We start from the raw sequence: 46,784 nt of genomic DNA on the forward strand, positions 1-46,784 counted from the left end.
ATCGCCCACCGGGCGCCGGCCACCCGAACCAGCTCGGAGACGGCGGCGTCCGCCGGCGCGAAGGCCAGGTAGTACGCGATCTCCTCGGGACGCGCCAGGCTGCGGCGCGCCAGCACCCAGCGGCAGTGGGCGGGATCCGAACTCTCCACGGCGGGCAGCTTCGCCGCAGCCCAGTCGTAGACCCGCGGCCCCTTCACACCGTCACCGCAGGAGATCCGCTCCCACGCGTCGGCCGGGGCACCGGTCAGGACATGGTCGATGCGCCAGCTTCCAGCCGGCGACTTGACCTGCTGCGACTTGGGCACCGCCAGGACGTAGCCCACTCCGGCCTCCTCCAGCATCCGCCGGAAGTGCCACTCCTGCCCGTAGGCCGCATCGGCGGTCACCCAGGCGATCGGCAATGCGGAGTCCAGTGCCCGCCGGACCATGGCACGGGCGAGTTCCGGCTTGGTCGCGAAGGACTTGCTCTCCGGAATCCGGGCGTTACGGCACCGGTCGGGATCCTCCGTCCAGGACTTGGGCAGGTAGAGCTCGCGGTCCACCAGGGCCCGGCCCTTGGCGGAGGCATAGGCGGCGAACACTCCGATCTGGCAGTTCTCCGTACGGCCCGCGGTGCCCGAATACTGCCTTTGCACCCCAGCGGAGACGGTGCCCTTCTTGAGGAAGCCGGTGTCGTCCACGATCAGGACACCGTCCGGCTGCCCGAGCTGGTCGGCCACGTAGTCCCGCAGATCGTCGCGGATCTCGTCCGGGTCCCACTGGCACCACGACAGCAGTCGTTGCAGCCCATACGGGGTGTCATGGCCTGCGTGCTCGGCTATCTGCCAGCTGTTCTTCCTGCCCACTGGGCCCAGCAGGCCACGCACGTAGTCCCGCATCCGCCGCCGCGGCTCGACGCGGCCGAACCGCTCGCCCACCCGCAGCAGCAACGACTCCAACTCGGCATCCCATGAACCGACTTCGGTATCGCTCTCGATATCCACAACCGGTTCAACGCGCCCCGATCGAGTGAGTCACGAACCACCACCAACCTGATGCAGCGTCAGCCAACTAGACTCCGAAAGGGCCCCGCGACCAGGGCATATGGAGAAGTGCAACTGGAGTATTAGGAGTCGGCCGGCGTGAAGTACCGGCGCGGGTTGTCGGCCGGCATGGTCGTGAGCTGGGCCTCGGTGACGCCTGCGGCGCGCAGGGCCGGGAGCACCTGGTCGTGGAGATGGGTGTGGTGCCAGTTCGGCGCGATCTGCTCCCGTACGCCCGGCGGGAACCAGTCGACGTGGCAGGACGCGTCGTGCGACAGCACCGTCCGCTCGGCGAGGCCCTCCCGCGCGAGCGCGGCGACGGTCGCCACCCGCTGGTCCTCGGGCAGCAGGATGTCGAGGCCGAACCGGTCCATTCCCACGTACGAGCCGTTGTCGACGAGTTCGCGCAGATAGTCCAGGTCGGCGGTGTCGCCGCTGTGCCCGACGACGACCGCACCGAGGTCCACGCCCTCCTCGCGCAGCACCCGCTGCGCGACAAGTCCCGTACGGGCGACGGCACTTGTGTGCACAGTGATCGGGGCGCCGGTCCGCAGATGGGCCTGCGCCACCGCGCGCATCACCCGCTCCACGCCCGGCGTGAGCTCGTTCTCGATGGCGCACTTGAGGAACGCGGCCCTGATGCCGGTGTCCGCGATACCCTCGGTGAGTTCCCGGACGAACAGCTCGGTCATGCCCTCGGGGCCGCCGAGCACCGTGCCCGGGCCGTGGTAGCGGAAGAAGTCGGGGATGTCGGCCGGCGTGTAAATGCCGGTCGCCGCAACGATGTTGAGGTCGACCTGCGCGTTGACCCGGGCCACGCGCGTCACATCGCGGCCGAGTCCGATCACCGTGCAGTCGACGAGAGTGGAGACGCCGGCCGCGGCGAGGGCCTTCAGCCGGGTCACTGCGTCGTCGACGCGCTCCTGCTCGTCCCAGGTCTCCGGGAGACTCTGCCGGAGTTCCTCACTGACGACGAAGACGTGCTCGTGCATCAGGACGGTGCCGAGGCCGCCCACCGCCATGGGCCCGCGGACTGTCTGCACCTGGGGGTTCGAGGTCGTGCTCATCCTTTGTCGCCTGTCGCCGGTCGGGACACCGGTGCCGGTGACCGCTCGCCACCACGTTCCGCACCGGTTCCGCATGCTTGGACCCGACTCTGCCAAGCGCACGGCGGCATGGTCTTTCGCCCCGGCGCGCAGTCCTTTCGCGTGGGCGTGGAGTCGTCTCGCGCCGGCCCGCTCCGGGGGCACTCCGGTCATGTCGTGAATGGCGTGCTACATCATCCTCTGCCCCGCGCTGGTACCTTGCTCGGGCGTCGGAGCCGTCCGCCGCCCCCGCCCCCGGGAAGAAGGAGAGGCGTCCAGTGGCCCCGCACGGGACGCGCCGCAGCCTGCCGGCCCTGTTCACCGCCGCCCTCGCACTCGTCCTGCTGGCCGGACCGGCCTGCGTACCCGGTGGCGAGCCCCCGCCCCGGACCGCGCCGACGGCCCCCGCACACGCGTCCGGCCCGCTGACGGCCTACGGCGCCTACGTCGGCTACGGCCCAGACGCCGTCCGCCGGGTCGCGGAGTTCGGCGCCTGGCTCGGCCGGCCCGAACCCCGGGTCGGCCACGCGTATCTGCCCGGCGACACCTGGACCGGCATCGAGGGTGCCACCGGCGACCTGGACCAGTGGGCCGAGTGGCGCCGGGCCCGCCAGGACCGCCTGCTGGTCCTCAACGTCCCGATGCTGGACCGCAACGAGGCCCACCTCCCCGACGACGTGGTCCGCGCCGAGCTGGGTGACGGGGCGGACGGCCGCTACGACGACCACTTCCGCACGCTCGCCCGGCGACTGGTCCAACTCGGCGCCCCCGACACCGAGATCGTCCTCGGCTGGGAGATGAACGGCACCACCTACACCCACCGCTGCGCGCCCGACCCCGCGTCCTGGAAGCGGTACTGGACGCGCATCGTCACCGCGATGCGATCCGTCCCAGGCCAGCGCCTCCGCTTCGACTTCACCCCGAACCGCGGCCGCGACGCGATCCCCTGGACCGACTGCTACCCCGGCGACGCCTACGTCGACGTGATCGGCATGGACGCCTACGACGCCCCCCGAGGCCTGCCCTTCACCGGCCAACTGACCGAACCGTACGGACTGTTGGCACAGGCCGACTTCGCCCGCACCCACCACAAGCCCGTCGCCTACCCCGAGTGGGGCCTGTTCGACAACGGCGACAACCCCGCCTACGTGCGCGGCATGCTCACCTGGATGGCGGCGCAGCACCCGCTCTACCAGACCATCAGCGACTACTGCCCGCACGGAGTGTGGCGCTGCCGCGCCAACCCCAGGTCGGCGGCCGTATACCGTGCCCTGACGGATCATCGGCCCTGAGGACGGAGAACGGCACCGCCCGGGGAAGCGGGCGATGCCGTCCGTGGGCCGTCCGACTACCCCGCTACGGCGTCCACTTCACGTTCGGATTGACCTGCCCGGTCCAGTTGAAGATCGCCATGTTGTCCCAACCGTCGCCGCTGGTCGCGATGTTGGCCGGGTCCCAGCCGTTGCCCGCGACCGCGTACCAGGTCGGCTCCCAGTAGAAGACGCCGATCGCACCCGCGCTGCGCGCCGTGTTCTGCACGGCGGTGAACTCCGCGCCCTGCCCCGCCCAGGTGAGCGGATAGCCCGAGCAGCCCGAGGTGACCGAGTTCGCCGTGCTGTCCGCGTCCGACGAGGTGAACGGATAGGCCGTCTCCGCGATGATGACGTCCTTGCCGTAGCGGGACTTCATGTCCGAGACGACGCTGCCCATGTTGGCCAGCGTGCCGTGCCACATGCAGTAGTACGACAGCCCGGTGATGTCCCAGTTGACGCCCTGCGCCTTGATGCCGTCGTAGAACCAGCGGGCGTTGGAGTCGCTGTCCGCGTCGGCGGTGTGGATGATCACCTGAGTGGAACTGTTGCACGCCTTGGTCGCGTTGTAGCCCGACTTCAGCAGCAGGCCCAGGTTGGTGAAGTTGTTGTTGACGACCTTGCCGTCGTCCCACAGCATGCCGACGTTGATCTCGTTGCCGATCTGCACGCTGTCCGGGGTGGTGCCCTGGGACTTGAGGCTGTTGCAGACGTCGTAGGTGTAGTTGTAGACGTCGGTCTGCAGCGCGCCGATGCCATGGCTCGACCAGGCCGCGGGCTTGTACTGCTTGCCCGGGTCGGCCCAGGTGTCGGAGTAGTGGAAGTCGATCAGCAGCTTGAGGCCCTTGGCCTTGACCTGCTTCGCGTAGGCCAGCACCTTCGCCTTGTTGTTGTAGCCGCTGGCGGGGTTGTTCCAGATCCGCAGACGTACGTAGTTGACGCCGGCGCCCTTGAGGATGTCGAGCGGGTCCTTGGCGGTTCCGCTGGAGTCGTAGTACTTGGCGCCGAGGTCGATCGCGCGCTGTGCGGACGAGACGTCGGCGCCGAGCATCGTGAGCGAGTTCGCGGCGGCGGCGTCCGTGGGGGTGAGCATCGCCGCCGGCAGGGCGACTGCGGCCAGCAGCAAGGCGGCCTTCACTATGCGGCCCGGGATTTTCACGGGGTACCCGACCTCCTTGGGTCGACTGACATGCGCATGCGGGTTGGGGTCTGAGAACGTTCACAGTAGGAGAGGTAACAGGCGCTGTAAATATGTGTGTCGGTGGTATTTCCCGCAGTTGGCAGAGGTGTACTCGATGTGAGCCGCATGGGAACGTACACAACGCGCGCCACACAGTCGTACCGCGGTACTACGCCCGCCCCCGCAACGGCCCCTCGGTACGACGGGTTCTGGGCCTCCGCCCTCCTAGCGTTGCCGGTGTCCAGACGGGGCAGTGGCACGTGAGCGTGAGGGATGGCGATGATCGAGGCGCAGCAGCTGACGAAGCGGTACGGGGAGAAGACGGCGGTCGACCGGCTGGACTTCGTCGTCAAGCCGGGCACGGTCACCGGCTTCCTGGGACCGAACGGTGCCGGGAAGTCCACCACGATGCGCATGATCGTCGGCCTGGACGCGCCCACCGCCGGCACTGTCACGGTCAACGGCAGGCCCTACGCCGAGCACACCGCGCCCCTCCAGGAGGTCGGCGCGCTCCTGGAGGCCAAGTCGATCCACCCGGGCCGCTCCGCGTTCGACCACCTGATGGCGCAGGCCTACACGCACGGCATCCCGCGCCGCCGCGTCGACGAGGTCATCGAACTGACCGGGCTGCAGTCGGTGGCCAAGAAGCGGGCCGGGGCCTTCTCCCTCGGCATGGGGCAGCGGCTCGGCATCGCCGCCGCGCTGCTCGGCGACCCGGCGACCGTGATGCTCGACGAACCGGTCAACGGCCTCGACCCCGAGGGCGTGCTGTGGATCCGCAACCTGCTGACCGGGCTCGCCGCGGACGGCCGTACCGTCTTCGTCTCCTCGCACCTGATGAGCGAGATGGCGCTGGTCGCCGACCATCTGATCATCGTCGGACGGGGGCGGCTGCTGGCCGACACCACCGTGCGGGACCTGGTCCGCACGGCCGGCGGCGACACCGTGACCGTGGCCTCCGAGCAGCCCGCCCGGCTGCGCGAGGTCCTCGCCGGTCCCGGCGTGGAGATCACCGGCGAGGTCGGCTCAGAGGAACTGCACGTCACCGGGCTGACCGCGCGCGCCATCGGCATCAGGGCCGCCGAGCACCGCATCCCGCTGTTCGAGCTCAGCGCGCGGACGGTCTCCCTGGAACAGGCGTTCATGGACCTGACCCGGGACGCCGTCGAGTACCACGGCACCACCACCGTCGAGACCGCAGGGAGGGCCGCGTGAGCACCATCACCGCGACCGACAGCACCGCACCCGCACCGGTGAAGCCGGCCCGTCCGCCGTACAGGGTCACCGGGCGCCGCGTGCTGCGCTCCGAGTGGGCCAAGCTGTGGTCCCTGCGCTCCACCTGGATCACCCTGGGTCTGGGCCTGCTGTTCCTGATCGCGTTCGGCCTGATCGCCGCCGCGCACTACAAGTCCTCCTACGACGGCGGGCATCTGCGGCCCGACGACGCCAACTCCACCGCGCTCGACATCTCCCTCTTCGGCACGAACTTCGCGCAGCTCGCCCTCGGCGTGCTGGGCGTCCTGGTCACCGCGGGCGAGTACTCGACCGGCATGATCCGCTCCACGCTGGCCGCCGTACCGCGCCGCCTGCCGGTGCTGTGGTCCAAGGCCCTCGTGTTCGGCGTGGTCGCGCTCGGCGCCTCGCTCGTCGGGGTGTTCGTCGCGTTCCCGATCGTCAGCGGCATCGTCTCCGGCACCCCCGCCGCTCTCTCCTTCTCGCACTCCGGAGTCGTCCGCAGCCTGCTCGGCGCCGGTCTCTACCTCGGCCTGGTCGGCGTGATCGGCACCGCGCTGGGCGCACTGCTGCGCTCGGTCGCCGGCGGCATCTCGGTGCTGGTCGCCTCGCTGATGCTGGTGCCCGGACTGATCTCGCTGCTCCCCAGCTCCTGGCAGGACAACATCAGCCCCTATCTGCCGAGCAACGCGGGCGAGGCGATGTTCTCGCTGACCCACGACGCGACGACCCTCTCGCCCGGCGCCGGACTCCTGGTCTTCGCCGGCTGGACGGCGCTCGCGCTGGGCGGGGCCGCCTACCGGCTGGTGAAGGCCGACGCCTGAGCCGGTTCCCCCGCGGCCGCGACGCGGCATCCGGCCTGCTCAAGGGTCGGATGCCGCATCGGTGCGCGGCCCCACAATGGACAGGTGACCTCCATGAACCCGGACCAGTGACACCGATGAGCCCCGACGACCCCGCCCACGTGCTGTTCGCGGAGACGGACCTCCCGTGGAGCCACCCCGTGGCCGGCGGAATGTCCCGGTTCGGCCGCCGGATCAAACAGGGCGACCGGCGCCACCCCTGGGTGCTGGACACGGCTCTGATCGTCCTGGTCGTGCTGATGTTCTGTCTGCCGGACATGCTGGACGGCGACGACGGCCGGCGGCGCGGCTTCGACAACAGCTTCATCCACCTGCCCTGGCCGGCGACCATCGCCCTTCAGCTGGGTCTGGTGCTGCCGCTGCTGTGGCGGCGCCGTAGGCCGACCCTGGCCTTCGCGCTGATCGCCGCCGTCTTCTTCGTCCAGGCCGGGCTGGGGGTCTGGCTGCGCGCGGATGTCGCCCTGCTGATCTCCCTCTACAGCCTGGTCCTGCACGGGCAGTTGCGCAGACTGCCCGCCGCCTGCGCCGTCACCCTCGCCGCCCTGGGTCTCTTCGCCCTCCGGCTGCCGTCCCAAGTGCCGGTCCTCGACGCGCTGTTCGTCCTGTTCAGCACCATCACCGCAGCCGTCGCGCTCGGGTTCGTGGTCCGTATCCGGCGCGCCCAGCTCGCCGTGCTGCGCGACCGCGCGGCCCGCCTTGAGGTAGAGCGAGACCAGCGGTCCAAGCTCGCCGCCGCCGCCGAACGCACCCGTGTGGCACGGGAGATGCACGACATCATCGGCCACAACCTCTCCGTCATCATCACGCTCGCCGACGGCGGCGCCTACGCCACCGACCTCGCCCCCGAACGCGGAAAGCAGGCGCTGCTCCTCATCGGCGACACCGGACGCCAGGCGCTCGGTGAACTCCGGCGCATGCTGGGCGTGTTGCGCGTGCAGAGCCCCACCCCGGACGCCCCCGAACTCAGCCCCCAGCCGGGTGTCGCCGATCTCGACGCCCTGTGCGCCCGGATCCGCGCGGCCGGTCCCCAGGTCGTGTACCGCACCGGCGGCGAACCGGCGGCCCTGGACCGAGGGGTCCAGCTCACCGTCTACCGCATCGTGCAGGAGGCCCTCACCAACGCCCTCAAGCACGCGGGCCACGACACGCGTGTCGAGCTGACGGTGAACGTCGAGGACACCCGTGTGCACATCGACTGCCACGACACCGGCCCGGGCACGGCCACCGCAGGGCCCGCACCGAGCCACGACCAAGGACACGGACTCGCCGGCATGAGAGAACGCGCCGCCCTCTACCACGGCACCGTCACCGCGGGCCCCGCCCCCGGCGGCGGCTGGACGGTACGGGCCACCCTCGACCTCACCCCGCTCGACGTGATCGAGGGAGCGGCATGACGACCGTGCTCATTGTGGACGACCAGCCCCTCCAACGCCTCGGATTCCGCATGCTGTTGGAGGCCAACCCCGACACCGAGGTGGTCGGCGAGGCCGGGCACGGCGGCGAGGCGGTGCGGATGGCCGCCGAACTGCGCCCCGACGTGATCCTGATGGACGTACGGATGCCCGGCATGGACGGCATCGAGGCCACCCGCCGGGTCGTCGCGGCGGGCGACCGCTCCCGCGTCCTGATCCTCACCACCTTCGACCTCGACGAGTACGCCCACGAGGCGCTGCGCGCAGGAGCCAGCGGCTTCCTCCTCAAGGACGCCCACCCCGAGGAACTCCTCGCCGGCATCCGCGCGGTGGCCTCCGGAGACGCCGTCATCGCCCCCGCCCTCACCCGCCGCCTGCTCGACGCCTACGCCCAGCACCTGCCGAAACGCTCACCGGAGGGCCCTGTGGCGGCCCCGGCGACGGACGACCCCCGCATCCGCTCCCTCACCGAACGCGAGCGCGAGATCCTGCTCGCCATCGGCCAGGGCTGGACCAACGGCGAGATCGCCGAGCGCCTCTTCGTCTCCGAGTCCACGGTGAAGACCCACGTAGGCCGCGTCCTGGCGAAGGTCGGCGCCCGCGACCGCATCCAGGCCGTGATCCTCGCCTACGACCTCGGCCTCGCCCGCCCCAACGCCCCCGACCAGTAGGCGAGCCGATCGTGCGGTCGCGAGAGCTCAGCTCGCGCGGCCCGCACGCAAGGCTTCGTACGCGCGGTGAACAGGTGCCGTCACCGGGCATGTCTTCCAGACCTGGGGCACCGGCGTCTGGACCAAGACGGCCCCCTCCGTCGGTGCCGGCCGCGTCTACGCCTTCCCGGACTCGACCACCGTCCGCGTCGAGTGCCAGAAGCACGCCGAGGTCGTCACCTCCGACGGCTACACCAACGACGCCTGGGCCTATCTGCCCGACTACAGGGCCTGAATGACCAACATCTACATCAAGGGCCCGGCCTGGCTCGACGGAGTACCCACCTGCGCCTGACCGCCCGCCCCTGATAAATCAGGTGCCCCACCGATCCGGGCTTCTCTACACTCGCCACGACCGTTGACGAGTGAGGGGAGCCCGCCGTGCGTGACCGCACCGCAGTGATCCTCCTGTCCTCGTCCCTCCGGTACCCGCCGCGCGGCCGGTACCGGACACCCGTGACGAGCGTCTGACTATCTGACTACACGTCAACTCTCTTTCCTCGTACGGGAATCGCGCCGCCCTGCACGGAATCACTCTCGAAAGGCCACGGGCCGTGCGCACCGAACGCCCTGTCACCAACCCGCTCACCGCCGTCCGCAACCTGGGCATCCTCGCCCACGTCGACGCCGGCAAGACCACCGTCACCGAGCGGTTCCTCTACCTCACCGGCACCACGCACAAGCGCGGCGAGGTCCACGACGGCACCACCGTCACCGACTTCGACCCCCAGGAACGCGACCGCGGCATCACCATCTTCGCCGCGGCCGTCGGCTGCGCCTGGGACGGACACCGCGTCAACCTGATCGACACGCCGGGACACGTCGACTTCGCCGACGAGGTGGAGCGCTCGCTGCGCGTCCTCGACGGCGCGATCGCCGTGTTCGACGCCGTCGCGGGCGTGGAGCCGCAGAGCGAGTCGGTGTGGCGCCAGGCCGACCGGTACGGCGTGCCGCGCATCGCCTTCGTCAACAAGCTGGACCGCGCGGGCGCCGACCTCGACACGGCCGTCGCCTCCATCCGCGAACGGCTCCATCCGGCGCCGTTGGTGGTGCAGTTGCCGATCGGCACGGAGGACGGCTTCACCGGAGTCGTCGACCTGCTGCGTCTACGGGCGCTGGTGTGGCCGGACACGGACGGACCGGCGGCCGAAGTCCCGGTGCCGGAGGGCCTGTCGGCGGAGGCGCGGCGGCGCCGACGGCTGCTGGAGGAGGCGGTGGCGGAACTGCATCCGGGCGCGCTGGAGGAGTTCTGCGCCGAATCCACCCTGTCCGCAGGGACGTTGAGCACGGCACTGCGCGACCTGACCCGCACCGGCGACGGTGTGGTCGTGCTGTGCGGCTCGGCCTACCGCAACCGGGGCATCGAACCGCTGCTGGACGCCGTGGTGGCGTATCTGCCCTCGCCGCTGGACGTGCCCCCGGTACGGGGAACGTACGACGGCGGTGAACAGGAGCGGCCCGCCGACCCTCAAGCACCCCTCTCCGCACTGGCGTTCAAGGTGAGTGCGGCGGGGACCGGACGGCTGACGTATCTGCGGATCTATTCGGGCGCGATCGAGAGAGGGGACACGGTGTGGGATCCGGGCGCACGGCGCACCGAGCGGATCGGGCGCATCCTGCGGGTGCAGGCCGACCGGCACGAACGGCTGGAGCGGGCGGTCGCCGGGGACATCGTCGCCGTGGCCGGACTCAAGTCCGTGCGCGCCGGCTCGACCCTGTGCGCGCCCGACGCCCCGCTCGTCCTCGAACCGCCCGCGGTCGCCGACCCGGTGGTGTCCGCGGCGGTCGAGGCACGCCGCGGCACCGACACCGAACGGCTGGCGGCGGCCCTCGCCCGGCTCGCCGAGGAGGACCCCTCGCTGGTCGTGCGCACCGACGCCGAGACCGGCCAGACGGTCCTGTCCGGCATGGGCGAACTGCACCTGGAGGTCGCGGTGGAGAAGATCCGCCTGGCCACCGGGGTCGAGGTCGACGTGGGCCGTCCCCGGGTGGCCTGTCGGGAGACCGTGGTGCGCGGGGTGTCCGGATTCGTGTTCCGGCACGTCAAACAGGACGGCGGCTCGGGACAGTTCGCGCACGTCGTACTGGACGTGGAACCGCTCGACGACACCGGCTCGGGCTTCGACTTCCGCTCGGCGGTCGTCGGCGGGCGGGTACCGCAGGATTACGTCCGCTCGGTGGAGGCCGGCTGCCGTGACGCCCTCGCCGAGGGACCGGTCGGCGGATTCCCGGTGACCGGGCTGCGCGTCACGCTGACCGACGGGGCGACCCATGTGAAGGACTCCTCGGAGCAGGCGTTCCGCACGGCCGGCCGGCTCGGCCTGCGCGAGGCCCTGCGCGCCTGCGAGTCGGTCCTCCTCGAACCGGTCGCCGAGGTCACGGTCACCGTGCCCGAGGACTCGGTCGGCGGCGTCCTCGGCGACCTGGCCGCCCGCCGCGGCCGGGTCACCGGCTCGACGACCCGCACGGGCTCCGCGCTCGTCACGGCGACCGTGCCGCTGGCCGAACTCTTCGGCTACGCGACGAGGTTGCGCAGCCGCACCCAGGGCCGGGGCACGTTCACGGCCCGGCCGACGGGGTACGCGCGGGTGCCGGGTGGGGCGGCGGTGGCCCGGTAGGGGCGTACGGGCGGGAGGCGTCTCCGTGCGGGGCGCCTCCCGCTTCCCGTTCCCAGGGCTCGGAAAGGCGTGCCCGGGGTGAACTCGCCGTCCGCGCGGGGCGGTTGCGCGGCAGCGGCAGCGGCAGCGGCAGCGGCAGTCGGAGACGGGGTCGGGGTCGGGGTCCGAGGGACGTTCCTCGCCCAGGCCGGCGCCGGGCGCGGCAGTGAACCACTCGGTGCCCGTCCCCGTAGGGGAGGTGTCCACGGTGGGGCACCTCCCGCCGCCTGTCTGTGGGAGGCACGCTCGGGACGGCACGTTTCCGCGTGCCGTCCCGACATTCTTGGAGCATCGCATGATCCTCATCGCCGTACGGTTCCCCGTCCGCCCCGAGTACCGCGACGAATGGCTCGACCGGGTCGCCGAGTTCACCGCGGCGACCCGGGCCGAGCCAGGCAATCTGTTCTTCGAGTGGTCGGTCGACGCGGTCGACCCCAACCGCTTCGTGCTGCTGGAGGCGTTCGCCTCCCCGGAGGCCGGCGCCGCCCATGTCGGCTCCGAGCACTTCAAGGCGGCCATCGCGTGGATGCCGGACGTCGTCGCCGCGACGCCCGACATCATCCACGTCGAGACGGAGGGCGGGGGTTGGTCGCCGATGGCGGAGATCACGCCAAGGGTGTGACGGTGGCGGGTGCGGACCGGAGGGGGAGCTCCGGCCCGCACCCACCACGACCTCAGGGGTAGGACACCACGGTGGACGGGACCGTCGACGTGCCCGAGGTCGCCGCCCCCGTCTCGTTGATGACGTGTTCGTACTGGCCCTGTCCGCCGAGCGAGACCACCAGCAGGTCGTGGAACTTCACGCCCGACCGGTTCGGCGCGGCGAAGCCGTTGTGCTGCACGATCGTCGGGTCGACGTTGTAGTAGCAGTAACTGCCCAGGCCCCAGCCCTCGTGCACGGTCACGCCGTCGGCGACCTTGTAGGCCGCGTATCCCTTGATCGAGCCGTTCTGGACGGCCGCCTGGTTCGGGGCGTCGTACGCCTTCTCGTTCTGGAAGAAGATCGTGCGGCCCCGCTCGCCGTTCCACTGCACGTCGTACTTGTTGAAGTGTTCGACGAACAGGCCGGTGGTCAGCACGTCGGCGCCGTTGACGACGAGGCCGTAGTCGGCCCGGTTGGTGTCCCAGCCGGTGCCGGTGCCGTGGTCGGCGCGCCAGAGCCAGGTGTGGTCGACGATGGTGTGCCGGTTGTTGATGACCATGCTGGTGGTGGCCCTGCCCGCGCCCGCGCCGCCGATGCGGACGAACACGTCCTGGACGGTGGTCGGGTTGGCGGAGTGGTCCGTCGTCGTGCCCGAAGGGCCCACCTCCAGCAGGGTGTTGGAGTTGACCGTGCCCGCGTCGATCAGGAACCCGGCCAGCCGTACGCCGTCGACGTCGGCCGTCTTGAGAGCTGTAACTCCGTTGTCGGGGACGAGAGTTGCGTAGCCCAGGCCCAGGACGACGGTGTTGGCCCGGTTCACCTGGATCGGCTGGTCGAGGTGGTAGATGCCCGGCGTCAGCAGGAGGTGAAGTCCCTGCGTGAGCGCCTGGTTGAGGGTGGCGGCCGTGACGCCCGGCTTCGCGACGTAGAACTGGGACAGCGACAGCGAGGTGCCGCGCGGGGTGCCGTTGCCCCAGGTCACGCCACTCGCGTTGGTGCGCTTCTCGGGGAGGAAGACGCGGTACTCGGTGCCGTTGAGGTAGAGGAAGGGCTTCTCGCGGGAGACGGGTGTCGTGGCGAGGGTGGTGTACACCGGGTTCGGGAAGCTCTGCGCGGGGGCGCCCTGCACACCGGAGAAGACCATGTTCCAGACGCCGTTGAGCCAGCTGCCGATCACACTGTCGCGGGTGTACCACTGCTGCTGCGAGTAGGGCTGGACCTGGCCGTCGATCCGGCTGTCGGCGATGTAGCCGCCGCTGGCCCAACCGTAGCCGTTGGGCGCGAGGTTGAGGTTGCCGCGCACGTGCATACGACGGAAGGGGGCCGCCTGAGCCACGGCCCACCTGTTGGTTCCGCTGACGGGGACGAGCGCGAGGTTCTCCGCCGAACGCCAGAAGTTCTGGGTGGCGTTGCCGTTGAACCAGCCCGCGTCGACCGTGACGTCACCGTTGATGGTGGTGTCGTCGGGGGAGAGGCCGAGGCCCGCGATCGAGGTGTAGAAGCCGAGCTGGGCGTTGAGCCCGGAGTAGGCGCCGGGCTTGAAGAAGAAGGCGTAGCGGCCGGTGCCGAACTGGGCCGTCTCCTGCTGGGCGAAGACCTGGTCCAGTCTGGCCTGGATGCCGGCCGTCGACGGGTCGAAGACGATGACGTTCGGACCGAGGTCGCCACCGCCGGGCAGGGCGCGCGGTGTCACCGCGGTGGGGGTGGAGGTGGCGGCGGAGGCGGCGGTGGGCAGGCCGGCCAGCGCCGAGGCGGCCGCTGCCGCGCCGAGAACGGTTCTGCGTCGCACTGAGGACATAAGGCGGCTCTCCTTGTTCATGAAATGAACGCCGGTGGGGTTGGGAGCGCTCTCTCGCGGGGGAATGCTTCAGCTCCGTGAACGCGGCCGTCAAGAGGTACGACCGAGTTCGACGAGTGGCGTCCAAACTCTTGACGCCTCTGTCTTCCGAGGTTTAACTCACGTCCTAAATTAAGTCGTGAGTGCATTCCCTGAAGGGACACCCGGAGTATGCGCAGCATCCGAGCCGCGGCCGTAGGCGCCGTCACCATGTCAATCGCCCTGGCGGCCACGGCCTGCGGAGGCGGTTCGTCCACGAGTGGGGGATCCAACGACTCGCCCAAGACGCTCACCTACTGGGCCTCCAACCAGGGCGCCAGCATCGCGATCGACAAGAAGGTCCTGCAGCCCGAGCTCGACAAGTTCAAGAAGCAGACCGGCATCACGGTGAAGCTGGAGGTCGTGCCCTGGTCCGACCTGCTCAACCGCATCCTGACCGCGACGACTTCGGGCCAGGGCCCCGACGTCCTGAACATAGGCAATACCTGGAGCGCCTCGCTCCAGGCCACCGGCGCCTTCCTGCCGTGGAACGCCGCCAACTTCGCGAAGATCGGCGGCAAGGACCGCTTCGTGGACTCCGCGCTCGGCTCGACCGGTGCCACCGGCAAGGATCCGGCCGCCGTCCCGCTGTACTCGATGGCGTACGCGCTCTACTACAACAAGCAGATCTTCGCCGACGCGGGCATCTCCCAACCCCCGGCCACCTGGGCCGAGTTGGTGGCCGACGGGAAGAAGATCCAGGCGAAGGGCAAGCAGGTCCTCGGCGCCGAGGGCGCCAACGTCTCCGAGAACATCCACCACACCTTCGTCTTCGCCAAGCAGCACGGCGCCGACTTCTTCACCGCCGACGGCAGGGCCGACTTCACCAACGACGGAGTCGTGGCCGCCGTCAAGCAGTACGTCGACCTGATGGCCAAGGACAAGGTCATCCCGGTCGGCAACGCCGAGTACGCGCAGAACCAGTCCGTCAGCGACTTCGCCAAGGGCAGGACGGCGATGCTGATGTGGCAGTCCGCGTCCGCCAACCTCAAGTCGCAGGGCATGAGCGACAGCGCCTACGGCATCGCCCCGATACCCGTGCAGTCCGGCACCCCCGGCACCGGCACGCAGGTCGACTCGATGGTGGCCGGCATCAACCTCGCCGTCTTCAAGAACACCGACAACCTCGACGGCTCCACCAAGTTCGTGAAGTTCATGACGAGCGACGCCGAGCAGAAGATCCTCAACACCGCCTACAGTTCCATCCCGCCGGTGAAGACCGCGCAGACGGACACCGCGTTCAACACCCCCGCGAACGCCGTCCTGAAGAACACCCTCGCCACCAGCGCCGCCGCGCTGCCGCAGGTCGCCGACGAGTCGCAGTTCGAGACGGCGGTCGGCACGGCCGTCAAGAACCTGTTCGCCGACGCCGCCGCCGGACGCGCGGTCACCACCGCCTCCGTCAAGGCGGAGCTCGAAAAGGCCCAGCAGCAGATGCCGGCGAAGTGAGTGCGACTGTGACGAGCACTGTCACCCCGGAGGCCGTCGTGCGGAAGAACCCTTCCGACCCGGCGGCCCCCGGCCCGCGCCGGCGGCGCGGCGAACGGATCCGCCGCATCGGACTGCCCTATCTGCTGCTCCTGCCGGCCCTGATCCTCGAACTCCTGGTCCACCTGGTGCCGATGGTCATCGGCATCGTCATGAGCTTCAAGGAGCTCACCCAGTTCTACATCCGCGACTGGGGCACCGCGCCCTGGTCCGGCCTCGACAACTACAAGGTGTCGGTGGACTTCAGCGCCCCGGTCGGCAAGGCGCTGCTCCACTCCTTCTTCGTCACCGTCGGCTTCACCCTGCTGTCGGTCGGCCTCTGCTGGCTGATCGGCACGGTCGCCGCGATCTGCATGCAGGACACCTTCCGCGGCCGCGGCTTTCTGAGAGCGCTCTTTCTCATCCCGTACGCGCTGCCGGTCTACGCGGCCGTCATCACCTGGGTGTTCATGTTCCAGCACGACAACGGCCTGGTGAACCACGTCCTGCACGACCAGCTGCACCTCACCGACAAGCCGTCGTTCTGGCTGATCGGCGACAACAGCTTCTACGCGCTGCTGATCGTGTCGGTCTGGAAGGGCTGGCCGTTCGCCTTCCTCATCGTGATGGCCGGCCTGCAGAACATCCCCAAGGAGCTGTACGAGGCGGCCTCGATCGACGGCGCGGGCCGGTTGCAGCAGATCGGCCGCATCACCCTGCCGTCACTGCGCCCGGTCAACCAGGTGCTGGTCCTGGTGCTGTTCCTGTGGACGTTCAACGACTTCAACACGCCGTACGTCCTCTTCGGCAGGTCGGCTCCCGAGTCCGCGGACCTCATCTCGGTGCACATCTACCAGGCGTCGTTCGTCACCTGGAACTTCGGCACCGGCTCGGCGATGTCGGTCCTGCTGCTCCTGTTCCTGCTCGTCGTCACCGGCGTGTATCTCGTGTTCACCTCACGCGGACGGAAAACCGCCGATGTCTAGCCCCACCTCGCCCATGGCCCCGCCCCGCTCCTTCATCTGGTCGCGGCGGATCTTCCTCACCCTGCTCACCGGCTTCGTCCTGGTGCCGGTGTACGTCATGCTCTCCAGCTCCCTGAAACCGCTCTCGGACGTCACGGGCAGGTTCCGCTGGCTGCCGAGCGGGCTCACCGTCCGCCCGTACATCGACATCTGGTCGACGGTCCCGCTCGCGAAGTACTTCATGAACTCGCTGATCGTGTCCGTCGCCGCGACGGTCTGCTCGGTGGTGATCGCGGTCTTCGCCGCGTACGCCGTCAGCCGCTACGAGTTCCGAGGCAAGCGCGTCTTCACGGTCACCGTCCTGTCGACGCAGATGTTCCCGGGCATCCTCTTCCTGCTCCCGCTGTTCCTCCTCTACGTCAACATCGGCAACGCCACGGGCATCGCCCTGTTCGGCTCGCGCGGCGGCCTGATCCTGACGTATCTGACCTTCTCGCTGCCCTTCTCCATCTGGATGCTGATCGGCTACTTCGACTCCGTCCCCAAGGACCTGGACGAGGCGGCGCTGGTGGACGGCTGCGGTCCGCTCGGCGCGCTGCTGCGGGTCGTCGTACCGGCCGCGATCCCCGGCATCGTCGCGGTCGCCGTCTACGCCTTCATGACCGCGTGGGGCGAGGTCCTCTTCGCCTCCGTGATGACCAACGACGCCACCCGAACGCTGGCCGTCGGACTCCAGGGCTACTCCACGCTCAACGACGTGTACTGGAACCAGATCATGGCCGCCTCGCTGGTCGTCAGCGTGCCCGTGGTCGCCGGCTTCCTGCTGCTGCAGCGCTATCTCGTCGCCGGGCTGACGGCGGGCGCCGTCAAGTGACCGACCCGACCAACTCCGCTGACCGTAAAGGGACTTCAGTGACCATCGACTTCGCCGCACTTCCGCACGACTTCCTGTGGGGCACGGCCACCGCGGCGTACCAGATCGAGGGAGCCGTCGCCGAGGACGGACGCGCGCCGTCGATCTGGGACACCTTCTCGCACACCCCCGGAAAGATCGACAACGACGACAACGGCGACGTCGCCTGCGACCACTACCACCGCTGGCGCGAGGACATCGGCCTGATGCGCCGACTGGGCGCCAACGCCTACCGGTTGTCGATCGCCTGGCCCCGGGTGCTCCCCGGCGGCGACGGCCCGGTCAACCCCAAGGGCCTCGCGTTCTACGACGAGTTGGTGGACGGACTCCTGGAAGCGGGCATCACCCCGTCCGTCACCCTCTACCACTGGGACCTGCCGCAGGCGCTCCAGGACCGGGGCGGCTGGCCCGAGCGCGCGACCGCCGAGCACTTCGCCGCGTACGCCTCGGTCGTCGCCGAACGCCTCGGCGACCGCGTCACCCACTGGGCGACCCTCAACGAGCCCTCCTGCTCGGCCTGGATCGGCCACCTCGAAGGCAAGATGGCCCCGGGTTGGACCGATCTGACCGCGGCCGTCCGCGCCTCCTACCACCTGCTCCTCGGCCACGGCCTCGCCGCGCAGGCGATCCGCGCCGCCGCCCCGAACGCCCGGGTCGGCATCGTCAACAACCTCTCCACGGTGTACCCCGCCAGCGACCGCGACGAGGACGTGCAGGCCGCCCGCCGACAGGACGGCCACGTCAACCGCTGGTGGCTCGACCCGGTGCACGGCCGCGGCTTCCCGGCCGACATGGTCGAGACGTACGGCGTCGAACTCCCGGAACAGCCCGGCGACTTGGCGACGATCGCCGCGCCGCTGGACTGGCTCGGCCTGAACTACTACTTCCCGGCGACCGTCGCCGACGACCCCACCGGCCCGGCCCCCTTCACCCGCGCCGTGCGCCGCCTCGGCGTCCCGCGCACCGGCATGGACTGGGAGATCGACGCCTCCGGCATCGAGACCCTGCTGCTCCGCCTCACCGAGGAGTACGACCCGCGCCGGATCTACGTCACCGAGAACGGCTCCTCGTTCCCCGACGTCGTACGCCCCGACGGCACCGTCGACGACCCGGAGCGCCAGGACTACCTGGTCCAGCACCTCGCCGCCTGCGCCTCGGCGGCCCGCAAGGGCGCCCCGCTGGCCGGGTACTTCGCCTGGTCGCTGCTCGACAACTTCGAGTGGGCGTACGGCTACGAGAAGCGGTTCGGACTGGTCCACGTGGACTACGACACCCAGGTCCGCACGATCAAGGGCTCCGGCCACCGGTACGCGGACATCATCCGCGACCACCGCAGCCGGGCCCGGCGCGCGGCCTGACCGAGACCGCCCCGGTGGGTGCGGGCGGGGGAGCCCGCGCCCACCGGGGCACCATCAACCCTGTTGGCCCCATGAGTCCCCTCGGCCCCGCCGATCCCATCAATGTCATGCGCACGTCAGCATGAGCGCCCCCGAAGGAGATCCGCCCTCAAGGAGACCCGCATGCCTACCCGCACCCTGCTCACGGCGCTCACCGCGCTGGCCCTGCTCGTCGCCACCCCGGCCCTCGCCGCCCCCGCCCCGCAGGTCGCCGCCGCGGCGACCTGGGACACCGACCGCGCGGCCGCCGCCTACGCCGCGAACCCGGCCGCCGTCACCGCCTCCGGCAGCGAGAACGCCGGCACCGCTCCCGGCCTCGCCTTCGACGGCGACGGCGCCACCCGCTGGTCCAGCAACTTCGCCGACGACGCCTGGATCCGCCTCGACCTCGGCACCACCCTCCGCGTCGACCGCGTCACCCTCGACTGGGAGGCGGCCTACGGCAAGAGATACGTCCTGGAGATCTCGTAGAACGGCACGGACTGGCCGCCGTTCTGCACGGAGACGGCGGGCACCGGCGGCCCGGTCACCACGAGCACCTACCCCCAGGAGGTGACGGGCCGTTACATCCGCCTGCGCGGCCTGGAACGCGCCACGCCCTACGGCTACTCGCTCTACGAGTTCCAGGTCTGGGGCACCGGCGGCAACGCGTCCGCCGACTGCCCGGCCCTCCCCGGCGACCAGTCGGGCACGTACCGGACGACGTTCTTCGACGACTTCACCTCCGCCGCCCTGGACCGCTCCAAGTGGCGGGTCGTGCGGACCGGCACGGAGATGGGCCCGGTCAACGGCGAGTCCCAGGCGTACGTCGACTCGACGGACAACGTCCGTACACAGAACGGTGAGTTGATCCTCGCGGCAAAGTACTGCAAGGGCTGCACCCAGGCCGGCGGCGGCACCTACGACTTCACGTCGGGCCGCATCGACACCAACACCAGGTTCGACTTCACCCACGGCAAGGTCAGCGCCCGCATGAAACTCCCGGTCGGCGACGGATTCTGGCCCGCCTTCCGGCTGCTCGGCAGCAACGTCGACAACCCGTCGGTCTCCTGGCCGGCCTCCGGCGAGACCGACATCATGGAGAACATCGGCTGCGCGAACTGGACGAGCACCTCGCTGCACGGCCCCGGCTACTCCGCCGACGGCAACATCGGCGCCCGCCAGACCTGCCCGAACGGCGGCACCGCCGACCAGTGGCACACGTACGCCGTCGAATGGACGCCGACCGCGATGCGCTTCCACGTCGACGACAACCTCGTCCAGGAGACCACCCGCAACAAACTCGAATCGACGCGCGGCCAATGGGTCTTCGACCACAACCAGTACGTCATTCTCAACCTCGCGCTGGGCGGCGCCTATCCGGCCGGCTGGAACCAGGTGACCACGCCGTACTGGGGCCTGCCGCAGTCGAGCGCCGACAAGGTCGCGGCCGGGGGAGTGCAGGCGGAGGTGGACTGGGTGCGGGTGGAACAGGAGAAGTGAGAGCTGGGCCGGTCCGGAGCGCGGAACCGGACCGGCCCGTTCGCCGCACGCGGGCGCCGGGCCGTGCCCGGGAATTCGGTTGCCGCACATCCGGCCCCCTGACACGCTCACGCCCATGCCGACCTTCACCGCATCCGACGGAACCCGTCTCGCCGCGCACGCCTCCGGCGACGGCCCGCCCCTGGTCTGTCTGCCCGGCGGACCGATGCGGGACTCGGCCTACCTCGGCACCCTCGGCGGCCTGACCGCCCACCGGCGGCTGATCCGGCTGGACCTCCGGGGCACGGGCGCGTCGGAGGTGCCCAGAGACCCGGCGTCGTACCGCTGCGACCGCCTGGTGGACGATGTCGAGGCGCTGCGCGAGCACCTGGGCCTGGACCGGATCGGCCTGCTCGCGCACTCGGCCGGCGCGAACCTGGCCGCGCTGTACGCGGCCCGGCACCCGGACCGCGTCTCCCGGCTGACCCTGGTCACCCCCAGTGTCTACGCGGTCGGCATCCAGATCACGGCCGAGGACCGGCTCCAGGTCGCGCGGCTGCGCGGGTCCGAACCGTGGTTCGGACCCGCGTTCGCCGCTCTGGAGGAGATCACCGCCGGCCGGGCGACGCCTGACTCCTGGCAGGCCATCTCGCCCTTCGCCCACGCCCGTTGGGACGAGACGGCACGTGCCTTCGAGGAGGCCGACGAGAAGGAGAAGAACGCGGAGGCGGCGGCCCTCTACGCCGCCGAGGGCGCCTTCGGCCCGGCCGACACCCGCGAGGCGCTGGCCGGCTTCACCTCCCCGGTGCGCGTTCTCGCCGGGGAGTTCGACATCTCCGCTCCGCCGCACGTGATGGCCCAGTACGCGGAACTGTTCCCGAACGCCGAGTTCGTGATCCAGCCCGGCGCCGGACACACGCCGTGGCTGGACGACGCCGAGCGGTTCGTCGAGCTGGTGCTGCCCGTCAGCAGTCCCTGAACTCCGGTGACTGGTTCAGCACTTGGGACCGCAGTGAAGTGAACCTGGCATACGTCTCACCGTCCCGCGCCGTCGGCCGGAACGCCGCCACCCGGTGGCAGTTCTGGAAGGCCAGGGCCACCCCGAAGTGGCGCTCCAGGCTGCCCCGGATCGCGTCGCTGGCCAGCGCCCGCAGCAGCTGGCCGCGTTCCTTCTCGGACGGCGGCGGGGTCTGGTTGTCGGTGAACTCCGCCGTGCCGTCGTGGAGTTCGGCGGCGAGGCCCGCGACGAGGTCGTAGGCGTACGGCAGGGACGTGCGGACCGTGTCCACGAAGTCCGCCTCGCGGAGGGTGCCGTGCTCGGCTTCGGCGAGGAGCTTCGGGGAGACGTCGAGAGACATGAAAAGGGGTGTCCTGTCGGGTTGTCGGAAGGGTTGGGGCGGGGTGAAGCGGGGTGGGGCGGTCGTCAGGTCAGTACCGGCGGGCCCGGTACGTAGTTCGGGTCCACCTGGGCGGCCAGGTCCAGGCCCGTCGCCCGGTCAGCCCAGGCCCGCGCGTTGCGCAGATGGAACTCGACGGCGTGGCGGTGCAGCGCCGGCCAGTCCCGGGAGCAGGAGTCCACGGCCTCGCGCAGCAGACGCAGGGCATGCACGTTGTGCGGCTCCAACTCGCCCTGCGCGCAGCCCTGTTCGGCGGCTCGGACGGCGGGGGAGTGGACCAGGTGGGTCAACAGGTCGTCGCCCACCTCCTGTTTGAGGAAGAGCAGGTCGTCCTCGCCGGTCACCTTGTTGCCGATCACGGCGAGCCGGATCCCGAACTCCCGTGCGTGGTCCCGGTACTGGCGGTAGACGGAGACGCCCTTGCGGGTGGGTTCGGCCACCAGGACGGTGAGGTCGAAGCGGGTGAACAGGCCGGAGGCGAAGGCGTCGGCGCCCGCCGTCATGTCGACCACCACGTACTCGCCGGGGGTGTCGACGAGGTGGTTCAAGTACAGCTCCACCGCGCCGAGTTTGGAGTGGTAGCAGGCCACCCCGAGGTCGCTCTCCGCGAACTCGCCCGTCGCCATCAGCGGTACGCCACCCGCCCGGACCACGTGCCGGGCGTGCACCTCGTCGTCGCCGAGCAGACGCAGCAGGCGTGAGCCGCGCCCCGGCGGGGTGGTCTTGATCATGGTCTCGGGGGAGGCGATGCGCGGGTTGGTGCCGCGCAGGAAGTCCTTGAGCTCGGTCAGGCGGTCGGCCAGGGGTGGGGCGGTGACCGGTTCGGTGCCGGGGGCCAGGGCCTCGGCCAGGTGCTGGTTGATGTCGCCGTCGATGGCGAGCACGGGGGCGCCGGAGCGGGCCAGGTGGCGGGCGAAGAGGGCCGACAGCGTGGTCTTTCCGCTGCCGCCCTTGCCGACGAACGCGACGCGCACTACCGGTCCGCCGCTTTCGCGGTTTTGAAAATGAATGTCATGTGGCTAGGTTTTAGGGGTCGGCCGCGGGGCTGTCAAATCGAGAGCGATCACGAGGGTGATCAAGAGTGGGAGTCTTAATGCATATGATGTGCAAGTGCTTGACTACTGCATCAGAGTGGCGGGCCCGGACGACGTCGACGGTGCGCGTGCCGTGATGCTCGACACCGTCTACCGCGACTTCGCCACCGGCTATGTGCCCCGCTGGCACGCCGACATCATCGACCCGGCCGCCGCCTACCTCGCCCCGCCCCGCCACACCCTCCTCGTGGCACTCGACCCGGCCGAGGCCCAGGTCGTCGCCACCGCCGCGCTCGACTCCCGTGGACCCGTCCACCCGCCGAACCCGCGCGACCTCGCCGCGCGCTACCCCTCCGGCGAGACCGCGCAACTGCGCCGCGTCTACGTCCGCCCCGCGCACCGCCGGCGCGGTCTCGCCCGGGACCTCGTCGCCGGACTCCTCGCGTTCGCCGCGGCCGACGGCGGCTACCGCGCCGTATATCTGCACACCGATCCCGCCGTGCCCGGCGCCGAGGCCTTCTGGCGGTCGCTCGGCGAGGTCGTGCACGACGAGCGCGACGATCCCGGCGGCGGGCAGGGAATCGTGCACTTCGAACTGGCGACGGAGCGATGACCCCGATGCGATTCCACCGAACCCGCCCTGCCCGACTGCTCCTCGGGCTCGCCCTCGCCCCGCTGCTCACCGGCTGTTTCGCCTCCGCCGGTGACGAGAGCGGGGAGCGGACCGGGAAGTCCGGTTCCCGGCTGCGCGTCGCGCTCGCGTTCCCGCCCGCCGAGAACCTCTCCCCGTACGGTGCAGACGCCACCGTCCTCAGCCGGCTCGGTGTCACCGAGGGCCTGACCTCCCTGGACGCCAACGGCTCCGCCGCCCCCGCGCTCGCCCGGTCCTGGCAGCGGGAGGGCGACCGCAGCTGGCTGTTCACCCTGCGCGAGGCCGCCTTCCAGGACGGCACCGACGTCACCCCGGCCCGCGTGGCCGCCGCCCTCACCCGCGCCACCGAGGCGAAGCCCGCCCCCGCCGCTCTCTCCGGCGTCACCCTCACCGCCGAACCCGCGGGCGGCGACCGCGTACGCGTCACCACCGAATCGCCCGATCCCGTACTCCCGTTGCGGCTCGCCGGCCCCGCCCTCGCCGTCCTCTCCCCGAAGGCGTACGAGGAGAAGGGGCGCGTCGACCCGGTCGGCACGGCCACCGGCCCCTTCGCGCTGACCGAGGTCACCGGCTCCACGGCCGCCACCCTCGACCGCTTCGACGACTACTGGGGCGGCCTCGCCCACGTGTCCGGCATCGACGCGCGGTTCATCGCGGACGGCACCGCCCGCACCAACGCGCTGCGCACCGGGCAGGTCGACATGGCCGAGGCGATACCCGTCGCCCAGGCCGCGACCCTCGACCGCTCGCTCCGCCGCGAGATCGCGACCACCCGCACCACGAGCCTCCAACTCAACACCCGGACAGGCCCGTTCAAGGATCCGAAACTGCGGGCCGCCGCCCGCGAGGCCGTCGACACCAGCGCCTTCGCGAAGGACGTGTACGAAGGTCACGCCGACGCCGGGACGGGCATCTACGGTCCCGCGGTCACCTGGGCCGCCGGCCGGCGCGAACAGCCGGTCGGACGGGCGGAGGCGGCGGTGCCCGAGGGAACGTCGATCACCCTCGCCACGTACGACAACCGGCCCGAACTGCCCGAAGTGGCCCAGGTGTTGAAGCAGCAGCTGGAAAGGGCCGGATTCCGGGTCGAGTTGGAGGTGCGCGAGTACTCGCGGATCGAGAGCGACGCGCTGGCCGGGAAGTTCGAGGCGTTCGTGGTGGCCCGCAACACCCTGGTGGACACCGGGGATCCGGTCGCCGTGCTCGCCAGTGACTACACCTGCGACGGCGGCTACAACCTGGCCCTGCTGTGTGACCGGGGCGTGGACCGGGCCGTGGCGAAGGCCCAGGGTGCCGCCGACACCTCCGCGCGCCGGAGCGCCGCGATGGCGGCCGAGGCCGAGATCCTCGGCACCGACGCGGTGGTGCCGCTGGTCCACCAGCGGGTCGTCACCGGTGTCGGCAACTCCGTCGAGGGCGTTCTCCTCGACCCGTACGAGCGCACCCTCGTCGGCACCGGAACCCGGCGCTGAACCATGCCGCACCGCACGGCCGCGCTGCTGTGGCGCGCCCTTCTCGCGGCCGGACTCGTGTGCGCCGTGGGCCTGTTGCCCTGGCTCTCGCACACCGATCCGGCGCTCACCGTACTCAGGGCACGCTCGGCGGAACGCGACCCCGACCCCGAGGTCCTCACCGCGATCCGCGCCCAACTCGGCCTCGACGACGGCCCGTTGCGCCTGCTCGCCCAGTGGCTCGGCGGCCTCCCGCGCGGTGACGCCGGCCGATCGTGGATCTCCGGCACCGAGGTCATGCCCGGAGTACTCCAAGCCCTGGGTGCGTCCCTGCTGTTGATGGGCGCGGCGCTCGCGGTGGCCGTGGTGACCGCCGGGGCGGTGTGCGCGGGCACGTTGCGGCGCGGCGGGTGTGCGGGGCGCGCCGCGCTGCCGGGGTTTCCCGGGCGGGCACGCGCCGATCGTCTCCCGGAGCGGTCCGGCGGCGGCTTCGGCGCGGTTCGCGCGGTGCTCCCCGGACTCCTCGCGGAGCGGCGCTGCGGCCGGCTCGCAGAGTGCTCCGCCGATGGCGAGAGCGATGGCGCGGTTCTCAGCGCTTCGCCGGGGCGTCTCGGACGCCGGCGCGCCGGTCCTCCCGCCGGTCACCCCGGCGGCACCGGCTCCGCCGCCCTCGCCGCGCTCCCCGAGTTCCTCACCGCGTCCGTGCTGGCCACCGTCGTCGGGGTGCAGCTCGGGTGGCTGCCCGCGCTCGGGTGGTACGGGCCGCGGTGGACGGTGTTGCCCGCGCTCGCGCTCGGGCTGCCCGCCGGGGCCGTACTGGGGCGGCTGCTCGACGATCTGCTGCCCGGTGCCTTCGCCGAACCGTGGGCACGGGCCGCCGTCGCGCGCGGGCTGCCCGGGGGGCGCATCGCCCGGCAGGCGGTGCGGCGGTGTCTGCCCGGACTGCTGCCGAACACGGGGCTGTTCGTCGTCGGGCTGACCGGCGGGGCCGTCGCCGTCGAGCAGGTCTTCGACATCCCCGGCCTCGGCCGCACCACCCTCCAGGCCGCCCTGGCCCAGGACCTGCCCGTCCTCCAGGCCGGCACCCTCGTCCTCCTCCTGCTCGCCGCCCTCACCGCCGGGCTCTGCCGACTCGCCACCCGCCTCCTCGCCGGACCGGCACTGCGAGCCGGGGCCCTGCCCTCCCTCCACGGACCTGCCCCAACACCCCAGCGGATCGCGCCACTTGTGTACGGAGCCCTCCTCCTCGGCGTCCTCGCCCTCGGCCTGCCCCGCGACCCCCTCGCGCTGAACACCGGACTGCGCCTCCAACACCCCACCTGGGCCCACCCGTTCGGCACCGACGCGCTCGGCCGTGATCTCCTCGCGCGGATCGCCCACGGTGCCGTCGACACCCTGCTGCTCGCCCTCGCGATCAGTGCCGCAGCCCTCACCACCGGCGTTCTGCTCGGGCTGCTGCCCCGGTTGTCCGGACCGCTCGTCGACACGGTGAACGCCGTACCGCCCGTCCTCGTCGCCCTGTTGGTCACCGCGGTGGCCGGCGGCGGGAGTGGTACGCCCGCCCTCGCCGTCGCCCTCCTGGCCTGGACTCCCCTCGCCGCGCACACCTCCGCACTGCTCCGGCAGGAACGCGCGACCCCGCACGTGACCGCCACCCGGGGCCTGGGCGCGGGCCGTTGGCACGTCCTGCGCCGCTCGCTGCTGCCCGCCGTCCTGCCGCCCGTCACCCGGCACGCCCTGCTCCGGCTGCCCGGTGTCGCCCTCGCCCTCGCCTCGCTCGGCTTCCTCGGCCTCGGGGCCCAGCCGCCCTCCCCGGAGTGGGGTCTCCTCCTCGCCGAGAACCAGCCCTACGCCGAGCGCGCCCCCTGGGCCGTCCTCGCCCCCGCCGCCGTCCTCGCCCTCCTCGGAGCCCTCGCGGTGACGGCCGCGGGCAGCGTACGAGCGGCAGGGCAAGGGAAGTTGGCCGCCCGGTGAGCACGACGACCGTCGTACGCACTCCGCTCCCGCCGCTCCTCCGGTTGCTGTTCCTCACTCAGTTCGCCTTCACGTCGGCTTCTTCGCCGTGCTGCCGTTCCTCGCCGGGCATCTGGCGGACGTGATCGGCATGGCGGGCCGGCTCGTCGGGCTGGTCCTGGGGCTGCGGACCTTCAGCCGGCAGGGGCTGCTCGTGGTCGGCGGGGCGCCGGCCGACCGGTAGGGGGTGCGGCCCGTGGTGCTCGCCGGGTGCGTGCTGCGGATCGCCGGGTTCGGCCGGCTCGGGTATGCCGAACGGACCCGGGCGGTCGTCTGGGCCGTACTGCTCATCGGGCTCGCCGCCGCGCTGTTCTCCCGGCCGTCGAGCCGGAGGTCGCACGGCAGGCCGTCGTAGGGGAGGAGGCGGGCGGCGGCCAACGGACGCGCGTGCTCGCGCTGTTCACCGTCGCGGGGCAGGCCGGGGCGTTCGTCGGGCCGTTGCTCGGTGCGCCGCTGCTCTCATCGGCCGCCGTATCCCGGTAGATCGACGAATCCGCGCACAAGTCCGCCCACCCGGACTGAACGCCCCACGCGTCACCGCCGTACCAAGCCATGAACCAGATATGAGCTGCCCCCTAAACAGCCATCGACGGCAACGGCGGCAGCGGCCCGTGGGAGGATCCGTCACCATGAGCGCATCCCCGGCGGTACGGAGCCTGCGCGCCGCGGTGTTCGCCGCGGTGTGTGTGCTGCTGGCTGCCGCCGGGCACGGGCTCGCCACCGGTGCGACGCCACCGCCGTGGGCGGACGGCGCCGGGTTCCTCGTCGTGTTCGGCACGGGGTTCCTGCTCGGCGGGCGGGAACGGTCCCTTCCCGGCATCGGTGCCGCCATGCTCGCCACCCAGGCGGGGCTGCACCTCGGCTTCGACCTCGCCCGGCCCCGGACCGGGATGGCGATGGCCGGGATGGCGCACATGCCGGGGGACACCATGGACCCCATGCGGCAGACGCAGGCGATGACCCCGCACGCCGTGGCCGCGCACGTCGTCGCCGCCCTCGTCGCGGCCTGGTGGCTGCGGCGCGGGGAGGCCGCGCTGTGGTCGCTGCTGCGCTGGGCCGTCGCCTTCGTACCCGGACTGGTCGCCTGGTGGCGGGACGCCCCCGCACCCCTGCCCGCCCGCACGGTGGGTCCCGGCCGCACCGGCGCCGACGCGGCCCCCTTCCGCCAGCTCCTCCTGCGGCACGCGGTCAGCCGCAGAGGGCCACCGGTCCCGATCCCGTACCCCGTCTGAACAGCCAACTTCCTTTTCCCGTACGGAGATCGCCTCACCATGTCCGCATACCGCACCACCCTGCGCCGCGCAGGCACCGTCGCCGCGCTCGCCACCGCCGGAGTCCTGGCCGCCGCCGGCGTCGCCTCCGCGCATGTCACCGTCCACCCCGAGAGCTACGCCAAGGGCGCCACGGACGGCGTGCTGACCTTCCGCGTCCCCAACGAGGAGGACAAGTCCAGCACCACCAAGGTCCAGGTCTATCTGCCCACCGACCACCCCGTCCTCGGCGTGCTGGTCACCCCGCAGAACGGCTGGACCGCGAAGGTCACCACCAGCAAGCTCAAGACGCCGGTCAAGACCGACGACGGCACCATCACCGACGCCGTCTCCGAGATCACCTGGACGGGCGGGAGGATCGCGGCCGGACAGTACGAGGACTTCAACGTCGCCTTCGGTCAACTGCCCGAGGACACCGACCGGTTGACGTTCAAGACGCTCCAGACCTACGCGGACGGCGATGTCGTCCGCTGGATCGAGGAGGCCGCGGCGGGCGACGACGAGCCGGAGAACCCGGCGCCCGTCCTCAAGCTCACCGCCAAGGCGAGCGAGGACGGCGACGGCGCCCCGGCCGCCTCGGCCTCGACGGCGGCCACCGCCACGAAGACGGCGTCCGCCTCCGCGGCGAGCTCCAGCAGCGACTCGACCGCCCGCGGTCTCGGCATCGCCGGGCTGGTGGTGGGCGTGCTCGGCCTCGCGGCAGGGGCGTTCGCGATCGTGCGCAGCCGGTCCCCGCAGTCGTAGAGCACCTGCCGTAGCACGCCGAGGGGCCCGGATCACCAGTGATCCGGGCCCCTCGGCGCAACCGTCCCTACTGCGAGACCAGTTCCAGCAGCTTCTCCTCCGTCGGAACCTCCTCGGCGAGGGAGGTGCGGGAGGTGCGCCACAGCCACAGGATGTCGCGGCCGAAGGACCACACCAGGGTGCCCAGCGCGAGCGCCACCACCGCGAGGTTGGCCGTGTGCGGCAGCAGGTCCGAGCCGGCCAGCAGCAGGAGGATGCCCTGGGTGGCGGCGACGGTCTTGCGGGCCGTGCTCGGCGGCAGCGGGGCGTTGAGCCACAGCCAGACGCGGGCGGCGGCCACGAACCCGTAGCGCATGGCGCCGATCAGCAGGACCCACGGGCCGAGCTGCGTCGACACGTACACGCTGAGCACCAGGATCAGGAACGCGTCGACCTCCATGTCGAAGCGCGCGCCCAGCGCGGTGGAGGTGCCGGTGCGCCGGGCGACCTTGCCGTCGACGCCGTCCAGGATCAGGGCCACCGCCGTCAGCCCGACCAGCAGGGTGACCGGGGGTGAGCTCTCGAAGGAGTCCGCGACCAGCGCGGTCACCCCGCCGACCAGGATGGCGCGGCCGAGCGTGACCCGGTTGGCCGGGCCGAAATTGCGCGTCCGGGTCTTGTGCAGGGCCTGGGAGAGCACCGCCCAGGTGGCGATCGCGAACGCCAGTCCGGTCAGCCAGCCCGCCGGGCCCATCCCGATCGCCGTACCGAGCAACGCCAGCAACAGGATCTGAACGCCCGCTCCCACAGCGGTCTCCTGCTGGACCAGCCTTGCTTCGTATGTGTTGTTCAGGGCCACCGCACACCCTCCGGCCAGATGACAGAGTCGATCAACGCCGCGTACTGTGCGCGGCCTGTGGTTACCCGTACGTGAACAGCTTCCCGATCGTTCAGGAGGATTCCGATGAAACGCACCGCCAGGGCGTTCTGGATCGGCTCCCCGGGGCACGGCGAGATACGTGACGTGCCCCTTCCGGACCCCGCCGAGGACGAGGTGCTGGTGCGTTCCCTCTGGTCGGGCGTGAGTCGCGGCACCGAGACCCTCGTCTTCCGCGGGGGTGTTCCCGAGAGCCAGCACGCGGCGATGCGGGCACCTTTCCAGGACGGCGACTTCCCGGGCCCGGTCAAGTACGGCTATCTCAACGTCGGGGTGGTGGAGGAGGGCCCGGCCGCGCTGCTCGGCCGTACCGTCTTCTGCCTCTATCCGCACCAGACGCGCTACGTCGTCCCCGCGAGCGCCGTGACACCGGTGCCGGACTCCGTGCCGGCCGGGCGGGCGGTCCTGGCCGGGACGGTGGAGACCGCCGTCAATGCCCTGTGGGACGCGAGGCCGCTGATCGGTGACCGGATCGCCGTGGTCGGCGGAGGCATGGTCGGGTGTTCGGTGGCCGCGCTGCTGGCCCGCTTCCCGGGCGTACGCGTGCAGTTGGTGGACGCCGACCCGGCACGCGCGAAGACCGCCGAGGCCCTGGGCGTCGGCTTCGCGCTCCCGGCGGACGCGCTCGGCGAGTGCGACCTCGTCGTGCACGCCAGCGCCACCGAACAGGGCCTCACCCGCGCGCTGGAACTCCTCACTCCCGAGGGCACCGTCCTCGAACTGAGCTGGTACGGCGACCGGAAGGTGAGCCTCCCGCTCGGCGAGGCCTTCCACTCCCGCCGTCTGGTCATCCGCAGCAGCCAGGTCGGCACCGTCTCCCCGAACCGGGCCGACCGCTCCTACGCCGACCGCCTCGCCCTCGCCCTCGACCTCCTCGCCGACCCCGCCCTGGACGCGTTGGTCACCGGGGAGAGCGACTTCGAGGAGCTGCCGGACCTGCTACCCAGGCTCGCCTCCGGAGAGATTCCGGCCCTGTGCCACCGGGTCCGATACACCGACATCGGTTGAGAATCGTTCAATCCGCTACGACAAGAGCGTCTGACCTGAGAAAAGAGTGAGAGAGGGCTGAACAGGGGGAGGCGTGCAGCCGTACTACACGGCATCCCCCGGCAGGGATCAGCCGGGGGACCAGACGCGCCGCACCTGGAGGGTCGTCCGTTGTTCAGCATCACCGTCCGCGATCACATCATGATCGCCCACAGCTTCCACGGCGAAGTGTTCGGCCCCGCGCAGCGTTTGCACGGAGCCACGTTCCTGGTGGACGCCACCTTCCGGCGCGCAGAGCTGGACGACGACAACATCGTTGTCGACATCGGACTGGCCACCCAGGAACTGGGCGCCGTCGTCAGCGAGTTGAACTACAGAAACCTCGACAACGAGCCCGACTTCGCGGGCGTCAACACCTCCACGGAGTTCCTCGCGAAGGTCATCGCCGACCGGCTCGCCGAGCGGATCGAGAAGGGCGCGCTCGGCGAGGGCGCCCGCGGCCTGGCCGCACTCCAGGTCACCCTGCACGAGTCGCACGTCGCCTGGGCGAGTTACGAGCGTGCCCTGTGAGCGACGTGACCATCGACCGCGCCACCTCGCTGGGATTCCTGCCCGCACAGCGCGCGGCCTCCCGGAATGCCGAGATCATCCCCATGTCCCTGCGCACCGTGCACTTCGTGATGCCGGGCGGTGTCGACGACCCGGCCGCGCCGAGCGGCGGCAACGCCTACGACCGGCGGGTCAGCCTGGACCTCCCCGGCTTCGGCTGGCAGGTCCACAAGCACGCCGTCGACGGCGAGTGGCCCCGGCCCGGTGCCGCCGCCCGCGCGGAACTCGCCCGGGTGCTGCGCGAGTTGCCGGACGGCGCCGCCGTACTCCTCGACGGCCTCGTGGCCTGCGGAGTCCCCGAGATCGTCGTCCCGGAGGCCGACCGGCTCGGCCTCGCGGTCCTCGTCCACCTCCCGCTCGGCGACGAGACCGGCCTCGAAGCCGCCGTCGCCGCGGACCTGGACGCGAAGGAACGCACGGTTCTGCGCGCGGTGTCGGCGGTCATCGGCACCAGCGACTGGGCGGTCCGCCGTCTCGTCTCCCACCACGGCCTGGCCCCCGACCGGGTCCATGTCGCCACCCCCGGCGCCGACATCGCCCCCCTCGCCTCCGGCACCGACGGCGTCTCGCGCCTCCTGTGCGTCGCCGCCGTCACCCCGCGCAAGGGTCAGCACCGGCTGATCGAGGCCCTCGCCGCGGCGGCCGACCTGCCCTGGACCTGCACCTGCGTCGGCGGCCTCGGCACCGACCCGGAGTACGTCGACCATCTGCGCGGCCTCATCAGGCAGTACGGCCTCCAGGACCGACTGCACCTCGCGGGCCCGCAGGCCGGCGCCCAGCTCGACGCCAGCTACGCCTCCGCCGACCTCATGGTCCTCATGTCGTACGCCGAGACCTACGGCATGGCCGTCACCGAGGCGCTCGCACGCGGTATCCCCGTGCTGGCCACGGACGTCGGCGGGCTGCCCGAGGCGGTCGGCCGCGCCCCCGACGGAGGGGTGCCCGGCATCCTCGTCCCGCCGGAGGACCCCGCCGCCCTCGCCGCCGAACTGCGCGGCTGGTTCGGCGAGGCCGACGTACGCCGGCGCCTCAAGGCGGCCGCGCGCGGCCGGCGCGCGGCCCTGGACGGGTGGGCCACCACGGCCCGCAGCCTCGCCGGTGTACTCACCCGGCTCCCCAGCGAATCCCGGAGGGCGGCATGAGGAATACGCGTTCCACGCAGTCCGCACGGGCCGCGGGCCCGATCGGCAAGACCGGACGGATCCCGGCGCAGCCGGGACCCAGGGGTGTACCGCTGGGCATGTTGGTGGCCCCGGCGCAGCCCGAGACGAAGGACGCGACGGCTGACCAGCCGGGGCCGGAGGACGTGATGGTGGGGACCGTTTCAGCGGATGCCGGCGAGCAGGCCGGGCACGGAGCCGTGATCCCCGGCGCCGGACCCGCGACCCACTCCGGCGAACGGGCCACCGTACGACTGCGGGACGTCGGACCCGACGACCCGCCGCGCTACGCGCCCGAGTGGCTGGAACTGCGGGAGGGCGCCGACGCCGTCGCGCGGGCACCCGAACTCCTCGACCCGCTGCGCATCAGGCTCGCCAACCTGCCCGGAAAGTCCGGGGTCGTCATCCACGACCTGGGCTGCGGCACCGGCTCGATGGGACGCTGGCTCGCCCCGCGCCTGGACGGTGCCCAGCACTGGATCCTGCACGACCGCGACCCCTACCTCCTGCACTTCGCCGCCGTCGCCTCCCCGCGTGCGGCCGCCGACGGCAGCCGCGTCACGGTCGAGACCCGGCGCGGCGACGTGGCCCGGCTGACCCCGGACGCCCTGGTCGGCGCCTCGCTGGTGACGGCCTCCGCGCTCCTGGACGTCCTCACCCGCGAGGAGGTCGACGCCCTCGTCACCGCCTGCGTCGGCGCCGGCTGCCCCGCGCTGCTGACCCTCTCCGTCGCCGGACGGGTCGAACTCACCCCGGCCCACCCGATGGACGCCGAGATCGCCGACGCGTTCAACGCCCACCAGCGGCGCGACGGACTCCTCGGCCCGGACGCCGTCACCGTCACCTGCGAGGCCTTCGCCGCGCACGGCGCGACGGTCCGCGTCCACCCGAGCGCCTGGCACCTCGGCCCCGACGACCTCGCGCTGACCGCCGAGTGGCTGCGCGGCTGGGTCGGCGCGGCCGTCGAGGAACGCCCGGAACTGAAGGAACGCGCCGACCGCTATCTGCGCGAACGCCTCGCGGCCTGCGCGGCGGGGGAGTTGACCGTGCTGGTCCACCACAGCGACCTGCTGGCGCTGGCCCGGCCGACAGGGGGAACATCATGAGCGTCGAGACGATGAGGACGGTCGCACCGCGCCCGGGCACCACGAGGCGCCGGGTGCGCGTCGAGCGGCCCGCGCCGGTCGCACTCGAACTGCGCGACCGGGCAACCGTCGAGGAGGTGCGCAGGCGGCCCGCGCACACCCCGCCGCTGCACAGCTCGGCCGTCTCCGGCGACCGTATCGGAGTGATCGTCGCCGCACCGCGACCCGGCACCGAGCGCACCCGGGGTGCCCGCCGCGTCCTGCGCGCGATCCTGACCCGGGTGAACTCCCGCGCCGTACGCGCCCACTTCGGCTCGGTCGCCGGCATCGCCATCCTCGGCGTCCTCCTGTGGCGCCTGGGCACCGGCGTCTTCGTGGACGGCCTGAGCCGCATCGACGTACCGACCCTGCTCATCGGGCTCGGCATCGGCGTCGTCACCACGGTGTTCAGCGCCTGGCGCTGGGCTCTTGTCGCGCGCGGGCTGCGCATCAGGCTGCCGCTCGGCCCGGCCGTCGCCGACTACTACCGCGCCCTGTTCCTCAACGCGGCCCTGCCCGGCGGCATCCTCGGCGACGTGCACCGCGCGGTACGGCACGGACAGAGCGCCGGTGACATGGGCCGCGCCGTCCGCGCCGTGGTCCTCGAACGCGTCGCGGGCCAGATCGCGCTGGCCGTGGTCGGGGTGGGGGTCCTGCTGGGCCTTGACTCCCCGGTGATGGCCGACGCCCGCAGCCTCGCCCCGCTCGTCCTGCTCGCCGCCGTCGGCGCGCTCGCGGTCGTGGCCGCCGTCCGCATGAACCGTCCGCCCACCGCCTCCCGCCGGGGCCGCGCCCTGCGCAGCACCCTCGACGAGATGCGCGCCGGACTCTTCTCCCGCGCCAACTGGCCCGGCGTCGCCCTCTCCTCGCTGGTCATCCTGGCCGGCCACCTCGCGATGTTCGTCGTCGCCGCGCACGCCGCCGGATCCGCCGCCACCGTCGGCCAGTTGCTGCCGATCGCGGTCCTCGCGCTGGTCGCCATGGGCCTCCCGCTGAACGTCGGCGGCTGGGGCCCCCGCGAGGGCGTGACCGCCTGGGCGTTCGGGGCCGCGGGCCTCGGCGCGAGCAGCGGACTGTCCGTCGCCGTCATCTACGGCGTGCTCAGCTTCGCCGCCGCGCTGCCCGGCCTGTTCGTCCTGGTCGCCCGCTGGTACACCGGACTGCGCACCGCCGGGCCCGGCACCGCCGTACCGGACCCGGCACCCGCTCAGGAGTCCGCGGTCAGCATCGAGAAATACGCGCCGAAGGAATCGGCCAGGCTCGCCAGCAGGACCTTCCCCTTTTCCGCCGAGCCGAGGGACGGGCGCCCGATGACGCCCGACTCGGTATAGCCGGCCATACCGAGCGTCAGGAGATGGCGACGGTCGTCGGCGACGAAATCGGAGGTCTCATAACCGGGACGGATCAATTCGGGATGAGCGTGCAGAAGAATGGAGGTCTCGATTTCCCCCGCGTGCATATCGGTGAGCAGCGAGGTCAGCACCCCGGCCCGCTCCCGCGCCGCCTCCCAGTCCTCGGCGGCAGGGAACAGCGCCATCCGCTCACCGCGCGCGGAGGACTCCTGAACGACGTTGCCCAGTACGTAGTTTCCGCCGTGTCCGTTGACCACCACCAGGGCCTTGACCCCCGAGCGGCGGAGCGAGTCCGCGATGTCCCGCACCACCGCATGAAGGGTCACGGAAGAGATGCTGACGGTCCCCGGCCAGGCCGCGTGCTCCTGCGAGCAGGCGATCGTCACCGGCGGAAGCAGGTGCACCGGGTACGCCGCGGCGATCTCCCGGGCCACGGCACAGGCGACGAGGGTGTCGGTCGCCAGGGGAAGATACGGGCCGTGCTGCTCGAAACTGCCGACCGGAAGGACCGCCACCTGTGCCGAGACACCTGCCCCCCTAGCCCGTACGTCCTCCGTGGTGTCCGCCGGCACCAGTCCGTATGCCGCCGTCCGTGAGCCCGAACCATTCATTGTTTCACGGCCTTTCGTCTCTGCTTAGGAACCAGATCATGACAGATAACATTGGCGTACTCGGCAAGCAGAAGTCCGCGCAGCCCAGGGGCGCGGAACGCGTCGTGAATGCTCCGTTGCCCACCGTGTACGGCAAATTCCAGGCGATCGGTTACCTGGACCACGACCGCGGTGACGAGCAAGTGGCCCTGGTCTACGGCGACATCGGCACGGACGACGTACTCACCCGGCTGCACTCGGAGTGCCTGACGGGCGACGCCTTCGGCTCGCAGCACTGCGAGTGCGGCGACCAGCTGGACGCGGCGATGCGGGCCGTGGTCGCCGAAGGCCGGGGCATAGTCGTCTACTTGAGGGGTCACGAGGGCCGCGGCATAGGCCTGCTCGCCAAGCTGCGCGCGATGGCGCTGCAGGCGGAGGGCCTCGACACCGTCGAGGCGAACCTCGCCCTCGGTCTGCCGGTCGACGCCCGCGACTACGGCGTGGCCGCCGAGATCCTGCACGACCTCGGGGTGACGAGCGTCCGCCTGCTCTCCAACAACCCGCGCAAACGCGAGGCGTTGCTGGAACACGGCATCAAGGTCACCGAAGAGGTACCGCTGTTGATCCCGCCCTGCGAGAACAACATCACCTACCTGCGCACCAAGCGGGAGCGTCTCGACCACCACCTGCCCCATCTGGACGCGGTGGCGCACTGGTCCTGATTCCGGGGAGCGGAGTCCGGACAGGAAGAGGGAATGACCGACGACGTCCTCTTCCTCTCCGGCGACCCCGACCGCCGCACCGCCCTTCCCCGTCGGGACGATGGTCACCGCACGGCAGGCCGTCACCGGCGCGTCCCCGTCGTCCCCCGCACGGTCGCCGGTGCGGGCGGCTTCCCGCCCATCCGCCGCGAGCTCGGTCCGGGGGCCGTACGACGCTCGGCGGCCGTCGTGGGGACGGCCCGGAGACCGCGGCCGGACCCACCGGGCCGGCCGTGGACGCCCTGCGTGACTGACGGGGCGCCCGGCCCCGACGACCCGATCCCGCTCGGCGCCGTGTTCACCGGCCGTAGCAGCGCCCGCACAAGCCCGGACGGCATCGTCCACCAACACGGCGCCGGACCCGGTATCCAGGACGCTGTCGCGGCCCGGGCCGTCACCGGCGCGGCACAGAAGGAGCGCCCGTGAAGCGTCAGGCCGAGGTTGTCGTCATCGGTGGCGGGGTCATCGGTACCAGCATCGCCCACCACCTGGCCCGGGCCGGCGTCAGAGACGTGGTCCTGGTCGAACGGGACGAACTCGCCGCCGGGTCCACCTCGAAGGCGGCCGGCGGGGTACGGGCGCAGTTCTCCGACGTGCTCAACGTGCAGCTGGGCGCCCGCAGCCTGGAGGCCTTCGGCCGCTTCGAGGAGGACACCGGGTACGACATCGGGTTACATCGCGTCGGCTATCTGTTCCTGCTGTCGACAGCCGAACAGGTCGCCTCCTTCGAGGCGGGCGTCCGGCTGCAGAACTCCCTCGGCGTGCCCAGCCGCCTGATCGACCCGGCCGAGGCCGGCCGTCTCTCCCCGCTGATCGACACCGAGGGCCTGCTCGCCGCCGCCTACTCGCCCGACGACGGCCACTGCACCCCCGAGGCCGTCGTCCACGGCTACGCGTCCGCCGCCCGCGCGCACGGTGCGACGATCCTGCGCCACACCGACGTCACGGGCATCGAGACCTGCGGCGACACCATCTCCGCCGTGCTCACGACCCTCGGCCGCATCGACACCGACACGGTGATCTGCGCGGCCGGCGCCTGGTCGAAGGCCATCGGCGCGATGGTGGGCGTGGACCTCCCCGTACAGCCGCTGCGCCGCCAGATCGCCGTCACGGAACCCGTCCCCGGGCTGCCGTCCACGCTCCCCATGACGATCGACTTCACGACGAGCCTCTACTTCCACACCGAGGGCCCCGGTCTCCTCGTCGGCATGTCGGATCCCGACGAGCGTCCCGGCTTCGCCACCGACACCCACGACCGCTGGATCCCGCGCCTCGCCGAGGCCATGCGGCGGCGCGCCCCCGGCCTCCTCGACCTGCGCCGCACCGGCGGCTGGGCGGGCCTGTACGAGAACACGCCGGACCACAACGCCCTGATCGGCGAGGCGAGTTCGCTCTCCCGCTTCCTGTACGCGACGGGTTTCTCCGGCCACGGTTTCCTCCAGGCTCCGGCGGTCGGCGAGGTGATCCGCGACCTGTACCTCGGCCGCGTACCCTTCGTGGACGTCAGCCCCCTGAGCGCCGGCCGGTTCGCGGCCGACGCCCCGCGCCCGGAGGACAACCTGGTATGACCGAGCTGCATCTGTGGCTGCGCCACGAGACCCGCACGACCGAACGCCGCACGCCGGTCGTCCCCGCCGACGCCCGCCGGCTCGTGGAGAGCGGGGTGACCCTCACGGTCGAGGAGTCCCCGCAGCGGATCTTCCCCGTCGAGGAGTACGAGGCGGCCAGCGCGAAGCCCGCACCCGCGGGCTCCTGGGGGTCGGCACCGAAGGACGCGGTGATCCTCGGCCTGAAGGAACTCCCGGACGATCCAACGGAGTTGACGCACCGTCACGTCTTCTTCGGGCACGCCTACAAGGGCCAGCCGGGCGCGAGGGACCTGTTGCGCCGCTTCGGTGCCGGGGGCGGCGCGCTGCTCGACCTCGAATACCTGGTGGACGACACCGGCCGCCGCCTCGCCGCGTTCGGCTTCTGGGCCGGCTACCTGGGCGCGGCCCTGGCCGTCCTGCAGCACCGGGGCCGGCTGGTCGCACCCCTCACGCCCACCTCGAAGGAGGAACTGGGCGAGACGCTCCAACCGGCGGCCGAGGACACGGAGTTCAGTGCGCTGGTGATCGGCGCGCTGGGCCGCAGCGGCCGGGGAGCACGGGCCGCGTTCGGCACCGCCGGGATCGGGCCGACGAGTTGGGACCTGGCGGAGACCCAGAACCTGGACCGCCCGGCCCTGTTGGCCCACGACGTCCTGGTCAACTGCGTCCTGGCGACCACCCCCGTCCCGCCCTTCCTCCGCGCTCAGGACCTCGACGACCCGAGCCGCCGCCTGCGCACCGTCTCCGACGTCACCTGCGACGTCGGCTCGCCCCTCAACGTCCTGCCGGTCTACGACCGCACGACCGAATGGGACGCCCCGGTACGGCAGTTGCACGAACGGCCCCCGCTCGACCTCATCGCCATCGACAACCTGCCGTCCCTCCTGCCCAGGGAGTCCAGCACCGACTTCTCGGCCGACCTGCTGCCCCAGCTCCTGGACTTCGCCACCGGCGGGGCGTGGGGGCGCTGCCTCGACCTGTTCCGCACGAAGGCCCGGGAACTCGGAATCGCCGTGGCGGAAGGGGAGTCGGGCCATGTCTGACGTGGTTCGCGCGAGCGGCACCGTGCACTGGATCGGCGCCGGGCTGTCCACGGGCAGCGGGCTCGCCCTGCTGTGCGACACGGCCGGGCGGGTACGGCTGTGGCACCGTACCGAGGACCGGGCGGCGCAGGCCCTCGACCGGTTGGGGCTGACGGGACGCGCGCAGCCGCGCGCGTTCGACCTCGCCGCGCTCTCCTCCGAACTGGCCCCCGGAGACGTCGTCGTCTCCATGCTGCCCGCGCCCGAACACGCGGCCCTGCTGGCCGCCTGTGTCCGGCGGCAGGCCCACTTCGCCTGCTCCAGCTATGTGTCGGACGCCGTCCTCGAACAGGTACCGGCGGCGGGGAGGGCGGGCATCGTCGTCCTCACCGAGGCCGGACTCGACCCCGGCATCGACCACCTCTTCGCCCACAGCCTCGTCGCCCGCGCACGGGAGGCGATCGGCGCGGACACGGCGGCCTCCTACAGCCTCACCTCGTACTGCGGCGGGGTCCCCGCGGTGCCCAACGACTTCCGGTACCGCTTCAGTTGGGCGCCCGCCGGGGTCCTGGGCGCGCTGCGGTCACCGGCGCGCCATCTGGAGGACGGAGCGGAGACCGTCGTCGGCCGGCCCTGGGAGGTGACCCGGACGCACGTCGTCGACGGCGAGACCTTCGAGGTCTATCCCAACCGGGACAGCGTGCCCTTCATCGAGCAGTACGGGCTGCCCACGGCCTGGCAGCCGCGCACCTTCGTGCGGGGCACGCTGCGCCTGGAGGGCTGGCTGCGGGCCTGGGAGCCGGTGTTCGAGGAGCTGAAGGCGGGCGACGACACCCGGATCGCCGCGCTGGCAGGGGAGTTGGCGGCCACCTATCCCACCACGGACGCCGACCACGACCGGGTCGTCCTCGCCGTGTCGCTGGACGTCCGCGGCGACACGGGTCTTTCCTGGTCCGGCAGTTACCTCCTCGACCTGGTGGGCGACGAGGAGGAGAGCGCGATGGCCCGCTGTGTCTCGCGCCCCCTGTCCCTCGCCGTCCGGCACATCCTCGCCGACGACCTGCCGTCCGGCCTGAACCGGGCGGCCGAGACGGCACCGCGGTCCCGGGAGTGGCTGAGCGAACTGGCGGGGGAGGGGCTGGAGTTCACCCTGCGGGTGGACCGCTGAGCGGGCGGTCGCGGCTCAGTCCGTGACCGCCTCGTGCAGCAGCTGCTTCAGCTCGGGCATGATCTTCAGGGAGGACTTCGGCCGCAGCTGGGTCATGAACTGCACGGTCAGGTCCCGGCTCGGGTCCACCCAGAACGTCGTCGTCGCGACCCCGCTCCATCCGAACGTGCCCAGCCCCGCCGGGGCCTGGGTGCGCTCGGGGTCGACGACCACGGAGACACTGAGGCCGAAGCCGATGCCGTCGTTGCCCGGCTCCTGGTGGGAGGGGCTGCCGAAGGCACGCATGTCGGCGCCGCCGGGAAGGTGGTTGCTGGCCATCAGGTCGACGGTCTCGGGGGCCAGCAGCCGGACGCCGTCGAGTTCGCCCCGGCGCCGCAGGAACTCAGCGAACCGGTGCACGTCGTACGGGCTCGCCGCCATCCCGCCGCTGCCCGACAGGAACCGCGGCCGGCCGCCCCGCAGCGGCAGCCCGAGGATCGGCTCGATCCCGCCGCCCTCGGCGTCGCCGTACAGCTCGGCCAGCCGGTCGGCCTTCTCGTCCGGGACCTGGAAGCCGGCGTCCGGCATGCCGAGCGGACGGAAGATCCGCTCGGCGAAGAACTCGTCGAGCCGCTGCCCGGACACCACCTCCACGACCCGGCCCAGCACGTTCGAGGAGACGGAGTAGTTCCACTGCGTGCCCGGCTCGAACTGGAGCGGCAGGCTCGCGTACACGTCGATCGTCTCGGCCAGGTTGGCGCCGGCCGGCACGGACGACTCCAGGCCCGCCTCCCGGTAGAGGGCGTCGACGGGGTGCGCGTGGTAGAAGGCGAAGGTCAGACCCGAGGTGTGGGTCATCAGATGCCGGATCAGCACCGGCTGCTCCACCGGCCGGGTCTTCAGGCCGGCGCCGGAACCGCTGTCGTAGACCCGCATGTCGGCGAAGGCCGGGAGGTGGTCGGCGACCGGGTCGTCCAGGGAGAGCCTGCCCTCCTCCATCAGGAGCAGCGCGGCGACCGCGGTGACGGGTTTGGTCATGGAGTAGATCCGGTACAGCGTGTCCGGCGTGACGGGCAGTCCGGCCGCCACGTCGCGGTGCCCGTGGGCGGTGAGGTGGGCGACGCGGCCGCCGCGGGCCACGGACACCAGGAAGCCCGGCAGGCGCTCCACGTCGACGTAGTGGGCGAAGTGCTGGTCCAGGCGGTCCAGTGCCTTGTGATCCAGTCCGACCTCGTCCGGGTCGACCTCTTGTCGCAGCTGTGCCATGGCTCTCCTCCGAATTGCGTTCACGAGGTGGGGTCCCGCATACCCGGCCCCGGACACCTCGGAACTCATCGTCGCGCAGGAACACCTGCGCGGTCTCCTGTAACGCCGTGATGTGTGAGCGACGCGACTGTCCGGCCGGGCAGTACGAGACACGCGAGAGCACCGGTCAGGGCCACTGCGGCGAGGACGGAGAGGGCCGCCGTGGAGCCGTCCGCGGCCATCAGCGCGCTTCCCGCGGCGACGCCCGGCGTCGGACCCACGTTCACCGCGGTCTGCTTGAGTCCGCCCGCCGCCCCGGCGGACTCCACCGCGGCCGCCCGCACCACCACCTGCGTGGCCGCCACCATCACGGTCCCGAACCCGGCCCCGAGCAGGGCGAATCCCCCGCACACGACGACCGTGCCCGAGGCCCGCGACAGCACGAGAACGGCCAGCGCCACGACCACCATCGCCGCTCCGGCCGTACGGCGGGCCCCGACCCGGCGCAGCAGCGCCGGGCACACGGGTGCGGACAGGACCATCGCGACGGCCAACGGCAGCCCGCGCAGGGCGCTTTGGAAGGGACTGAGTCCCATCGTGTCCTGGAGGACATAGGTGACGACGAACAGTGTCCCGGAGAACGCGGCCGAGGCCGCCAGCAGCATGCCGAGCGCGCCACGGATCGCCGCCGACCGGGCGACGTCCGGCGGCAGCAGCGGATGCTCCGTACGACGCTCATGGCGTACGAAGGCGAAGCCGGCGAGCAGGGACACCACCAGCCCGGCGGCCGAACCGCGCGGATCCGCCAGCGCCTGGACGAGCGCGGCGAGGGACAGCGCGAGCAGCAGGGCTCCGGGCAGATCGAACCGCACGCCGTGCGACTCCCGCCGCCCGGACTCCCGCGCGGTGAGGGCGAGCACGCCGAACGCCAGCGAGGGCACGACATGGAGGAAGAACACGGCCCGCCAGCCCACCGCGCTCACCAACGCCCCTCCCACCAGAGGTCCGGCCGCCGCGGCCACCCCGATCACACTCGTCCGTACGGCGATCGGCACGGCAAGGCGGTCGGGCGGGAACGCGGCCCGCAGCATGCCGAGCGTGGCCGGCTGGAGCAGCGCCCCGAACACCCCCTGCACGACCCGGAGTCCGATCACCCAGCCGACACCGGGCGCCAGCCCGACCCCGGCCGAGGCGACCCCGAAACCGAGCATGCCCAGCCCGAACACCCGCTGATGTCCGTACCGGTCCCCGATCCGCCCGGCCGACACCAACAGGCTCGCCACGGCCACCAGATACGCGGTGCCCGTCCACTGGACCTGCGCCGGCGACGCCCCCAACTCCCTCTGCAGCGTGGGCTGTACGACGGTGAGCACGGTCCCGTCCAGGGCGACGATCGCGGCCCCCGCCGCACTGCTCGCCAGCACCAGCCGTCCACGCGCCGTCACCGGGCGGCCTCCGGACCGAGATGCGCGTCGAGGACGGACCGCAGCAGGGGTACGAAGTCGTCGGCGCCGGTGGCGAGTTGGAGGCTGCCCCAGCGCCAGAGCTGGGCGAGACCGTGCAGGTTCGCCCACAACGCGCCCGCGGCCGTGCGGGCGTCCACATCGGGACGGGCCGGCCCGACCAGGTCCACCAGCACGGCGAACAACGGCAGGCTGGTCCCCCTCAGCCCCAAGTGCCCGCTCTCCAACAGATCGTGACGGAACATCAACTCGTACATGCCGGGGTTGTCGAGCGCGAACTCCAGGTAGGTGCGGCCCAGCGCCGTCAACTGCGCGCGCGGGCTCGCCGTACCGTCCCCGATCGCCACCGTCGCCCGCTCGCCCAGCGCGGCGAAACCGCGCCGCGCGATCGCGGACAGCAGCTCCAGATGGGTGGGGAAGTACCGGCGCGGCGCCCCGTGCGAGACACCGGCCCGCCGGGCGATCTCCCGCAGGGTGAGGGCCTGCGCCCCCTCGCCCGCCAGCAGCTCCACACCGGCGTCGACGAGCCGGTCCCGCAGTCCCGCTGCTTCCGAGTCACTCATGGACACTGTCTACCAGTCGGCCGTAGACAGTGTCTACGGGGAATGGCGGACGTGCGGTCCCCGTTGTCGCAGGTATGACTCAGGACACGACGCAGGACGACGCCCCGCTCCTTCAGCTGCTGTCCGACGGCCACGGCGGGGTGCTGGTCACCCTCAAGGGCGACGGCCGGCCCCAGCTGTCGAACGTCAGCCACGCCTACTGCCCCGACGAGCGCACCATCCGCGTCTCGATCACCGACGACCGCGCCAAGACCCGCAACCTGCGCCGCGACCCGCGCGCCTCGTACCACGTGACCAGCGCCGACCGGTGGGCGTACACGGTCGCCGAGGGCACGGCCGACCTCACCCCGGTGGCGGCGGACCCGCACGACGAGACCGTCGAGGAGCTGATCCGGCTCTACCGTGACGTCCTCGGCGAGCATCCCGACTGGGACGAGTACCGGGCGGCCATGGTGCGGGACCGGCGGCTCGTGCTGCGGCTGCGGGTGGAGCGGGTGTACGGGATCCCGAAGGGCGCCGACCAGGGGTGACCGATCGTCACCTCCTGTCCCCGGCCCCGAGGTTGATCCGCAGCACGGAGGCGTGCGGACGACGGGGGAGTGCGCGAGGTGATCGATCCGGTGTCCATGGGCGCCGTCGCCGCGGTGTTCGGAGCCGTCGGCTCCGGGATGGCGGGCGAGGCCGGCGAACGGGCCTGGGAATCGGCCGGCGGACCGGTCAGCCGCCCGGCGGGGCGCGAGGTGCCCGCACCGGCCACCTCCGACGAACTCGACGCGCTCGCCCGCATGATCCACGACCGCGTCCACGACGGCCCCGAACTCGCCCCGATCCGGACCCGGTTCGCGCGCGGCGTGCGCACCCCGGGCCGGCTCACGGGACCGGCGCCGTCGCCGACCGGCACCGTTGTCCACTCGGCCCCCGCCACGCCCCTCGACCACCTTTCGCGCATGTGATCGGACAACGGTGGTCAGCCCCGGGCCCGCGTGTGCCGGCCGCCCCTGAAATCGGCCGGTACACGCGGAGACCCTCCGGGCGGCGCAGGGCCGCGATGCCTTGTCGGCGCCCCGCGCGCGCAGGTTCACGAAGGCCGGTCGCCGGCCTCGTCACCGTCCTACCCCGGTTGGCGCCGCGCCACGTGCCCGCCGGGGGACGGATGTTCCGCGTGGCCGACAGCGCTGTTCATTTCTGCTTGCTCGGGCCGATGTTCTTGCGCGAAACGCCAGCTGTCAACGGCTCGGCACCTCACTGGCGGCTGACGGTCCGGGTCACACCGGTGACGACCGTCGTGGCCAGGATCCAGCCGGTGACGATGAGGGCGTAGCTCAGGTACTGGTACCAGCCGGTCGGCGCGAACGCCTCCTCCTGGCCGAAGGAGATCACCGGCAGCAGCAGGTCGAGGGTGTAGAACACCGAGTTGAAGTGTGGGGCCTCGGACGACTTGAGGGCGTGGGGCTGGTGCAGGCCGTAGGCGATGGAGCCGATGGCCAGCAGCGACAGCAGCCAGGCGCAGGCGCGCAGCGGGCGGAAGCCGTAGCCGACGGTGGCGTCCTGGACGTAGCCCCAGATCCGGCCGTAGCGCGGGAGGGTGCCGCGCAGGCGGCGCTGCTTGGCGAGCTGGACACGGCGGGCGGCGTAGTCGTCGCCGGTGCGGCGGTAGGCTCCGGCCAACTGCTCGTAGGCGTGCGGGACATAGCCGTCGCCGTCCTGCTCCAGCATGGTCAGGCGGCGCTCGGCGGGCTCGTGGGGGATGAGCGAGGTGTAGACGAGGCTGGTGAGATACACCTGGCCCGGCACCACCTGCGGCTCCAGCAGCAGCACGTCGATCTGGGCACTGCGCAGCACGACACCGCCCTCGATGGGCGGGCTCTCCCGCAGCCAGAGTTCCCCGATGGTGGCGCTGCTCGCCAGCAGCACGGAGCTGCCGGGGTTCGACAGGGTGCTGTACGACAGGTCCAGCCGGCCCGCGATCCGGGCGCCGCGCAGCCCGACCCAGCCCTCCACCTGGGCGTGCCGGAACAGGATGTTGCCCGCGACGACGAGCACCTCGGCGTCGATGGCGGAGTGTCCGGGGTGGGAGAGGTGCGCGGTGTTGAGGTTGACCGACCCGGCGACACTCGCGCCGCTGAGCCGGATCTGCCCCTGGGTGCGCAGCCCGGCCGCCCGGAGATCGTCGCCGACGGAGGCCTGGTTGAGCTGGAGGACCGGTTCCTCGGCGTCCGGGGCGATGATCTCCGAGCCCTCCATGAACAGACTCCCGGCGACCTTGACCTCCGCGAGCCGCACCACACCGCGGAACCGGGCCCGGGTCAGCCGCAGCACGCCGTCGACCCGCATCGCGTGCGCGGTCAGCCCGGGCAGGAAGGAGTCGCCGAGGTTGAGTTCACGCAGCCGGGCCGCGTAGCAGCGGGGCACCTCCTCGAAGTGGCAGTAGCGCAGCCGCACGGGGTGGTCGATCGTCGCGTACTGCAGGTCGAGCCTGCCGGTGATCCGGGCGCCCGCCAGGCTGAGGGACGCTATCTCCCCCGCTTCCTGCGGCCCGTTGAGCAGCAGCGCCCGCAACACCGAGGCGCGCACGGTCCGTTCGGGCCCCCAGTCGCCGCCGAGGGCGATGTCCTCGTCCTCCGCCGTACGGAAGTCCACGGACTCGCCCAACGGGAAGGCCCGCCACACCTGTTCCTCGGCCGGTGTCAGATCGTTGATCTCCATCAAAGGGGACTCTAGCCCGGCGGAAGTCGCGGGCACAGAGGACGACCGCGGCCCGGGCCGCGCGCCAACGCGCGGTCCGGGCCGGGGAGTTGTGCCGTTACGGCCGGGCGTTCCACTCCGCGACGACGGGGCGGTCGTGCTCGGTGGAGAGGCGGCTGACGGTGCCGGTCGCCAGCTGGAACAGCCGGCCGTCCGCCGCCGGCAGGCCCAGCCGGCGCGCTGTGAGGACACGCAGGAAGTGGGCGTGCGCCACCAGGACCACGTCACCGTCGGCGAGCGCGGAGTCCACCCGTTTCAGCACCCGGTCGGCGCGTGCGCCGATCTCGTCCGGGGACTCGCCCGGGTGTCCGGCGGGGCCCGGCGGCACGCCGTCGGTCCACAGGTACCAGTCGGGGCGGGCGCGGTGGATGTCGACGGTCGTGACGCCCTCGTAGCCGCCGTAGTCCCACTCGTGCAGGTCGGGGTCGGGTGCGGCCCCGGTGATGCCCGCGAGTTCGGCGGTGCGTATCGCGCGGTCCAGCGGACTTGTCAGGGCGAGTGCGAAGGTCCGGCCGGCCAGGAGCGGGGCGAGGGACTTGGCCTCTTCCTCGCCGTGCCGGGTGAGGGGCAGGTCGGTCCAGCTGGTGTGCCGGCCCGACACGCTCCACTCCGTCTCGCCGTGGCGGACCAGCAGAAGATCCCCCACGGCGGGCCTACTTGGTCTCGACGGCGTGGCCGCCGAACTGGTTGCGCAGGGCGGCGACCATCTTCATCTGCGGTGAGTCCTCCTGGCGGGAGGCGAACCGGGCGAAGAG

At 71.7% G+C, this 46,784-nt stretch carries 40 protein-coding genes and 6 pseudogenes (1 of these 46 running past the window's edge); 32 read left to right on the forward strand and 14 right to left on the reverse strand.

Features of this window, described 5'->3' with window-relative positions:
- Both AB0I51_RS28260 and AB0I51_RS28265 read right to left on the reverse strand, forming a co-directional pair.
- Positions 1-938, reverse strand: a pseudogene (locus AB0I51_RS28260) (IS701 family transposase); its annotated part reaches 142 nt to the left of the window's first position; the annotation flags it as partial.
- 167 nt (positions 939-1,105) lie between these two features.
- The gene (locus AB0I51_RS28265; RefSeq protein WP_362979794.1) at positions 1,106-2,089 is read right to left on the reverse strand and encodes a phosphotriesterase-related protein; all 984 of its coding nucleotides are present in this window, start codon (positions 2,087-2,089) and stop codon (positions 1,106-1,108) included.
- A 296-nt stretch (positions 2,090-2,385) separates the two neighbouring features.
- Between AB0I51_RS28265 and AB0I51_RS28270 the strand changes: the two genes are divergently transcribed.
- Positions 2,386-3,399 (forward strand): glycosyl hydrolase, encoded by a 1,014-nt coding sequence (locus AB0I51_RS28270; RefSeq protein ID WP_362979796.1) that lies wholly within the window; start codon positions 2,386-2,388, stop codon positions 3,397-3,399.
- A 64-nt stretch (positions 3,400-3,463) separates the two neighbouring features.
- Here AB0I51_RS28270 and AB0I51_RS28275 read toward each other — a convergent pair whose 3' ends face one another.
- On the reverse strand, positions 3,464-4,576 hold the full coding sequence (locus AB0I51_RS28275; RefSeq protein WP_362979798.1) for a glycosyl hydrolase 53 family protein: 1,113 nt from the start codon (positions 4,574-4,576) through the stop codon (positions 3,464-3,466).
- A gap of 300 nt (positions 4,577-4,876) precedes the next feature.
- On the opposite strand from AB0I51_RS28275, the gene AB0I51_RS28280 reads away from it, so the two are divergent.
- The 7 genes and pseudogenes from AB0I51_RS28280 (at position 4,877) to AB0I51_RS28310 (ending at position 12,094) form a co-directional block, all read left to right on the forward strand.
- Positions 4,877-5,812 carry an ATP-binding cassette domain-containing protein gene (locus AB0I51_RS28280; RefSeq protein WP_362979877.1) on the forward strand — a complete coding sequence of 312 codons (936 nt, stop codon included), beginning with the start codon at positions 4,877-4,879 and terminating at the stop codon, positions 5,810-5,812.
- A complete protein-coding gene (locus tag AB0I51_RS28285; protein WP_362979800.1) occupies positions 5,809-6,654 on the forward strand; it encodes an ABC transporter permease in 846 nt (281 codons plus the stop codon). Before AB0I51_RS28280 ends, AB0I51_RS28285 begins: the two co-directional genes overlap by 4 nt.
- Positions 6,655-6,770: 116 nt before the next feature.
- Complete coding sequence (locus tag AB0I51_RS28290) at positions 6,771-8,087, forward strand: sensor histidine kinase (protein ID WP_362979802.1); 1,317 nt, start codon at positions 6,771-6,773, stop codon at positions 8,085-8,087.
- Complete coding sequence (locus tag AB0I51_RS28295; protein ID WP_362979804.1) at positions 8,084-8,776, forward strand: response regulator transcription factor; 693 nt, start codon at positions 8,084-8,086, stop codon at positions 8,774-8,776. Before AB0I51_RS28290 ends, AB0I51_RS28295 begins: the two co-directional genes overlap by 4 nt.
- Positions 8,777-8,846: 70 nt before the next feature.
- Positions 8,847-9,050: pseudogene (locus AB0I51_RS28300) on the forward strand (hypothetical protein); the annotation flags it as partial.
- Between the two features lie 319 nt (positions 9,051-9,369).
- On the forward strand, positions 9,370-11,433 hold the full coding sequence (gene fusA / locus AB0I51_RS28305) for an elongation factor G (RefSeq protein ID WP_362979806.1): 2,064 nt from the start codon (positions 9,370-9,372) through the stop codon (positions 11,431-11,433).
- A gap of 334 nt (positions 11,434-11,767) precedes the next feature.
- A complete protein-coding gene (locus tag AB0I51_RS28310; RefSeq protein ID WP_362979808.1) occupies positions 11,768-12,094 on the forward strand; it encodes a putative quinol monooxygenase in 327 nt (108 codons plus the stop codon).
- Between the two features lie 52 nt (positions 12,095-12,146).
- Here AB0I51_RS28310 and AB0I51_RS28315 read toward each other — a convergent pair whose 3' ends face one another.
- Positions 12,147-13,913: a coagulation factor 5/8 type domain-containing protein gene (locus tag AB0I51_RS28315; protein ID WP_362979810.1), complete on the reverse strand. Its 1,767-nt coding sequence runs from the start codon at positions 13,911-13,913 to the stop codon at positions 12,147-12,149.
- A 210-nt stretch (positions 13,914-14,123) separates the two neighbouring features.
- Here AB0I51_RS28315 and AB0I51_RS28320 point away from each other — a divergent pair, with 210 nt between their 5' ends.
- From AB0I51_RS28320 to AB0I51_RS28345, 6 genes and pseudogenes are all read left to right on the forward strand, one after another.
- On the forward strand, positions 14,124-15,440 hold the full coding sequence (locus AB0I51_RS28320) for a sugar ABC transporter substrate-binding protein (RefSeq protein ID WP_362979811.1): 1,317 nt from the start codon (positions 14,124-14,126) through the stop codon (positions 15,438-15,440).
- 8 nt (positions 15,441-15,448) lie between these two features.
- A complete protein-coding gene (locus tag AB0I51_RS28325) occupies positions 15,449-16,444 on the forward strand; it encodes a sugar ABC transporter permease (RefSeq protein ID WP_362979813.1) in 996 nt (331 codons plus the stop codon).
- Positions 16,437-17,297, forward strand: a complete 861-nt coding sequence (locus AB0I51_RS28330; RefSeq protein WP_362979815.1) for a carbohydrate ABC transporter permease — start codon at positions 16,437-16,439, stop codon at positions 17,295-17,297. The genes AB0I51_RS28325 and AB0I51_RS28330 overlap by 8 nt, the downstream gene beginning before the upstream one ends.
- A gap of 38 nt (positions 17,298-17,335) precedes the next feature.
- Positions 17,336-18,694: a GH1 family beta-glucosidase gene (locus AB0I51_RS28335; RefSeq protein WP_362979817.1), complete on the forward strand. Its 1,359-nt coding sequence runs from the start codon at positions 17,336-17,338 to the stop codon at positions 18,692-18,694.
- A 162-nt stretch (positions 18,695-18,856) separates the two neighbouring features.
- Positions 18,857-20,215: pseudogene (locus AB0I51_RS28340) on the forward strand (family 16 glycosylhydrolase).
- 115 nt (positions 20,216-20,330) lie between these two features.
- Positions 20,331-21,173 (forward strand): alpha/beta hydrolase, encoded by an 843-nt coding sequence (locus AB0I51_RS28345; RefSeq protein WP_362979819.1) that lies wholly within the window; start codon positions 20,331-20,333, stop codon positions 21,171-21,173.
- Here AB0I51_RS28345 and AB0I51_RS28350 read toward each other — a convergent pair.
- A complete protein-coding gene (locus AB0I51_RS28350; protein ID WP_362979821.1) occupies positions 21,160-21,552 on the reverse strand; it encodes an SCO5389 family protein in 393 nt (130 codons plus the stop codon). The genes AB0I51_RS28345 and AB0I51_RS28350 overlap by 14 nt on opposite strands.
- 65 nt (positions 21,553-21,617) lie before the next feature.
- A complete protein-coding gene (locus tag AB0I51_RS28355) occupies positions 21,618-22,565 on the reverse strand; it encodes an ATP-binding protein (protein ID WP_362979824.1) in 948 nt (315 codons plus the stop codon).
- A gap of 136 nt (positions 22,566-22,701) precedes the next feature.
- Between AB0I51_RS28355 and AB0I51_RS28360 the strand changes: the two genes are divergently transcribed.
- The 6 genes and pseudogenes from AB0I51_RS28360 (at position 22,702) to AB0I51_RS28385 (ending at position 28,756) form a co-directional block, all read left to right on the forward strand.
- Complete coding sequence (locus AB0I51_RS28360; protein ID WP_362979826.1) at positions 22,702-23,238, forward strand: GNAT family N-acetyltransferase; 537 nt, start codon at positions 22,702-22,704, stop codon at positions 23,236-23,238.
- A gap of 5 nt (positions 23,239-23,243) precedes the next feature.
- The gene (locus tag AB0I51_RS28365) at positions 23,244-24,749 is read left to right on the forward strand and encodes an ABC transporter substrate-binding protein (protein ID WP_362979828.1); all 1,506 of its coding nucleotides are present in this window, start codon (positions 23,244-23,246) and stop codon (positions 24,747-24,749) included.
- Between the two features lie 3 nt (positions 24,750-24,752).
- Positions 24,753-26,702 (forward strand): ABC transporter permease subunit, encoded by a 1,950-nt coding sequence (locus tag AB0I51_RS28370; RefSeq protein ID WP_362979830.1) that lies wholly within the window; start codon positions 24,753-24,755, stop codon positions 26,700-26,702.
- Positions 26,699-27,203 (forward strand): annotated as a pseudogene (locus tag AB0I51_RS28375) (MFS transporter); the annotation flags it as partial. The gene AB0I51_RS28370 and the pseudogene AB0I51_RS28375, both read left to right, overlap by 4 nt.
- Positions 27,204-27,370: 167 nt before the next feature.
- A complete protein-coding gene (locus AB0I51_RS28380; RefSeq protein ID WP_362979832.1) occupies positions 27,371-27,973 on the forward strand; it encodes a hypothetical protein in 603 nt (200 codons plus the stop codon).
- A gap of 39 nt (positions 27,974-28,012) precedes the next feature.
- Positions 28,013-28,756 carry a YcnI family protein gene (locus AB0I51_RS28385; RefSeq protein ID WP_362979834.1) on the forward strand — a complete coding sequence of 248 codons (744 nt, stop codon included), beginning with the start codon at positions 28,013-28,015 and terminating at the stop codon, positions 28,754-28,756.
- A gap of 67 nt (positions 28,757-28,823) precedes the next feature.
- Here the strand turns inward: AB0I51_RS28385 and AB0I51_RS28390 are convergent, their stop codons facing one another.
- Positions 28,824-29,594, reverse strand: coding sequence for a CDP-alcohol phosphatidyltransferase family protein (locus tag AB0I51_RS28390; RefSeq protein ID WP_362979836.1), 771 nt, complete (start codon positions 29,592-29,594; stop codon positions 28,824-28,826).
- A 105-nt stretch (positions 29,595-29,699) separates the two neighbouring features.
- On the opposite strand from AB0I51_RS28390, the gene AB0I51_RS28395 reads away from it, so the two are divergent.
- The 5 genes and pseudogenes from AB0I51_RS28395 to AB0I51_RS28415 form a co-directional block, all read left to right on the forward strand.
- A complete protein-coding gene (locus AB0I51_RS28395; protein WP_362979838.1) occupies positions 29,700-30,680 on the forward strand; it encodes a zinc-binding alcohol dehydrogenase in 981 nt (326 codons plus the stop codon).
- A 150-nt stretch (positions 30,681-30,830) separates the two neighbouring features.
- Complete coding sequence (locus AB0I51_RS28400) at positions 30,831-31,229, forward strand: 6-carboxytetrahydropterin synthase (protein ID WP_019073017.1); 399 nt, start codon at positions 30,831-30,833, stop codon at positions 31,227-31,229.
- A complete protein-coding gene (locus AB0I51_RS28405) occupies positions 31,226-32,410 on the forward strand; it encodes a glycosyltransferase family 4 protein (protein WP_362979841.1) in 1,185 nt (394 codons plus the stop codon). The genes AB0I51_RS28400 and AB0I51_RS28405 overlap by 4 nt, the downstream gene beginning before the upstream one ends.
- Positions 32,407-33,534 (forward strand): trans-aconitate methyltransferase, encoded by a 1,128-nt coding sequence (locus AB0I51_RS28410; RefSeq protein WP_362979843.1) that lies wholly within the window; start codon positions 32,407-32,409, stop codon positions 33,532-33,534. The genes AB0I51_RS28405 and AB0I51_RS28410 overlap by 4 nt, the downstream gene beginning before the upstream one ends.
- 11 nt (positions 33,535-33,545) lie before the next feature.
- Positions 33,546-34,613: pseudogene (locus AB0I51_RS28415) on the forward strand (lysylphosphatidylglycerol synthase transmembrane domain-containing protein); the annotation flags it as partial.
- A 146-nt stretch (positions 34,614-34,759) separates the two neighbouring features.
- Here the strand turns inward: AB0I51_RS28415 and AB0I51_RS28420 are convergent.
- Positions 34,760-35,515: a creatininase family protein gene (locus AB0I51_RS28420; RefSeq protein ID WP_362979845.1), complete on the reverse strand. Its 756-nt coding sequence runs from the start codon at positions 35,513-35,515 to the stop codon at positions 34,760-34,762.
- Between the two features lie 38 nt (positions 35,516-35,553).
- On the opposite strand from AB0I51_RS28420, the gene ribA reads away from it, so the two are divergent.
- Genes ribA through AB0I51_RS28445 form a run of 5 tightly spaced genes read left to right on the forward strand, consistent with a single transcriptional unit; the run spans position 35,554 to position 40,034 of the window.
- Positions 35,554-36,216 carry a GTP cyclohydrolase II gene (gene ribA / locus AB0I51_RS28425; protein WP_362979847.1) on the forward strand — a complete coding sequence of 221 codons (663 nt, stop codon included), beginning with the start codon at positions 35,554-35,556 and terminating at the stop codon, positions 36,214-36,216.
- 33 nt (positions 36,217-36,249) lie between these two features.
- Positions 36,250-36,681, forward strand: coding sequence for a hypothetical protein (locus AB0I51_RS28430; protein ID WP_362979849.1), 432 nt, complete (start codon positions 36,250-36,252; stop codon positions 36,679-36,681).
- The gene (locus AB0I51_RS28435; RefSeq protein WP_362979851.1) at positions 36,678-37,823 is read left to right on the forward strand and encodes an FAD-binding oxidoreductase; all 1,146 of its coding nucleotides are present in this window, start codon (positions 36,678-36,680) and stop codon (positions 37,821-37,823) included. Before AB0I51_RS28430 ends, AB0I51_RS28435 begins: the two co-directional genes overlap by 4 nt.
- Positions 37,820-38,887, forward strand: coding sequence for a saccharopine dehydrogenase (locus tag AB0I51_RS28440; protein WP_362979853.1), 1,068 nt, complete (start codon positions 37,820-37,822; stop codon positions 38,885-38,887). The genes AB0I51_RS28435 and AB0I51_RS28440 overlap by 4 nt, the downstream gene beginning before the upstream one ends.
- Positions 38,880-40,034 carry a saccharopine dehydrogenase family protein gene (locus AB0I51_RS28445; RefSeq protein ID WP_362979855.1) on the forward strand — a complete coding sequence of 385 codons (1,155 nt, stop codon included), beginning with the start codon at positions 38,880-38,882 and terminating at the stop codon, positions 40,032-40,034. The genes AB0I51_RS28440 and AB0I51_RS28445 overlap by 8 nt, the downstream gene beginning before the upstream one ends.
- A 15-nt stretch (positions 40,035-40,049) precedes the next feature.
- On the opposite strand, the gene AB0I51_RS28450 is transcribed toward AB0I51_RS28445, so the two are convergent.
- The 3 genes from AB0I51_RS28450 to AB0I51_RS28460 all read right to left on the reverse strand — a co-directional run bounded on the left by AB0I51_RS28450 (position 40,050) and on the right by AB0I51_RS28460 (position 43,284).
- The gene (locus AB0I51_RS28450; protein WP_362979857.1) at positions 40,050-41,279 is read right to left on the reverse strand and encodes a serine hydrolase domain-containing protein; all 1,230 of its coding nucleotides are present in this window, start codon (positions 41,277-41,279) and stop codon (positions 40,050-40,052) included.
- Between the two features lie 65 nt (positions 41,280-41,344).
- On the reverse strand, positions 41,345-42,703 hold the full coding sequence (locus AB0I51_RS28455) for an MFS transporter (RefSeq protein WP_362979859.1): 1,359 nt from the start codon (positions 42,701-42,703) through the stop codon (positions 41,345-41,347).
- Entirely contained in the window at positions 42,700-43,284 is a 585-nt protein-coding gene (locus AB0I51_RS28460) for a TetR/AcrR family transcriptional regulator (protein ID WP_362979861.1), read from the reverse strand. The genes AB0I51_RS28455 and AB0I51_RS28460 overlap by 4 nt, the downstream gene beginning before the upstream one ends.
- A 74-nt stretch (positions 43,285-43,358) precedes the next feature.
- Between AB0I51_RS28460 and AB0I51_RS28465 the strand changes: the two genes are divergently transcribed.
- Positions 43,359-43,814 carry a PPOX class F420-dependent oxidoreductase gene (locus AB0I51_RS28465; RefSeq protein ID WP_362979863.1) on the forward strand — a complete coding sequence of 152 codons (456 nt, stop codon included), beginning with the start codon at positions 43,359-43,361 and terminating at the stop codon, positions 43,812-43,814.
- Positions 43,815-43,892: 78 nt separating this feature from the next.
- Positions 43,893-44,237 (forward strand): hypothetical protein, encoded by a 345-nt coding sequence (locus AB0I51_RS28470; protein WP_362979865.1) that lies wholly within the window; start codon positions 43,893-43,895, stop codon positions 44,235-44,237.
- A 289-nt stretch (positions 44,238-44,526) separates the two neighbouring features.
- On the opposite strand, the gene AB0I51_RS28475 is transcribed toward AB0I51_RS28470, so the two are convergent.
- The 3 genes and pseudogenes from AB0I51_RS28475 to AB0I51_RS28485 all read right to left on the reverse strand — a co-directional run.
- Positions 44,527-45,990 (reverse strand): membrane-associated oxidoreductase, encoded by a 1,464-nt coding sequence (locus AB0I51_RS28475; RefSeq protein ID WP_362979867.1) that lies wholly within the window; start codon positions 45,988-45,990, stop codon positions 44,527-44,529.
- 97 nt (positions 45,991-46,087) lie between these two features.
- Positions 46,088-46,675 carry a histidine phosphatase family protein gene (locus AB0I51_RS28480; RefSeq protein ID WP_362979869.1) on the reverse strand — a complete coding sequence of 196 codons (588 nt, stop codon included), beginning with the start codon at positions 46,673-46,675 and terminating at the stop codon, positions 46,088-46,090.
- A gap of 7 nt (positions 46,676-46,682) precedes the next feature.
- Positions 46,683-46,784: pseudogene (locus AB0I51_RS28485) on the reverse strand (6-phosphogluconate dehydrogenase); the annotation flags it as partial.

It is taken from the genome of Streptomyces sp. NPDC050549 (genome assembly GCF_040655035.1).
In the GTDB taxonomy this organism is placed as follows: Bacteria; Actinomycetota; Actinomycetes; order Streptomycetales; family Streptomycetaceae; genus Streptomyces.

What these genes read in the sequence shown, in the direction of transcription:
- AB0I51_RS28370 (WP_362979830.1), top strand. Translation starts at nt 24,753, where the DNA reads ATGCCGCACCGCACGGCCGCGCTGCTGTGGCGCGCCCTTCTCGCGGCC.
- AB0I51_RS28330 (WP_362979815.1), top strand. Translation starts at nt 16,437, where the DNA reads ATGTCTAGCCCCACCTCGCCCATGGCCCCGCCCCGCTCCTTCATCTGG.
- AB0I51_RS28295 (WP_362979804.1), top strand. Translation starts at nt 8,084, where the DNA reads ATGACGACCGTGCTCATTGTGGACGACCAGCCCCTCCAACGCCTCGGA.
- AB0I51_RS28460 (WP_362979861.1), bottom strand. Translation starts at nt 43,284, where the DNA reads ATGAGTGACTCGGAAGCAGCGGGACTGCGGGACCGGCTCGTCGACGCC.
- AB0I51_RS28345 (WP_362979819.1), top strand. Translation starts at nt 20,331, where the DNA reads ATGCCGACCTTCACCGCATCCGACGGAACCCGTCTCGCCGCGCACGCC.
- AB0I51_RS28265 (WP_362979794.1), bottom strand. Translation starts at nt 2,089, where the DNA reads ATGAGCACGACCTCGAACCCCCAGGTGCAGACAGTCCGCGGGCCCATG.
- AB0I51_RS28410 (WP_362979843.1), top strand. Translation starts at nt 32,407, where the DNA reads ATGAGGAATACGCGTTCCACGCAGTCCGCACGGGCCGCGGGCCCGATC.
- AB0I51_RS28420 (WP_362979845.1), bottom strand. Translation starts at nt 35,515, where the DNA reads ATGAATGGTTCGGGCTCACGGACGGCGGCATACGGACTGGTGCCGGCG.
- AB0I51_RS28385 (WP_362979834.1), top strand. Translation starts at nt 28,013, where the DNA reads ATGTCCGCATACCGCACCACCCTGCGCCGCGCAGGCACCGTCGCCGCG.
- AB0I51_RS28380 (WP_362979832.1), top strand. Translation starts at nt 27,371, where the DNA reads ATGAGCGCATCCCCGGCGGTACGGAGCCTGCGCGCCGCGGTGTTCGCC.
- ribA (WP_362979847.1), top strand. Translation starts at nt 35,554, where the DNA reads ATGACAGATAACATTGGCGTACTCGGCAAGCAGAAGTCCGCGCAGCCC.
- AB0I51_RS28320 (WP_362979811.1), top strand. Translation starts at nt 14,124, where the DNA reads ATGCGCAGCATCCGAGCCGCGGCCGTAGGCGCCGTCACCATGTCAATC.
- AB0I51_RS28395 (WP_362979838.1), top strand. Translation starts at nt 29,700, where the DNA reads ATGAAACGCACCGCCAGGGCGTTCTGGATCGGCTCCCCGGGGCACGGC.
- AB0I51_RS28440 (WP_362979853.1), top strand. Translation starts at nt 37,820, where the DNA reads ATGACCGAGCTGCATCTGTGGCTGCGCCACGAGACCCGCACGACCGAA.
- AB0I51_RS28450 (WP_362979857.1), bottom strand. Translation starts at nt 41,279, where the DNA reads ATGGCACAGCTGCGACAAGAGGTCGACCCGGACGAGGTCGGACTGGAT.
- AB0I51_RS28365 (WP_362979828.1), top strand. Translation starts at nt 23,244, where the DNA reads ATGCGATTCCACCGAACCCGCCCTGCCCGACTGCTCCTCGGGCTCGCC.
- AB0I51_RS28350 (WP_362979821.1), bottom strand. Translation starts at nt 21,552, where the DNA reads ATGTCTCTCGACGTCTCCCCGAAGCTCCTCGCCGAAGCCGAGCACGGC.
- AB0I51_RS28475 (WP_362979867.1), bottom strand. Translation starts at nt 45,990, where the DNA reads ATGGAGATCAACGATCTGACACCGGCCGAGGAACAGGTGTGGCGGGCC.
- AB0I51_RS28430 (WP_362979849.1), top strand. Translation starts at nt 36,250, where the DNA reads ATGACCGACGACGTCCTCTTCCTCTCCGGCGACCCCGACCGCCGCACC.
- AB0I51_RS28445 (WP_362979855.1), top strand. Translation starts at nt 38,880, where the DNA reads ATGTCTGACGTGGTTCGCGCGAGCGGCACCGTGCACTGGATCGGCGCC.
- AB0I51_RS28290 (WP_362979802.1), top strand. Translation starts at nt 6,771, where the DNA reads ATGAGCCCCGACGACCCCGCCCACGTGCTGTTCGCGGAGACGGACCTC.
- AB0I51_RS28310 (WP_362979808.1), top strand. Translation starts at nt 11,768, where the DNA reads ATGATCCTCATCGCCGTACGGTTCCCCGTCCGCCCCGAGTACCGCGAC.
- AB0I51_RS28280 (WP_362979877.1), top strand. Translation starts at nt 4,877, where the DNA reads ATGATCGAGGCGCAGCAGCTGACGAAGCGGTACGGGGAGAAGACGGCG.
- AB0I51_RS28315 (WP_362979810.1), bottom strand. Translation starts at nt 13,913, where the DNA reads ATGTCCTCAGTGCGACGCAGAACCGTTCTCGGCGCGGCAGCGGCCGCC.
- AB0I51_RS28465 (WP_362979863.1), top strand. Translation starts at nt 43,359, where the DNA reads ATGACTCAGGACACGACGCAGGACGACGCCCCGCTCCTTCAGCTGCTG.